10 protein-coding genes and 1 pseudogene are annotated in these 45,084 nt (G+C 73.1%); 4 read left to right on the top strand and 7 right to left on the bottom strand.

Features of this window, described 5'->3' with window-relative positions:
• Together ACZ43N_RS41540 and ACZ43N_RS41545 are read right to left on the bottom strand one after the other, a co-directional pair.
• Positions 1 to 5,345, bottom strand: a 5,345-nt coding sequence (locus ACZ43N_RS41540; protein WP_468104897.1) for a type I polyketide synthase, incomplete at its 3' end; no start/stop codon positions are given.
• A 73-nt stretch (positions 5,346 to 5,418) separates the two neighbouring features.
• The gene (locus tag ACZ43N_RS41545) at positions 5,419 to 17,292 is read right to left on the bottom strand and encodes an SDR family NAD(P)-dependent oxidoreductase (RefSeq protein ID WP_468104899.1); all 11,874 of its coding nucleotides are present in this window, start codon (positions 17,290 to 17,292) and stop codon (positions 5,419 to 5,421) included.
• 330 nt (positions 17,293 to 17,622) lie between these two features.
• On the opposite strand from ACZ43N_RS41545, the gene ACZ43N_RS41550 reads away from it, so the two are divergent.
• Both ACZ43N_RS41550 and ACZ43N_RS41555 read left to right on the top strand, forming a co-directional pair.
• Positions 17,623 to 18,831: a cytochrome P450 gene (locus tag ACZ43N_RS41550; RefSeq protein WP_468104901.1), complete on the top strand. Its 1,209-nt coding sequence runs from the start codon at positions 17,623 to 17,625 to the stop codon at positions 18,829 to 18,831.
• A 41-nt stretch (positions 18,832 to 18,872) separates the two neighbouring features.
• On the top strand, positions 18,873 to 20,087 hold the full coding sequence (locus ACZ43N_RS41555; protein WP_468104903.1) for a cytochrome P450: 1,215 nt from the start codon (positions 18,873 to 18,875) through the stop codon (positions 20,085 to 20,087).
• Positions 20,088 to 20,169: 82 nt separating this feature from the next.
• Here the strand turns inward: ACZ43N_RS41555 and ACZ43N_RS41560 are convergent, their stop codons facing one another.
• On the bottom strand, positions 20,170 to 21,804 hold the full coding sequence (locus ACZ43N_RS41560) for an ArnT family glycosyltransferase (RefSeq protein WP_468104905.1): 1,635 nt from the start codon (positions 21,802 to 21,804) through the stop codon (positions 20,170 to 20,172).
• 400 nt (positions 21,805 to 22,204) lie between these two features.
• Between ACZ43N_RS41560 and ACZ43N_RS41565 the strand changes: the two genes are divergently transcribed.
• Positions 22,205 to 23,122, top strand: coding sequence for an ABC transporter ATP-binding protein (locus ACZ43N_RS41565; protein WP_468104913.1), 918 nt, complete (start codon positions 22,205 to 22,207; stop codon positions 23,120 to 23,122).
• A complete protein-coding gene (locus ACZ43N_RS41570) occupies positions 23,119 to 24,303 on the top strand; it encodes an ABC transporter permease (RefSeq protein WP_468104906.1) in 1,185 nt (394 codons plus the stop codon). Before ACZ43N_RS41565 ends, ACZ43N_RS41570 begins: the two co-directional genes overlap by 4 nt.
• 474 nt (positions 24,304 to 24,777) lie before the next feature.
• On the opposite strand, the pseudogene ACZ43N_RS41575 reads toward ACZ43N_RS41570, so the two are convergent.
• The 4 genes and pseudogenes from ACZ43N_RS41575 to ACZ43N_RS41590 all read right to left on the bottom strand — a co-directional run.
• Positions 24,778 to 25,491 (bottom strand): annotated as a pseudogene (locus ACZ43N_RS41575) (nitroreductase family protein); the annotation flags it as partial.
• Between the two features lie 349 nt (positions 25,492 to 25,840).
• The gene (locus ACZ43N_RS41580) at positions 25,841 to 26,899 is read right to left on the bottom strand and encodes a beta-ketoacyl-ACP synthase III (protein ID WP_468104908.1); all 1,059 of its coding nucleotides are present in this window, start codon (positions 26,897 to 26,899) and stop codon (positions 25,841 to 25,843) included.
• Between the two features lie 273 nt (positions 26,900 to 27,172).
• A complete protein-coding gene (locus ACZ43N_RS41585) occupies positions 27,173 to 42,250 on the bottom strand; it encodes a type I polyketide synthase (RefSeq protein ID WP_468104909.1) in 15,078 nt (5,025 codons plus the stop codon).
• Between the two features lie 275 nt (positions 42,251 to 42,525).
• The coding region (locus ACZ43N_RS41590; protein ID WP_468104911.1) for an SDR family NAD(P)-dependent oxidoreductase at positions 42,526 to 45,084 on the bottom strand (2,559 nt) is incomplete at its 5' end.

A 45,084-nucleotide genomic window follows, 5' to 3' on the forward strand; every position in this document is an offset into this window, starting at 1 on the left:
CCCGGCGTCGACATCACCGTCACACCACCGGCCAACGCCAGATCACACTCACCCGACCGCAACGCCTGCACCGCCAGATGCAACGCCACCAGCGACGACGAACACGCCGTGTCGAGGGTGACGGCGGGCCCCTCCAGGCCGAGGGAGTACGAGACCCGGCCCGAGGCCAGGCTCGCCGCGCTGCCGGTGAGCAGATGGCCGCGTACGTCGTCAGGGACCTCACCGAGGGTCGCGCCGTAGCCCTGGTGGCCGCAGCCGACGAACAGGCCGGTGCGGCTGCCGCGCAGTGAGCGCGGGTCGAGGCCGGCCCGTTCGACGGTCTCCCAGGAGACCTCCAGAAGCAGTCGCTGCTGTGGGTCGATGGCGACGGCCTCGCGCGGCGAGATGCCGAAGAAGGCGGCGTCGAAGGCGTCGGCGCCGGACAGGAAGCCGCCTTCGTTGACGTAACTGGTGCCGGGGCGCAGCGAGTCGGGGTCGTACAGCGCGTCGAGGTCCCAGCCCCGGTCGGCCGGGAAGGAGCCGACGGCGTCACCACCGCGGGTCAGCAGTTCCCACAGGTCCTCCGGCGAGGTGATCCCGCCCGGCAGCCGGCAGGCCATCGCGACGATCGCGATCGGCTCGTCGTCGCGGCCACTGCCGCCCGCCGGGACCAGGTCCGCGCCGGATGCTCGGTGACCGGACGGCATGGTGCCGTCGTCGAGTTCGCGCGTCAGGTGATCGGCGAGGGCCAGGGGGGTCGGGTGGTCGAAGGCCAGGGTCGTGGGCAGAGTGAGCCCGGTGGCGGTGGCCAGCAGATTGCGCAGTTCGACGGCGGTCAGGGAGTCGAAGCCGCAGTCCTGGAAGGCACGGGCCGGCTGGATGCTCTCCGGCGTCGGATGACCGAGTGCGGCAGCCGCACTGCGGCGGACCAGCTTCAGCAGCAGCTGCCGACGCTCCACGGCGCCCAGCGGGGCGAGTTCGGCGCGCAGTCCGCCGCCGTTTCCGGCGGTGGCCTCGTGGGCCTCCGCCAGGCCGTGGACGGCCTCCGGGATACGGCTCAGCAGGGCGCCTCCCGGCAATCCCCGCCGCCCGGCGGCGATCCGGGCCCAGTCCACGTCGGAGACCAGCGCCCAGGTGTCGTCGTGGGCGAGGAGGCTGCCGAGGGCGGTGAGCGCCGGCTCGACCTCCATCGGGGTCAGGCCGCCGCGCCGCAGCCGGGCCAGTACCGCGGGGTCGTCGGCCATGCCGCCGCCGGCCCAGGGTCCCCAGGCGACGGAGGTGGCCGCGAGTCCGGCGGCGCGGCGGTGGTGGGCGAGGGCGTCGAGGTAGGCGTTGCCGGCCGCGTATCCGGCCTGTCCGGCCGATCCGAGCGCACCGGCGATCGAGGAGAAGAGCACGAAAGCGCTGAGGGGGGTGTCCAGGTGCCGGGTGGCCTCGTCCAGGTTGTCGGCCGCACGCAGCTTGGCGCGCAGGACGGTGGCGTAGCGCGCCGGGTCCATCGAGTGGAGCGGTGCGTCGTCGAGGACGCCCGCGATGTGCAGCACCGAGGTCAGCGGCCGGTCGGTCGGGACGGTGGCGAGCAGTGCCCGCAGCGCGGCCCGGTCGGCGGGGTCGCAGGCGGCGACGGTGACCCGCGTGCCCAGCTGCTCCAGTTCGCGGCGCAGTTCGTCGGCGCCGGTCGCCTCGGGGCCGCGACGGCTGACGAGCAGGAGATGCTCGGCGCCCTCCCGGGCCAGGTGGCGCGCCACCTGGGCACCTATGGTTCCGGTGCCACCGGTGATGAGGGTCGTTCCGGTGAACCGCGGTGCGGGACGCGTCTCGTCGGCGTCGCGGGTGACGCGGGTCAGCCTGCGGGCGAAGACCGCCGAGTCGCGTATCGCGAGTTCGTTCTCCTCCCCCGGCTCCGCGACGAGTGCGACCAGCCGGGCCAGCGCCCGCTGGTCCGGCCGCTGCGGCAGGTCGAGGAGACCGGCCCACAGATCGGGGTCCTCGACGGCAGTGGTTCGCCCAAGTCCCCACGTGGTGGCCTGCACGGGCCGGGTCAGCCGGTCGGCGGCGCCGACGGACACGGCCGACTGCGTGGCTGCCCATAGCCGTGCGGGGGTGCCGGTCTCGGCCAGGACCTGCACCAACAGCGTGTTGAGGTGCAGCCCCAGGGGCACGTCCGGGTGGGCCGCGTGGGGTGTCTCGGTGAGGGCGAGCAGTGACAGGATCTGGAGCGCGGCGCCGTGGTCGGCCGCGGCCCTGGTGAGCGCCTCCGTGATCTGGGCGCGGTCCGCTGCGGCGGGCACGGGGAAGGGACGCGCGTCCGCCCCGGCGGCGGTGAACGCCTCCGCCACGACCTCGGCCGTTGCCGTGGTGTCCGGGTCGTCGGCGCAGAAGGGCACCAGCCAGGCCCCGCTGGGCGAACCCTTGGGGGACGGCAGGGGTGTCCAGGTCTCCCGGTACTGCCAGGACTCGGCCGTGGCGCGCCGCATGCTGTCGTGGTGCCAGGACGTGAGGGCGGGGAGTACGGGTGCCAGGACCTCCGGGTCGAGCGCCAGCCGCTCCGCCAGGTCGCGGACGTCGCCCCTGCGGACGGCGGCCCAGAACGCGGAGTCGACGGCCTGTCCCTGGCCTTCCTGCGGGTCGGCGGCGGAGTCCACCGGCCAGTACCGGGCGCTCTGGAAGGCGTAGGTGGGCAGGTCGACGTGCCGGGCTCCGGGGTACAGGGCGGACCAGTCGGGGCTGTGCCCGTGCGCGTGCAGCGCGGCGACGGCGTGGAGAAGGGTCCCGGCTTCCGGTCCTTCCTTGCGCAGCGCGGGCACCACCACGTGCTGGGCCGGTGCTTCCGGGTGTTCCTCCGAGGGCAGCGCCGCCAGGGCGAGGGCGGAGAGGGTGCCGTCCGGTCCGAGCTCGAGACAGCGGGTGACGTTCTGCTCGACGAGGGCGCGGAGGGCGTCGGCGTAACGCACGCTCTGCCTGACATGGCGCACCCAGTAGTCCGGGGACATCAACTCCCCGGCACTCGCCGCCTCACCGGTCACCGTGGAGACCATGACCGTCCGCGGCTGCTCGTACGACAGGCCCTCCGCGACGGTCCGGAACTCCTCGAGCATCGGCTCCATCAGCGGCGAGTGGAAGGCATGACTCACCCGCAGCGCCGTGACCTTGCGGCCCTGGCCACGGAAGCGCTCCGCGATCTCCTCCACCGCCTGAGCCGCGCCCGAGACCACCACCGACCGGGGCCCGTTGACCGCCGCGATGCCCACCTCGTCACCGAGCAGAGGCAGCACCTCCTCCTCGGTGGCCTGCAGCGCGACCATCGCACCACCCGACGGCAGGGCCTGCATCAGCCGGCCACGCGCCACCACCAGACGACACGCGTCCGCCAGCGACCACACCCCCGCCACATGCGCGGCAGCGATCTCACCGATCGAATGCCCCGCCAGCACATCCGGGCGCACACCCCACGACTCCAGCAACCGGAACAACGCCACTTCCAGCGCGAACAACGCCGGCTGCGCGAACTCCGTCCGGTTCAGCAGCTCAACGTCCTCACCGAACACCACCTCCTGCAACGGACGCGGCAGTTCGGTGTCGAGATGGGCACAGGCCGCGTCGAAGGCGTCCGCGAACACCGGATACGTGTCGTACAGCTCCCGGCCCATACCCAGCCGCTGCGAGCCCTGACCCGCGAACAGGAACGCCGTGCGCCCACGCAGCGCACCGCCCCGCACCACCCGCGCGTCCGCCACACCCGCCGCCAACGCCGCCAGACCCGACCGCAGATCCTCAACCCCCGAACCCACGACCACCGCACGGTCCTCGAACACCGACCGCGTCACCGCCAACGACCACCCCACATCGACGGCAGAACCCTCCACCGCCTCCACCAGCCTCGCCGCCTGCGCCCGAAGAGCACCCTCCCCACGCCCCGACACCGGCCACAGCACAACCCCACCGGCCCCGGACCCGGCAACCCCGGCCCCCTCGACCGCCGCCCCCGACTCCTCACCCTCCTCCAGCACCACATGCGCATTCGTGCCGGAGATACCGAAGGACGACACACCTGCCCGGCGCGGGCGGTCCTCGGTACGGGGCCAGTCCTGCGGCTCGGTCAGGAGGCTCACCTCGCCCGCCGACCAGTCGACGTGGGTGGACGGCGCATCGACATGCAGGGTGCGGGGCAGTGTGCCGTGGCGCATTGCCAGCACCATCTTCATGACGCCGGCGACCCCGGCCGCGGCCTGTGTGTGGCCGATGTTCGACTTCACCGACCCCAGCCACAGCGGCCGTTGACGGTCACGTCCGTAGGTGGCGAGCAGGGCCTGCGCCTCGATCGGGTCGCCCAGCGTCGTGCCGGTGCCGTGCGCCTCCACCGCGTCCACATCCGCGGCCGACAGCCCCGCGCTCGCCAGCGCCGCCCGGATCACCCGCTGCTGCGACGGACCGTTGGGGGCCGTCAGACCGTTCGAGGCGCCGTCCTGGTTGACCGCGCTGCCCCGGATCACGGCCAGCACCCGGTGACCGTTGCGCCGCGCGTCCGACAGCCGCTCCAGCAGCAGCAGACCCGCGCCCTCACCCCACCCGGTGCCGTCCGCCGCGTCCGCGAAGGGCTTGCAGCGGCCGTCGGTGGCCATGCCGCCCTGGCGGCTGAACTCGACGAAGGCTCCGGGGGTGGCCATGACGGCGACCCCGCCCGCGAGCGCCAGTGAGCACTCGCCGGCGCGCAGGGCGTGTGCGGCCAGGTGCAGGGCGACCAGGGAGGAGGAGCAGGCCGTGTCCACGGTGATGGCGGGGCCCTCCAGACCGAGGGTGTAGGCGACCCGCCCGGAGACGACGCTGCCGGCGTTGCCGGTGAGGATGTGGCCCTCGGCGCCCTCCGGGACATCGCGAAGCACGGAGCCGTACTCCTGGTTGCTGCAGCCGACGAAGACGCCGGTGTCGCTGCCGCGCAGTGCGGCGGGGGCGATGCCCGCGCGTTCCACGGTCTCCCAGGCGACCTCCAGCAGCAGCCGCTGCTGCGGGTCCATGGCCAGGGCCTCGCGCGGTGAGACGCCGAAGAAGTCGGCGTCGAAGCGGTCGGCGCCGTGGACGAAGCCGCCCTGGGCTGCGGCGCTGCCGCCGCCGGTGCCCTCCTGTGCGAACAGTGTGTCGAGATCCCAGCCGCGGTCTGTGGGGAAGCCCGTCATGGCATCGGTGCCGTCGGCGAGGAGCCGCCAGAAGTCCTCGGGTGTGTCGGCGCCGCCCGGCCAGCGGCAGGCCATGGCGACGATGGCGACCGGCTCGGTCATCGTCTCCTGCAACCGCTGGTTGTGCTTGCGCAGCCGTTCGTTCTCCCGGAGCGAGGCACGGAGGGCTTCGACGACTTTTTCGGAGGACATGCTCAGCTCCACACTTCGCGCTTCGATGCAGACAGGGGTCCAGCCGGGCTGGATGGATCGGGGGGCGGGGCGCTCAGTCGTCAGCGCCCAGGGCCATCCGGACGAGGTCGTCGACGTCCATGCCGTCGACGTCCACGCCGGTGTCGTCGGCCGGAGCCGGCGGCTGCGGGCCGGTGCGGACGGCGGGGGCGGGGGCCGACGCGAGGTCCATCAGCGCGTCCAGCAGCCCGGAATCACGGAACCTGGTGATCGGGATGGACGTCAGCAGCCTGCGGATGGCCGCCTCGTCGGGTTCGCCCGGGCCGGCCGCGGCCGTGCCCGGCGCGACCGCGTCCTCGTCCGTTCCGCCCGCGAAGTGCTCGCGGCCCAGGTGGTCGGCGAGTGCGGCGGGGGTCGGGTAGTCGAAGACCAGGGTGGCGGGCAGCAGGACCCCGGTGGCGGCGTTCATCCGGTTGCGCAGTTCGACGGCGGTGAGCGAGTCGAACCCGAGTTCCTTGAAGGACTGGCCCGGGTCGATACGGGCCGCGGAGGCGTGCCCCAGGACGGCGGCGACCTGGCGGCAGACCTCCTCGGCCAGCCTGCGGTGCCGCTCGGCGGCGTCGAGCCGGCTCAGTTCGGCGGCGAGGTCCCCGCTGTCGCCCGCTCGGGCGGCGGGTGCGCGGTCCGTGACGGTGCGGCGGCTCCGGGCCAGGCCGGCCAGCAGCGGCGGTACGGGGCCTTCGGCCCCGAGCCGTGTCGTGTCCACCGCCATCGGTAGGCGTACGGCCCCGGGCTGGTCGAGGGCCTCGGTGAAGAGGGCCAGACCCTCCTTGGGGGCGAGCGGCGGCAGGCCGGCGCGTTCCATGCGGCGGAGGTCGGCGTCGCCGAGGCCGCTGGTCATGCCGGTGGTCTGGGACCAGGGTCCCCAGGACAGGGACAGTGCGGGCAGGCCGATGGCGCGCCGGTGCTCGGCGAGGGCGTCGAGGAAGGCGTTGGCCGCGGCGTAGTTGGCCTGGCCGGGCGCGCCCAGGGTGCCGGCGGCCGAGGAGAACAGGACGAAGGCGCTGAGGTCGAGTTGGCGGGTGAGGTCGTGGAGGTGGGCGGCGGCGTCGAGTTTGGGGCGCAGCACGGCGTCCAGCCGCTCGGGGGTGAGGTGGTCCACGACGGTGTCGTCGAGTACGCCGGCCGCGTGGACGACGGCTGTCAGCGGATGCCCCTCGGGTACGGCGGCGAGCAGTGCGGCGGCCTGGTCGCGGTCGGCGACGTCCGCGGACCGGACGTGTACCTCGGCGCCGAGCTCCTCCAGTTCCGTGACGAGTTGGGCGGCCTCGGGGGCGGCCGGTCCTCGGCGTGAGGCGAGCAGCAGGTGACGTACCCCGTGCTCGGTGACCAGGTGGCGGGCGATCAGCGCGCCGAGGCCGCTCGTGCCTCCGGTGACGAGGACCGTGCCGTCGGGGTCGAGCGGTGCCGGGACGGTGAGGACGACCTTGCCGATGTGGCGGGCCTGCGACATGTGGCGGAAGGCGTCCGGCGCGCTGCGCACGTCCCAGGGGGTGATTGGCAGCGGGGTCAGCACTCCGGTCTCGAACAGGTCGACGAGTTCGGTGAGCATCTCGCCGATGCGGTCGGGTCCGGCCTCGATGAGGTCGAACGCCCGGTAGTGGATGCCGCAATGGCGGGCGGCGACGTCTTCGGGGTCGCGGACGTCCGTCTTGCCCATCTCCAGGAAGCGTCCGCCGGGGGTGAGCAGCCGCAGGGAGGCGTCGACGAACTCGCCCGCGAGGGAGTCCAGGACGAGGTCGACACCGCGGTCGCCGGTGGCGGCGCGGAAGGCGGTCTCGAAGGCCAGGTCGCGGGAGGAGGCGATGTGTGTGTCGTCCAGTCCGGCGGCACGCAGGGCGCCCCACTTCGCTGGGCTCGCGGTGGCGTAGACCTCGGCGCCGAGGTGACGGGCGAGCTGGGTGGCGGCCATGCCGACGCCGCCGGCCGCCGCGTGGACGAGGACGGTTTGGCCCTCGGTCACGCCGCCGAGGTCGACGAGGGCGTAGTAGGCGGTGAGGAAGACGATCGGTACGGTCGCGGCCTGGGCGAACGTCCAGCCGTCCGGGACGCGGGCGACGGTGCGGGCGTCGGCGACCGCCACGGGTCCGTAGGCGGCGGGGAACATGCCCATGACGCGGTCTCCGACGGCGAGGGCGGTGACGCCGGGGCCGACCTCGGTGACCACTCCGGCTCCCTCCAGGCCGAAGTCGCGGGCCGGTCCGGGATACATGCCGAGGGCGTTGAGCACGTCACGGAAGTTGACTCCGGCGGCGCGGACCGCGATCCGTATCTCGCCGTCCGCGAGGGCGCGTTCGGCGTCCGGTGCGGCGACGAGTTCCAGGCCGTCGAGGGTGCCCTTGCGGACCATGTCCAGCCGCCAGGCCGTACCCGGGGTGGCGTGCGGGGGGCGCAGGGTGGCGGCCGGGTCGGTACGGGCGATGCGCGGGAGATGCACGGACCCTTCGCGCAGCGCCAGTTGGGCGTCGCTGCGGGTGAGTGCGGAGGGCAGCGCGGCGAGTGAGGAGGTGGCGGTGTCGGTGTCGACGAGGACGAACCGGCCGGGGTGCTCGGACTGCGCCGAGCGGACCAGGCCCCAGGCCGATGCCGCGGCCGGGTTGCGCACTCCGGGTCCGTCGGGTCCGTCGGGCATGAGCGCCTCACGGGTGAGCAGGACCAGCCGGGTCGCGCCCAGCCGGCGTTCGGCCTGCAGCTGCCGTACGAGATTGAGGGCGTGCTGTGCGGCGGCGTGGCCGGCCTGGTCGAGCGGGCCGTCGTCGTGGGGGACGACGGCCAGTACGGTGCGGGGCACGGGGTCGGCCCCGGCGGCCAGGGCGGCGAGGTCGGCGGCCCCGGTGACATCGGCGGCGACTCCGGCGGTGGCGAGCAGTGCGGCGAACTCGCGGCCGGCCGGGTCGCCGAGGACGGTGAGCCGCTCCGGGTGCGGCAGGTCACCGATGGCCGGCTGCGGCTGCCAGTCGAGCCGGAACATGTCGCCGGCGCCCCGGCTGGGCCGGACGCGCAGCCGCTCGGGGTCGATCGTGCGCAGGGTGAGGGAGCCGACGGAGGCGACGGGCCGCCCGGTGGTGTCGGCCACGTCGAGGGCGACGGTGTCCTCGCCGCGCAGGGCCAGCCGGACCCGTACGGCGGTGGCGCCGGTGGCGTGCAGGGTCACGTCCCGCCAGGAGAACGGCAGCCGGCCCGGCGCGGTGTCGTCCAGCGGCAGGAAGGCGGTGGCGTGCAGGGCGGCGTCGAGGAGCGCGGGGTGGAGACCGTAGTGGGGGGCGTCGGCGTGGGCCTCGTCGGGCAGCGCGATCTCGGCGTACACCTCGTCGTCGAGCCGCCAGGCGGCGCGCAGCCCCTGGAAGACGGGCCCGTAGCCGAACCCGGCCGCGGCGAGGCGGTGGTAGGTGTCGTCGACGCGCAGTTCCTCGGCTCCCGCGGGCGGCCAGGCGGCGAGCGGGGCGTCCTCGGGTTCGGGTCGGGCGCCGGGGGCGAGGGTGCCGTCGGCGTGCAGGGTCCAGGGCCGGTCGGCGGGGGCGTCTGTGTGCCGGGAGTGCACGCTGAGCGGGCGGTTGCCGTCCGGGCCGGGGGCGCCGACCCTCAGTTGCAGGGTGAGGGCCTGTCCGGCGGGCAGCAACAGGGGTTCCACGAGCGTCAGTTCGGTGACCTGATCGCAGCCCACGCGTTCCGCGGCGAGCAGCGCCAGGTCGAGGTGGGCGGTGCCGGGCAGGACGGCGGTGCCGCCGACGGCGTGGTCGGCGAGCCAGGGCTGGTCCGTCACGGAGAGCCTGCTGGTGAAGACGTGGCCGGCGGCGTCGGCGAGGTCGACACGGGCGCCGAGCAGCGGGTGCCCGGCGTCGGCGAGACCCGCGGCGGCCAGGTCTGCCGCGCCGCGGCCGCCGGTGGCGGGCCAGTAGCGCTCGCGCTGGAAGGCGTAGGTGGGCAGTTCGGCGATCTCGCCGGTGCTCGCGGTGGCGGCGTTCCAGTCGACGTCGACGCCGTGGGCGTGGGCGCGGGCGAGTCCGGCGAGCAGGCAGGTGGTCTCGTCCTGGCCGGGGCGCAGCAGGGCCACGGCGGCGGTGTCCGCGGGGTCGGTGACGGCGTCGGCGACCAGGGCGGTCAGTGTTCCGTCGGGGCCTATCTCGAGGTAGCGGCGGACGCCGGCCTCCTGGAGGGCGCGTACGCCGTCGTGGAAGCGGACTGCCTGGCGCACATGGCGGACCCAGTGGTCGGGCGAGGCGAGTTCCTCGTGGGTGGCGGGCCGGCCGGTGACGTCGGAGACCACGGGGATGAGGGGCTCGTGGTACTGCAGTGTGGCTGCCACCTCGCGGAAGTCCCGGAGCATGGGCTCCATCAGCGGCGAGTGGAAGGCGTGGCTGACGCGCAGCCGCTTGGTGCGCCGGCCCAGCTCCTCGATGCGGGCGGCGACCTCCCGTACGGCGTCCTCCTCGCCGGAGACCACCACGGAGCGGGGTCCGTTGACGGCGGCCAGGCCCACCTGGTGTTCCCGGCCGTCCAACAGTGGCAGCACCTCCTCCTCAGTGGCCTGGAGGGCGACCATGGCGCCGCCTGTGGGAAGGACGTCCATCAACCGGCCGCGGGCCGCCACCAGTGCGCAGGCGTCGGTGAGGGAGAGGACTCCGGCGGCGTGCACCGCGGCCAGGGAGCCGATGGAGTGGCCGAACAGGTGGTCGGGAGTCACGCCCAGGCTGCGGACGAGCCGGTAGAGGGCGGTTTCCAGCGCGAACAGGGCGGGCTGGGCGTACCCGGTGCGATCCAGCAGCGCTCCGGCGTCGCCGAGGACGGTCTCGCGCAGCGCGGTGCCGAGGACGTCGGCGCCGAAGTGGGCGCACACCTCGTCGAAGGCGTCGGCGAAGACGGGGAACGCGGCGTACAGGTCGCTTCCCATGCCGGGGCGTTGGGCGCCCTGGCCGGTGAAGAGGAACGCGGTCCGTCCGCCGCGCGCGGTGGTCCCGTCGGGCTGTGTCTCGCCCGCGGCGAGCCTGGCCAGTTCGGCGAGCAGCTCGTCGCGTACGGTGCCGAGGAGTACCGCGCGGTGTTCGAAGAGGGGGCGGGTGGTGGCGAGGGATCGTCCGATGTCGGCGGCGGACAGGTCGGGGTGCCGGGCGGCGTGGTCGAGCAGCTTTCCGGCCTGGGCGCGCAGCGCCTCGGGGGTACGGGCGGACAGCGGCCAGGCGGTCGTCCCGTGGTTGACCGGCCGCTCGGAAGCGGGCGGGATCTCGGCACCGGTGTGGGACGGGCCCCCTGCGGACGGGGCCTCTTCCAGGATGACGTGCGCGTTGGTGCCGCTGAAGCCGAAGGAGGAGACGCCCGCGCGTCGGCGGCGGCCCTCCTCGGGCTGCCACGGCGTGGCCTCGGTCAGCAGGCGTACGGCGCCCGAGGTCCAGTCGACCCGGCTGGAGGGCAGGTCGGCGTGCAGGGTGCGCGGCAGTTCGCCGTGGCGCAGCGCCAGCACCGTCTTGATGACGCCGGCGACACCGGCGGCGGCCTGGGTGTGGCCGATGTTGGACTTCACGGATCCGAGCCACAGGGGCCGTTCGCGGTCCTGGCCGTAGGTGGCCAGCAGTGCCTGTGCCTCGATGGGGTCGCCGAGGACGGTGCCGGTGCCGTGTCCCTCGACGGCGTCGACGTCGGCGGGGCTGAGTCCGGCGTCGGCCAGCGCGGCCCGGATCACACGTTCCTGCGAGGGGCCGTTGGGGGCGGTCAGCCCGTTGCTGGCGCCGTCGGAGTTGACGGCGCTGCCGCGCACGACGGCGAGGACCCGGTGGCCGTTGCGGTGGGCGTCGGACAGCCGCTCCACCAGCAGCATCCCGGCGCCCTCGCCCCAGCCCGTCCCGTCGGCGCCGTCGCCGTAGGCCTTGCAGCGTCCGTCCGGCGCGAGGCCACGCTGGCGGCTGAACTCCAGGAAGGCGGCCGGGGTCGACATCACGGTCACTCCGCCCGCGAGGGCCAGGTCGCACTCACCCGCGCGCAGTGCCCGTGCGGCCCAGTGCAGGGCGACCAGGGAGGAGGAGCAGGCGGTGTCGACGGTGACGGCGGGGCCCTCCAGACCGAGGGTGTAGGCGACCCGCCCGGAGACGACGCTGGCGGCGTTGCCGGTGCCGAGGTAGCCGTCCACGTCGTCCGCGGACGTCCGCAGCAGGGCCGTGTAGTCCTGTCCGTTGGTGCCGGCGAAGACGCCGGTGCGGGAGCCGCGCAAGGTCCGCGGGTCCACGCCGGCGCGCTCCACGGCCTCCCAGCACACCTCCAGGAGCAGCCGCTGCTGCGGGTCCATGGCCAGCGCCTCGCGCGGCGAGATGCCGAAGAAGGCGGGGTCGAACCGGTCGACGCCGTCCAGGAAGCCGCCGGTGCGGGTGTAGCTGGTGCCCTCGTGATCGGGATCCGGGTGGTAGAGCGACGTGAGGTCCCAGCCCCGGTCCTCGGGGAACGGGGTCAGGCCGTCGCCGCCGGAAGCCAGCAGATCCCACAGCCGGTCGGGCGTGTCGGCACCGCCCGGCAGCCGGCAGGCCATGCCGACGATGGCGATGGGTTCGTCCGTGCCGCCGTGCGCGCGCCGGGGCGCGGTGGTGGCCTGCCTGGCGGGCCCTTCACCGGCCGGCAGCGAGCGCAGCAGATGCTCGGCGAGCGCGGCCGGGGTGGGGTGGTCGAAGGCGACGCTGGGCGCGAGCCGCAGGCCGGTGCGGCGTTGCAGCGCGTTGCGCAGGTCGACGGCGGTCAGCGAATCGAAGCCGAGGTCGCGAAAGGCGCGTTCGGGATCGGCGGCGGGGGCGTCCGCTGAGTGGCCGAGAACGGTCGCGATCTCCGTCTGCAGGAGCCGGAGAACGGCTGCGGGCCGCTCGGACACCGGCAGCGCGGCGAGGGTACGGGCCAGTCGTCCGCCCTGCCCGGCGGACGGGGCGGTGCGTCGCGCGGAGGCGGCGGGGTCGCGCAGCAGGGCCGGGGTGGGAGTCGTGGCGGCTCGCGCGGCGGCCAGGTCCAGCCCGACCGGCAGGAGCACCGGTCGGTTCTGCGCCGACGCGAGGTCGAGCAGACGAAGGGCGTCGGCGGTGGGCAGCGGGGCGATTCCCGCGCGGGCCATCCGGGTGCGGTCGGCGTCGCCGAGCCCGGCGGTCATGCCGCTCTCCTCGGCCCACATGCCCCAGCCGAGGGCGAGCGCGGGCCGTCCCTGCGCCCGCAGTGTGGCGGCCAGTGCCTCCAGAAAGGTGTTGGCGGCGGCGTAGTTGCCCTGGCCGGGACCGCCGAAGGTGGCGGCGGCTGAGGAGAAGAGCACGAACGCCGTGAGGTCCATCTCCCGGGTCAGCCGTTCCAGATGGACGGCTGCGTCCGCCTTGGGGCGCAGCACGGCCGCGAGCCGGTCCGGGGTCAGGGTGGTGATCACCCCGTCGTCGATGACCCCGGCGGCGTGGAAGACTGCGCCGAGGGGGTGCTGCTGCGGTACGGCGTCCAGGAGTGCCGTCAGCGCGGCGGGGTCGGCGACATCGCATGCGGCGAGGGTCACCTCGGCACCGGCCTGGCCGAGAGCGGCGCGCAGTTCGGCGGCTCCGGGGGCCTCGGCGCCCCGGCGGCTCGCGAGCAGCAGGTGCCGGGCTCCGTGGACGGTGACCAGGTGACGGGCGACGGCGGCGGCGACGGTGCCGCCCGCTCCGGTGATCAGCACGGTCCGCTCGGGATCGAGGAGCGGCCTCGGGGAGCGATCCGGGTGGTGCCGGGTGAGGCGGGCGGCGTAGGCGCGGCCGTCCCGCACGGCGATCTCCGTCTCTCCGCTGGTCACCGCCTCGCAGACGGCGGCGAACAGCGTCTCCGGGTCGGTCTCGAGGTCGGTGTCCACCAGGAGGAAGGAGCCCGGGTTCTCCGACTGCGCCGAGCGCACCAGACCACGTGCGGCGGCCGCGGCGAGGTCGGCGACGGGCTCGCCGGGCCGGACCGCCACCGCGTTCCGGGTGAGCAGGACCAGCCGGGAGCCGGCCGTGCGCTCCTCCATCTGCCAGCTCTGCAGGAGTTCGAGGGCGGAGGCGGCCGACTCGTGCACGGCGGCGGGCAGTTCTGCCCCGCCGTCCTGCCAGGGGAGGAGGACCAGCTCCGGAGCGGCTGCGCCGGACTCGCCGAGGGCGGTGAAGAAGGCGTCCGGGTCCGCATGGTGGTCGGCGTCCGCCGGGGCCGGTCCGGCGCCCACGACGGCCACCGTCGGCCGGTGCGCGGGGGCGGCGGCCGGAGGCAGCGCGCTCCAGTCGACCACGAACAGGTCCCCACCGGCCGAGGAAGGTTCCCTCAGGGGCAGTTCGTCCACGGGAGCCAGCGAAACGGCGCCCATGGTGGCCACCGGGGTGCCGGCCTCGTCGGCGAGGTCCAGTCGCACTTCGCCGTCGGAATGGGACCGGACCCTGACTCGCAGCGACTCCGCGTTGGCCGCGTACAGGGTGCACTGTCGCCAGTCCACGGCGAATCCGCCGGGAAGGCCGAGCGCGGAGGCGGCGTGCAGGGCCGCTTCGAGCAGCGCCGGGTGCAGTGCGACCCGCAGGGCGTCCGAACGGAACTCCTCCGGTACGGCGATCTCGGCATACGCTTCGCCGCCGGCCAGCCACACCGAGGTGAGCCCGCGGAAGGCCGGGCCGTGGTCCAGTCCTCGGGCCCATGACGCCTCGTAGAGCTCCTCGATGTCGTCGGCGTCCAGGGCCTGGGCGTCCGGCGGCGGCCAGGCGCCGTCCAGTCCCGGCTGGGCGGGCTGGTGGGGAGCGGCCCCGGCCGGGGTCAGGGAACCGCGGGCGTTGCGGGTCCAGGGCCGCTCGGCCGCGCTCGGGTCGTCCTCCGTCCGGTCGGTGGTGACCGGGGCGGGCCGGGAGTGACAGGCGAACGCCCTGACGCCGTCCTCGTCCGGGCCGTCAAGGACGACCTGGATCTCGACGGGCCGGTGGCCGTCGAGAACGAGCGGCTGCTCCTGGACGAGTTCGACGACGTGGTGGCATCCGACGAGGCCGCCGAGGTGCAGGGCGAAGTCCAGGTAGGCGGCCGTGGGCAGCATGGTGCGGCCGGCAGCGGTGTGGTCGGCCAGCCAGGGGTGGGTGCGGGTGGAGAGCACGGTGGTGGACAGCACGGAGGAGGAGTCCGCCAGCGTCACCGCGGCACCGAGCAGCGGATGTCCGCCCGCGCGCCGCCCACCGCCGGGGACCGGGTCGAGCCAGAAGCGTCGCTGCTGGAAGGCGTAGGTGGGCAGGTCGACGTGCCGGGCTCCGGGGTACAGGGCGGACCAGTCGGGGCTGTGCCCGTGCGCGTGCAGCGCGGCGACGGCGTGGAGAAGGGTCCCGGCTTCCGGTCCTTCCTTGCGCAGCGTCGGCGCCAACATACACGGGTGGTCGTCGAGGAAGGTGCGGGCGAGCGCGGTGAGAGTGCCGTCCGGGCCGAGTTCGACGAAGCGCGTGGTCTTGTGCTCGACGAGGGCGCGGAGGGCGTCGGCGTAACGCACGCTCTGCCTGACATGGCGCACCCAGTAGTCCGGGGACATCAACTCCCCGGCACTCGCCGCCTCACCGGTCACCGTGGAGACCATGACCGTCCGCGGCTGCTCGTACGACAGGCCCTCCGCGACGGTCCGGAACTCCTCGAGCATCGGCTCCATCAGCGGCGAGTGGAACGCATGACTCACCCGCAGCGCCGTGACCTTGCGGCCCTGGCCACGGAAGCGCTCCGCGATCTCCTCCACCGCCTGAGCCGCGCCCGAGACCACCACCGACCGGGGCCCGTTGACCGCCGCGATGCCCACCTCGTCACCGAGCAGCGGCAGCACCTCCTCCTCGGTGGCCTGCAGCGCGACCATCGCACCACCCGACGGCAGGGCCTGCATCAGCCGGCCACGCGCCACCACCAGACGACACGCGTCCGCCAGCGACCACACCCCCGCCACATGCGCGGCAGCGATCTCACCGATCGAATGCCCCGCCAGCACATCCGGGCGCACACCCCACGACTCCAGCAACCGGAACAACGCCACTTCCAGCGCGAACAACGCCGGCTGCGCGAACTCCGTCCGGTTCAGCAGCTCAACGTCCTCACCGAACACCACCTCCCGCAACGGACGCGGCAGTTCGGTGTCGAGATGGGCACAGGCCGCGTCGAAGGCGTCCGCGAACACCGGATACGCGTCGTACAGCTCCCGGCCCATACCCAGCCGCTGCGAACCCTGACCCGCGAACAGGAACGCCGTGCGCCCACGCAGCGCACCGCCCCGCACCACCCGCGCGTCCGCCACACCCGCCGCCAACGCCGCCAGACCCGACCGCAGATCCTCAACCCCCGAACCCACGACCACCGCACGGTCCTCGAACACCGACCGCGTCACCGCCAACGACCACCCCACATCGACGGCAGAACCCTCCACCGCCTCCACCAGCCTCGCCGCCTGCGCCCGAAGAGCACCCTCCCCACGCCCCGACACCGGCCACAGCACAACCCCACCGGCCCCGGACCCGGCAACCCCGGCCCCCTCGACCGCCGCCCCCGACTCCTCACCCTCCTCCAGCACCACATGCGCATTCGTGCCGGAGACGCCGAACGCGGAGACGCCCGCGCGCCGCGGCTGACCGCCTTCCGTGCGCGGCCACTGCTTGGCCTCGGTCAGCAGGCGCACCTCGCCCGCCGACCAGTCGACGTGCCGGGACGGGGAGTCCACGTGGAGCGTGGGAGGGAGCGTTCCGTGCTGCATGGCCATGACCATCTTGATCACGCCGCCGACACCGGCGGCGGCCTGGGTGTGGCCGATGTTCGACTTCAACGAGCCCAGCCACAGCGGCCGTTGACGGGCACGTCCGTAGGTGGCGAGCAGGGCCTGCGCCTCGATCGGGTCGCCCAGCGTCGTGCCGGTGCCGTGCGCCTCCACCGCGTCCACATCCGCGGCCGACAGCCCCGCGCTCGCCAGCGCCGCCCGGATCACCCGCTGCTGCGACGGACCGTTGGGGGCCGTCAGACCACTGCTGGCGCCGTCCTGGTTGACCGCGCTGCCCCGGATCACGGCCAGCACCCGGTGACCGTTGCGCCGCGCGTCCGACAGCCGCTCCAACAGCAGCAGACCCGCGCCCTCACCCCACCCGGTACCGTCCGCCGCGTCCGCGAAGGACTTGCAGCGGCCATCGGCGGAGAGTCCGCGCTGACGGCTGAACTCGGTGAAGGTGACCGGCGTGGACATCACGGCCACACCGCCCGCCAGTGCCAGCGAGCACTCGCCCGCCCGCAGCGCCCGGCAAGCCATATGGACGGCGACCAGGGAGGAGGAGCAGGCCGTGTCCACGGTGACCGCGGGGCCCTCCAGGCCCAGGGTGTAGGCGACGCGGCCCGAGGCGATGCTGCCCGCGCTGCCGTTGCCGATGAAGCCCTCGAGGCCGGGCGGCGGTACGTCGAACCGGGAGCCGTAGTCGTTGTACATGACACCGACATACACACCGGTGTCGCTGCCGCGCAGGGTGCCGGGTTCGAGTCCGGCCCGTTCCAGGGCCTCCCAGGAGATCTGCAGCAGGAGCCGCTGCTGCGGGTCGGTACCGAGGGCCTCGCGCGGCGACATGCCGAAGAAGTCGGGGTCGAAGTCGGCGGCGTCATGGAGGAAGCCGCCCTCGCGGGTGTAGCAGGTGCCCGGGTGCTCGGGGTCGGGGTGGTACAGGGACGGGACGTCCCAGCCGCGGTCCTCCGGGAAGGGCGTGATGGCGTCGGTGCCGTCGGCGACCAGCCGCCACAGGTCCTCGGGCGAGCGCACGTCGCCCGGGTAGCGGCAGGCCATGGAGACGATGGCGATGGGCTCGCGGTCCTTGGTCTCCAACTCGCGCAGGCGGCTGGTCGTACGGTGCAGGTCGGCGGTGACCCGCTTCAGATAGTCCCGCAGGCGGTCTTCGCTCACAGCTCGGCCCCCAGACCCGGGTCGCACACCACGGCGGAGACCGGTGACAGGCCAGCTGCGCTCGGAACGGTAGACAACACCGGTATCTCCTCAGGCTCGGACACCCACGCGCTCGGCAGGGCTCCTCGAACACCTCGAACGCGGCCAAGTCTGGGGGCGTCCGGGCGGTCCACGGCCGATTGACCTCCGACACTGAAAAATCCCCTAGTTGCCCGCTGCACCCGTCCGGCACCCGCCGGCACCGGCAAATCCCTAGAGTTGCGCGGCTCCTGTGGCCTTCGTTTCGCCCGGCGTGCTGCGCTGAGGCGCTCCCGGGCCCGTCTCCAGTGCGGTCCGCCCTACGAGAGGGGTTCCCCTATGACAGCCGTGCCCGCTCCTGCCGGTCCGGAGGTGGCCGCGCCGCCCGAGGTCGGTCTCGACGGTGGTGCGACCTTGCTGGCCTGGCTGCGGCGGATGCGCGACGAGAAGCCGGTGTGGCGGGATCCGGCGGGCCGCTACCACGTGTTCCGCCACGAGGACGTCCAGCGGATCACCGCCGATCCGGGGGCCTTCTCCTCGGACACGGTGACCCGGCTGTCCGGCGGTGAGCGGCAACCGCCGGGCGGCACGCTGCTGTTGCTGGACCCGCCCCGTCACGGCAAGCTGCGGCGGCTGGTGAGCAAGGTCTTCACCGCGAAAATGATCAACGAGTTGGCTCCCCGCATCACCGAGGTGGCCACCGACCTGCTCGACGGCCTCGACGGCGGTGACCGCTTCGACCTGATCGAGGCGTTCGCGAACCCGCTGCCGGTGATCGTGATCTCCTCCATGCTCGGTGTGCCGCCGTCCGACCGCTCCCTGTTCCAGGGGTGGGCCGACAACTTGCTGACCGTGGACTGGGAGACGCCGGAGGGCGCCGAGGTCATGGGCACAACCGTGCGGGAGCTGGACGCCTATCTGCGCCGACACGTCGCCGAGCGGCGGGCCCGCGAGTACGACGACCTGATGAGCCTGCTGGTGCGGGCCGAGGTCGACGGGGAGAGCCTGAACGACGACGACGTGGTGAGCTTCGCCGCGCTCCTGCTGCTCGCCGGGCATGTCACCACGTCCGTGCTGCTGGGCAACATGCTGCTGACCCTGGACAGGGAAGAGGGCATGCTCGCCGACCTGCGTGCGGACCGCACGAGGATCACGCCGTTCACCGAAGAGGTGCTGCGCTGCCGGCCGCCGTTCCTGAAGATCGAGCGGGTGCCCACCGTCCCGGTGGAGATCGCCGGGGAGAAGGTGCCCGATAACGCGATGATGTACCTCTGGCTGCTGTCCGCCAACCGCGACGAGCGGGTCTTCCCCGAGCCGGACCGCTTCCTGCCGGGACGGTCCAACGCCAGGCAGCTGGCCTTCGGGCACGGCATCCACTACTGCCTGGGCGCGCCGCTGGCCCGCATGGAGGGGCAGATCGCGCTCAATCTGATGCTGGACCGCTACGCCGACATCCGGGTCGACCCTGACGCACCGCTGTCCTACTTCGACAACCGGGTCAACGTCTTCGGTCTTCGGCGGCTGCCTCTCATGGTCCGCCGGGCCTGAGCGGCACACCCAGCGGACGGAACCCACCAGACGGAGGACTCATGGCCTACGAGCCGAAACCACCTGTGATACCGACCGATCGCACCTGCCCCTTCGACCCCGATCCGGAGTACCGCCGACTGCGCGAGGAGGAGCCGATCAGCCCGGTCACCTTCGACATCGCGCCGGGCCGCGACGACGGCTGGCTGGTCACCCGGCACGACCATGTGCGGGCTATCATGACCGACCCGCGGTTCAGCCACCGCGCGGAGCTGCTGGCGCTGGTGGCGTCACCACCGTTCGAGGTGGAGAAGTACGACCCGCAGCCGTCGGGACCGGGGTCCTTCGTCCGGATGGACGCCCCGGACCACACGCGCTACCGGCGGCTGCTGACGGGCTTCTTCACGGTCCGCAAGATCCAGGAGTACGAGCCGACGCTGGCCGGGATCATCGACGACGTGCTCGAGGAGATGGCCGGTCTCGAACCGCCGGTGGACCTGCTGCCGGCGTTCGTGCAGAAGGTCGTGTACCGGTCGGTGCACTCGGTGATGGGTGTGCCGGAGGAGGACATCGCCGAGCTGGACCGGCACTTCTCGGCGATCATGCGGATCGACTACACGCTGGATGAGTTCATCGAGCACAACACGGCGCTGGACCAGACGCTGGCCCGGGTCGTCAAGGACCTGTTCGCCGAGCCGAACGACAAGCTGCTCGGCAAGCTGGTCAAGACGGGTGAGCTGACCGAGGAGGAGCTGGCGAACATCGCCTGGATCACCATCGGCGGCGCGCTGGACACCACACCGAACATGCTGGGGCTTGGCACCTTCGCGTTGCTGGAGCATCCGGAGCAGTTGCAGAAGGTCCGCGAGCAGCCGGAGTTGATGGAGCGGGCGGTCGAGGAGCTGCTGCGCTACCTGACGATCTCCCACATGGGCGCGAGCCGGGTGGCGCTGGAGGACGTGGAGGTCGGCGGAAGGACCATCGAGGCCGGTCAGACCGTGGTGCTGTCCCTGCCGGCCGCCAACCGGGATCCGGCGCAGTTCGAGAACCCGGAGGTCTTCGACGTCACCCGTCCTTCCCGCCGGCATCTGGCGTTCGGGTTCGGCATTCACCAGTGCCTGGGCCAGCACCTGGCCCGGGCGACCCTGCGCATCGGCTTCCAGAAGCTCTTCGACCGCTTCCCCGACCTCCGGCTGGCGGTCGATCCGCAGGAGGTACCACTGCGGGACAAGGCGATGCACTACGGCGTGTACGCGCTCCCCGTGACCTGGGGGTGATGCGCACACCTGTGCACCGGCCGCGGGCCGTCCCGGACAGGGCCGGCCCGCGGCCCTCGGTCGCGGCACGAGTCGCCGCGGGCTACGGCGTCGCCGCAAAGGCGCCTCGGGGGTGTTGTGAAAGGCCGGTGCGGGTGCTGTGCGGCACCTTCGCGGCATCCCCCAGGTGGGACATGCGTGGCCACGTCGTGCGCCAGGGCCGACGCAGGCCCTCGCAGACCCAGATGGGGGTGCCCCAGTTGAGATTGTGCACCTTGTGCGTGTTGGTGACCGTGCCGCGTCGGCGCACGCTGGTGAAGAACCGCAGCAGGTAGCGGCGGTCGGCGCCGACGAAGACGACGGTCGCGGTGTCGTCGGCCGGGCGGCGCAGGTACCAGTAGCCGCGGTGGCCGCTGTAGGGCCGTGGCAGGCCGAGCGCCGGGCCGAACCGGTCGAGGGCGCCCGCCTGGTCGTACCGGTCGGTGATCAGCAGGGCTCGCCGGCGCCGCTCGGCGGGCAGCCGGCGCTGGACGCGGGCCACCGATGCGGCCAGGTCGGGCCAGCCCACGCTCTCCATCGCCAGCCGGTCGGCGGAGGGCCGGGTGAGCCGCTGGACCGGGTAGACCGGAAGCACCTGCAGCGCCAGGCCCACGGACACGAGGTAGACCACGGCCGTCGACCACAGGCGCGGGCGGGTGGCGCCGAGTCGCTGCAGTGCCGTGGCGCCCGCCGCCCACAGGACGGCGAACAGCCCGGCGACGTAGTAGGGCCGTCCGTGGACGACGAGGTAGCAGGCGCACAGTCCGGCGAAGGTCAGCGCGAGGAACCGGTAGGGGCGTGCCGGGCGGGCGACCAGCAGCCGGCCCAGCCCGCAGACAAGGAGGACGGCGCCCACGAGTCCGGCGGCCGAGAGGACCGTGGGGAGGAACATGGCCCGGCCGCCCTCCTCGACGGCGACCTCCCGGGAGATGACTTTGGTCATGGCCAGTTGGGGCCACCCGGCGCGGGCCTGCCAGCACAGGCCGGGCACGGCGGTGAGCAGGGCTCCCGCCGCCGAGACCCACAGCAGCGGGCGGCGCAGCAGATCCCGGGGTCCCATGAGCAGCAGGGCCACCAGCAGCACGGCCCAGAATCCGACGCTGAGGAACTTGACCTGGAGGGAGACGGCGGCGTTCAGGCCGAGCAGGGGCAGCAGCCGGTCGCGCCTGGTGCGTACCCAGCGCACCAGCAGCCAGACGCTGACCGTCGTCAGGAAGATGTCCAGGGTGGCGGTGATGAGTAGATGGCCCATCTGCAGCATGACCGGCGAGACGGCGTACGCGCCGGCGGTGGCGAGCTGGGCGGCTGTTCTTCCGCCCAGCTCACGGGCGGTCAGGGCGGCGGTCAGCACCCCGAGTGCGGTGAGGGCCGCGGCCGGTGCGCGCAGTGCCACCAGCGAACCGGGGGACACGGTGTCGAGGGCGTGGGCCAACAGGGGCAGCAGCGGCGGCTGGTCGGCGTATCCCCAGGCGGGGGTACGGCCGGCCGCGAGGAAGTACAGCTCGTCGCTGAAGTAGCCGAAGCGCTTGGCGGTGAGCAGCAGCAGGGCCGCGGTGACGCAGGCGACGGCGCCCACCGGCAACAGTGCGAGGGGTGGGAGGGGCGTGGTCGGCGGTTCGGTCGGGGTGTGGGGGATGGTGCCGGGAGATCGGTGCCCGTCGGCGTGGTGGGTGGCGTCGGCGCGGGCGGTGGGGGGCATCGTCGCTTTCTCGATCCTGTCGGGTCCGCGGTGGAGGGGCACCGCGCGTCTTGGCGAGTCGAACCTACGGTCGGGGACCGACGCCGGAGCAATGTGTTCCCCTTTCCCGGCGCGGGAGTAGGGGCGATTCCCTAGTCTTCGGCTCCCGTGGTGGCCGAGACGGACGCGGCTGTGCTGCTGTGGAGACTCCGAACCGCCCAAGGGCCCGCGCGCTTTCGTCGTGGTTCGGCCCTGCCCGGCCGACCTGCGGCGGACGCGTGCGCAGCGCCCTGTCACACCCACGGCCCGGGCCCTCACGATCCCTCAACCGATCACGGAGAGACGACAGTCGAGTGATGGACCTTCAGTTCATGTGCGGCGGGGCCGGGTCCCGGCCCCGCACGGTCAGGGCGTGCGCGTCATGACGGCGGCGATCGTCGCGGACGGCGTCCGCAAGCGGTACGGGGACATCCAGGCCGTCGACGGTGTCTCGCTGAACATCGAGGCGGGCGAGTTCTACGGCATCCTGGGTCCCAACGGCGCGGGCAAGACGACCACTCTGGAGATTCTGGAGGGCGTCCGCGAGCCCGACGAGGGCCGGATCGAGCTGTTCGGGGAGAGCCCCTGGCCGCGCAATCCCCGGCTGCTGAAACGGATCGGCGTGCAGTTCCAGGCGTCGTCGTTCTTCGACAAGCTGACCACTCGGGAGACGATCTGCCTGTTCGCCTCCTTCTACCGGGTCGGTGTCCGGCAGGCCGACGCGATGCTGGAGCGGGTCGGCCTCACGGAGTTCGGTGACGTGCCGGCCGACAAACTCTCCGGGGGCCAGGCGCAGCGGCTGTCGATCGCCTGCGGTCTGGTGCACGACCCGGAGATCGTCTTTCTGGACGAGCCCACGGCCGGCCTTGACCCGCAGGCGCGCCGCAATCTCTGGGACCTGCTCCGGGACGTCAACGAGGAGGGCCGCACGCTGGTCCTCACCACGCACTACCTGGACGAGGCCGAGATGCTGTGCGACCGGGTGTCGGTGATGGAGAAGGGCAGGGTGCTGAAGACGGGTGCGCCTGCGGCACTGGTCCGTGAGCTCGACGACATGGTGCGGGTGAGCGTGGAGTCCGGGCTGGTCAAGGCGGACGCCCTGCGGGGGCAGCTGCTGTCGGCCGGCGTGGGGAACGCCGTGGTGGAGGACGACGGGATCACCCTGTCGATCGCCACCCACTCCCCCGGGCCGGTGCTGTCGGTCCTGGCCGACCACAGGGCGCTGCGCGGCCTGCAGGTACGCGGCGCCACCCTGGAGGACGTCTTCCTCCAGCTGACCGGACGGGAGTACCGCGCGTGAGCATCGACGAGACGTCCGCTCGCTCCACCGGGGCGGCCGGCAACGAGCCGGTGGAGCAGGAGAAGGGGGCGGGCCGGGCGGGGCCGGGAAGCAAAGGTCATGTCAAGGACCGCCGGCTGAACCCGGTGCGTGAACTGGCCCGCGCGATGATCCTCAGCGTGCTGCGGGACAAGGGCACGATCTTCTTCCTGATGATCTTCCCGATCCTGTTCCTGATGCTGTTCGGCTCGCTGTTCAAGAGCGACGGGACCTCGCACATCAAGGTGGCCCAGGTCAGGGAGGTGCAGGTGCTCGACTCGCTCTCCGACGCGCAGCGGGAACAGCTGTCCAAGGCCGCCACGGTCACCAAGGTGGAGAGCGAGTCGGCCGCACTGGAGAAGGTACGCAAGGGCGACTACGACGCGATGGTCGAGCAGGACGGTGACACCGTCGTGCTGCGCTACAGCCTCTCCGACTCGGTCAAGGGCGCTTCGGCCCGCGCGACGCTGAACGCGGTGCTGGAGCAGGCGAACCTGGCCGCGACCGGCATGCCCGCCAGGTACACCCTGAAGGCGAGTCAGGTCGAGGACGAGTCGGTCAAGCCCATCCAGTACCTGACGCCGGGTCTGCTGGGCTTCGCCATCGCCACCAGTTCGGTGTTCAGCACCGCTCTGACGCTGGTGACCCTGCGCCGCAAGAAGATCCTCCAGCGGATGCAGTTGTCCCCCATCCGCCCCTGGGAGGTGGTGGCCGCCCGTATCTCCATGACCATGCTCATGGCGCTCACGCAGACGGCGTTGTTCCTGGTGGTGGCGACCCTGCCGTACTTCGGTCTCCAGCTCACCGGGAACTGGTGGCTCGTGGTGCCGTTGGTGGTGTGCGGGACGCTGGCCCTGATGTCGCTGGGACTGCTCATCGGCTCGGTCACCAAGACCGAGGAGTCGGCCGGTGGTCTCGCCCAGCTGCTGGTGCTGCCGATGTCCCTCCTGTCGGGGTCGTTCTTCTCTCTCGACAGCGCCCCCGAGTGGGTCAGGGCGGTCTCGTACGTGATGCCGCTGCGCTACCTCGTGGAGGGCGGCGAGTCGGTGCTCAGCCGGGGCGGCGGTCTGCTGGACGTCCTGCCCACGATGGGCGGCATGCTGGCCTTCGCCGCCGTGGTGACCGGGCTGACACTGCGCCTCTTCAAGTGGAACGAAGGGTGAGGCGGCGCTGACGGCAGACGTCCGGGCCCTCTGCCGTGTCGATACGGCGGAGGGCCCCGGTCGTTTCCCGTGGACGTTTCCTGCTCCGGCGTTCCGCGCGCCTGTACGGGCGTCAGGCCCGGCCGGCGCCCTGCCAGCGATCGTGGTGCAGGACCTCCTCGAGCGGCCGCCGCGGCCCCGGCCGGAAGATGGTGCGCAACGGATACGCGGTCGGCAGCAGCGCGCCCTGGCGGACGGTGGGCGGCAGGCCCAGCAGGTCGGCGACCTCCCGCTCGCGGTCCAGATGGACGACCGTCCAGGCGGTGACCAGGCCCCGGCTGCGGGCGGCCAGCGCGTAGCTCCAGGCGGCGGGCAGCAGCGATCCCCAGACACCGGCCTGGTTGCCCTCGGGCAGGCCGTCGGGGAGTTCGAGGCAGGGATGACCAGGACGGGCACCCGGTGCAGCCGCTCGGCGAGCAGCCGGGCGCCGGTGAGCACGGAGCGGGTCCCCTCGGGCTGCTCGTCCAGCCGTTCGAGGGCGGCGCCGTTGCGGTCGTGGAACGCGGCCCGGTAGACCTCGGCGACGCCGGCGCGGAGCCGCTGGTCGGTGAGCAGCAGCCAGTGCCATCTCTGGCGGTTGTTGCCGTTGGGGGCCTGCAGGGCGATCCGCAGGCAGTCCTTGACCAGCTCCGGGTCCACCGGCCGCTCCAGGTCCAGGCCGCGTCGTACGGACCGCGTGGTGGTCAGGAGTTCCTCGCCCGACGGGGCGGGCAGCGTGGTCATGGCAGCAGCACTGCCCGGACGACCAGGGCGAAGTACGTCGTCACGACGAAACCCATCGCTGTGAGCAGGGGCCAGCCGCCGCGGCGCGCGCCGAGGAACCGCCGGGCGCCGAGAGCCGGCAGGACCGCCGTCAGGCAGGGCAGCAGCCCGGGCGCGCCGTCCGGTGCGAACAGGACGATTTGGCAGACGACCGCCCCGGCCGCCAGTGCGACAGTGACGGCGGCGCTGCCCCGGGGGCCGAGGTCGGCCGAGTACAGGCGTGCGCCGGGACCGGCCTCCCAGGCGGTCTTGCGGGCGAACTCGAAGTGCAGGAAGACGCAGGCGCACAGGCCGAGCAGCAGCGCGCCGCGCCAGTCGGCGGTGACGGTGCCGGCGGCGGCCAGTGATCCGCTTCCATGGCCGCCACCCGCCGGGCGGTGAACACATGCGACATCGGCGAACGCATCCGCCCGTGCAGGGGTGGGCTGGCGACGAAGAGGGACCGGCCGAGCATGGCCAGAGAGGGGTGTTCGGCGAGGTCGGCGCCCCAGGTCACCAGATTGACGTCGGCTCCCAGGCCGGGGCTGCGCAGCGCCTGGCGGCAGGCGTCGTAGCCGCTGACCAGCAGCAGGCCGTCACCGGCCGGTACGGCGGGCCCCAGTTCGAGGGCACGCTCGTACAGCGGGTAGGGGTCGGCTCGTCCCTCCGTCGTCAGCAACTGGCCGACGATCGATTCCGCGTCCAACGTACCTCCGGACGACGGGGGTTACAGGTCCTCGGGACGTCGGCGTGGTGGTCACGCCGCACCGGCGTCCGTCCCCGCGAAGGCGGCCGCGGGCTCCGGTGACACCGTGCGGTGCGGTGTGAGGTCGGGCCAGACCAGAGCCATCGAGCCCCAGGTGAGGCCGCCGCCGAAGCCGGCCAGCACCACCTTGTGCCCGGGGTGCAGTTCACCGGAGACGACCCCGTCGACCAGGGCCAGGGGAATCGAGGCGGCCACCGTGTTGCCCCGGACCTCGATGTTGGAGAGGAAACGCTCCGGCGGCAGTCCCAGCCGTCGGGCGACCGCGGCCAGGATCCGGGCGTTGGCCTGGTGCAGCACGAAGGAGTCGATCTCCGCCAGGTTCCATCCGGTGCGCTCGGCGGTCTCCCGCACGGACTCCGCCATGCGCTGCACCGCCTGGGCGTACACCACCTGCCCCTGCATCGAGAAGTAGGTGTCCTCGGTCTTGGCGGGCGTCCCCGTGGACCGCTGCCGTGACCCGCCGGCCGGTACTTCGATGAGATCGCTGAGGCTGCCGTCGCTGCCCAGGTTCAGCCCGGTGAGGGCGCCGGGCTCGGTCGGTGACCCGGCGCGCAGCACGACCGCGCCGCCGCCGTCGCCGAAGATGACCCGGGTCGAGCGGTCGTCCGGGGCGAGGAGCGTGGAGAACGCGTCCGCACCTACGACCAGCACGCTCTCGGCTGCCCCGAGCGCGACCATCCCGGCACCGGTGGCGAGGGCGTACACGAATCCCGTGCACACCGCCGCCACGTCGAACGCCGGGACCGGTCCGAGTCCCAGCCGGGTGGCCACCTCGGGCGCGGTCGCGGGGCAGTGCCGGTCCGGGGAGCTGGTGGCGAGGACCACCGCGTCCACGCCGTCCAGCCCGGCGGACGTCAGCGCCCGCCGGCCGGCCTCCACGGCCAGGTCGCCGGTGCACTGCCCCGGGGAGACCCAGCGCCGCTCCCGGATGCCGGTACGGCGGCGGATCCACTCGTCGCTGGTGTCGAGGACCTCCGCCAGCTGGTCGTTGGTGACGACGGTGGGGGGTACCCAACCCCCCAGTCCGGCGACGACTGCCGCTTGCTCCATGGCTTCCAGTTCCTTCCACACCCCGACGGCCCCACAGGGGCCACAGCGCGGCCCCTGCTCCACGATCCATCGAGCACCACCTCATAAGCGCGGATCTCGTCACCTATTAGGTGAAGCCCTACATCTCGGGCCCAGCGGGGTTCGGGTCACCGCGTGCCGAGCCCTGCGTCGGTACCCGCCCGCGGGGCCCGGCCTTCACCCACCGCGCCGGTGCCGACGGCGCGCGTGCCGCCGGCACCGTTCGAGCACGGCCGGGTCCCGTCGGGAGCCGGTTCAGGCGGACCCGAACTGCTTGTCGATGAAGTCGAAGAGGTCGTCGTCGCTCGCCGCGTCGATGTGCTCCTCGACCGCGACCGCCGGGCCTCCGTCGTGGTCGCCGTGGCCGCCCGAGGCCGATGTCACCGCGGTACCGACGGGTGTGGCCGAGTCGAGCGAGGACAGCAGTCCCCGCAGCCGGTCGGCCAGCGCGGAACGCACCCTCTCGTCTCCGGCGATCTCCTCCAGGGCGCCCTCCAGCCGGTCGAGTTCGGCCAGCATCGGCTGTACGGCCGCCACGGCGCCCGGCGCGGTCTCGGCCCGCAGATGACGGGCCAGCCCGAGAGGCGTCGGGTAGTCGAACAGCAGGGTGGCCGGCAGCCTGAGCCCGGTGGCGGTGCTGAGCCGGTTGCGCAGTTCGACGGCGGTCAGCGAGTCGAAACCCATCTCCAGGAAGCCGCGTTCGGGGTCGACCGCTTCGGAGTCGGCGTAACCGAGAACGGCTGCCGCGTGGTCGCGGACGAGGTCCGCCAGCAGCGCGAGGCGTGCCTCGGCGTCCAGTTCCGCGAGCCTGCGGCGCAGCCGTTCGGCGGGCGCTGCGCCGTCGGTCGAGCCGGCGGCCGTGCGACGTCCGGGGGCCGGCTTGACGAGGGACCGCAGCAGGGCCGGAACCTCCCCGTCCGGCGTCCGCAGCCCGGCCGTGTCGAAGCGGGCCGGAACCAGTACCGCCCGGTCGGCGGCCACGGCGGCGTCGAACAGATCAAGTGCCTGCTCGGACGGCATCGGGACGACTCCGCCGCGCGCCATCCGCACCAGGTCGGCCTGGTCCAGCTTGCCCGTCATGGCCGACCGCTCCTCCCACAGGCCCCACGCCAGTGACTGGGCGGGCAGGCCGTGGGCGCGCCGCTGCAGGGCGAATGCGTCGAGGAAGGCGTTGGCCGCGGCGTAGTTGCCCTGCCCCGACCCGCCGAGCACACCGGCCAGCGAGGAGTAGAGCACGAAGGCGCGCAGTCCGCTGTCACGGGTCAGTTCGTGCAGATGCAGCGCGGTGTCGACCTTGGCAGCGAGGACCGTGTCGAGCCGTTCCTGGGTGAGGGAGCCGATGACGCCGTCGTCGAGGACGCCCGCGGTGTGCACCACCGCGGTCAGCGGGTGTTCCGCGGGGACCGTGGCGAGCAGCGCGGCCAGCGCCTCCCGGTGAGAGGTGTCGCAGGCAACGAGTTCGGCCCGGGCACCGAGTGCGGTCAGGTCGTCGAGGAGTTCGCGGGCGCCGGGCGCGTCGGGGCCACGGCGGCCGACGAGCAGCAGGTGCCGGGCTCCGTGCCGGCCGGCCAGGTGCCGGGCGACGAGCCCGCCGAGCGCACCGGTGGCCCCGGTGACCAGGACGGTGCCCTCCGGGTCGAGCGGCGTACGGACGCCGTCTTCCGCGGTGTGTGCCACCCGGGCACGGACCAGTCTCGGCACCCGCGTCTCTCCCTTGCGCAGGGCGACCTGCGGTTCGTCGTGGCGGGCCGCGGAGGGCAGCGCGCGGTACGACTCCAGGGCGCCGTCCCAGTCGAGGAGCGCGAACCGGTCCGGGTTCTCGGTCTGCGCGGTGCGCACCAGACCCCATGCGGCCGCGGCCACCGGGTCCGGCGCGCGGTCACCGTCATACAGGCTGACGGCGTGCCGAGTGACGAGCACCAGGCGCGTGGCGTTGAAGGTGTCGTCGGCGAGCCATCCCTTCAGCAGCCGCAGCACGCTGCCGGTCACCCGGCGCACCGCCGCGGCCGGGTCGGTTCCGGCCGGGAGCCCCGCCTCCTCGTCACCGAGGCCGGGCACGGCGACCAGAACCGTACCGGGTACCGGATGGTCGCCGGCGGCGACCGCGCGGGCGAGGCCGTCCAGGCCGGGGTGGGATGCGGCGTCGAGCCCGGCGGCCGTCAGCGCCTCGCCGAGGGCGGGGTCACCCTCGCCGTCCAGGACGGCGAAGCCCGTGGAGACGGGCCGGGCGGGGGCGGCCGCCGGGGTCACCCACTCCAGTTCGTACAGATGACGGGCGGCGGCGCGTGCGTCCCCGAGCTGCCCGGCGGGCAGGGGGCGCAGGGTCAGCCCGGTCACCGTGGCGACGGGGCCGCCCGCGGGATCAGCGATGGTCAGCGTGACCGTGTCGGGGCCGGCCGGGGCGAGACGCACCCGCAGCGCGCCGGCTCCCGGTGTGTGCAGGCGTACGCCGGTCCAGCTGAACGGCATGACGGCGGGGCCGGACGCCGCGCTCGTGGTCAGTCCGACGGTCTGCAGGGCGGCGTCCATGAGGGCCGGGTGCAGCCAGTAACCGGCGGCGTCGGCGGCGACCTCGGCGGACGGTTCGACCTCGGCGTACGCCTCCTCGCCGAGTCTCCAGGCGGCGGCAAGCCCCTGGAACGCGGGTCCGTAGTGGAAACCGCCCGCGGCGAAGCGGTCGTACAGCCCGTCCACCGCGATCTCCTCGGCGCCCCGCGGCGGCCACTCCCCGAGCGGGGCGTGGTCGCCGGGGTCCGCCGTGGTGCTGAGCCGTCCGAGCGCGTGGCGCGTCCAGGGCTCGTCGTCCGCCGCGTCGTCCGGGCGGGAGTGGACGGTCACGCCGCGCGCTCCCTGCTCGCCGGGCTCGCCGACGGTGACCTGGAGATGGACGGCACCCTCTTCGGGCAGCACGAGGGGCGCCTCCAGGGTGAGTTCGTCGACGACGGTGCAGCCGACCCGGTCGGCGGCCAGCAGGGCGAGTTCCAGGAAGGCGGTGCCGGGCAGGATCGCGGTGCCGGACACGGCGTGGTCTGCGAGCCAGGGGTGGCTGCTGAGCGACAGCCGTCCGGTGAGCAGGTAGCCGTCGCCGCCCGCGAGTGCCGTGCCGACGGCGAGCAGCGGGTGCTCCCCGGCGGCGAGCCCGGCCGCGGCGAGGTCGGGAACCCCGGGGTCGGCGTCGAGCCAGTAGCGGGCGTGCTGGAAGGCGTACGTCGGCAGTTCGGCCCGGCGCACCGGTCGGCCCGCGAAGTACCCGGCCCAGTCGGGGCCTGCGCCGTGCACGTGGAGCGTGGCGAGGGCGGTCGTGACCGCCGTCTCCTCGGGCCGGTCGCGGCGCAGCAGCGGGGTGACGACGGCGGCCTGCGGGTCGGTGAGGCAGTCGCGGGTCATGGCGGTGAGCACCGCGTCGGGGCCCAGTTCAAGGTATGCGGTCACCCCCTGCCGTTCCAGGGTGGCGACCGAGTCCGCCCAGCGGACCGTGCCGCGCACATGGCGGACCCAGTAGTCGAGGCTCTCCAGCTGTCCGGAGTCGGCGAGTTCGCCCGTGAGGTCGCAGACCACGGGCACGGCCGGGGAGGCGTACGTCGTCTCGCGGGCGACGGCCGCGAAGCCGGCCTGCATCGGTTCCATCCGGGGCGAGTGGAAGGCGTGCGACACCGTCAGCCGCTTGGTGCGCAGCCCCGCCTCGCGCCAGGCCTCGGCCAGTTCCTCCACGGCGTCCTCGTCACCGGAGACGACCACGGACGCCGGGCCGTTGACAGCGGCGAGGGACACCCGGTCCTCGTAGGTGCGCAGGGCTTCCGCGATCTCCGCCTCCCCCGCCTGCACGGCCAGCATGGCACCGCCGTCCGGCAGCCGCTGCATCAGCCGGCCGCGTGCGGCCACCAGACGGCAGGCGTCGGCGAGGTCGAAAACCCCGGCGACGTGGGCGGCGGCCAGCTCGCCGATGGAGTGGCCGACCACGATGTCCGGTCGCAGCCCCCAGTGTTCCAGCAGCCGGAACTGGGCCACTTCCAGGGCGAACAGCCCCGCCTGCGTGTAGGCGGTGCGGTCCAGCAGCTCGGCGTCGGCCGTACCGGCCGGGGCGAACATCACTTCCTTGAGGGGCCGTTCGAGTTCGCGGTCCAGTTCGGCGCAGACGGCGTCGAGGGCGTCGGCGAACACCGGGTGGGCGGCGTACAGGTCGCGTCCCATGCCCGGTCGCTGGCTGCCCTGGCCGCTGAAGAGGAACGCGGTGCGTCCGCCGCGGCGGCGCACGCCGCGCACCAGCCCGGGAGCCTCCCGGTCCTCGGCCAAGGCCCGTACGGCGGCGATGAGTTCGTCCTGGTCACGACCGACGGCGGCCGCGCGGTGGTCGAACGCGGCCCGTCCGAGCGCGAGCGTGTGGGCGATGTCGACGGGCGAGGCGTCGTCCTGCCGCTCGGGGTCCTCCAGCCGGGCGAGCAGACGGACCGCCTGGGCACGCAGGGCGTCGGCGCCACGGGCGGAGAGCACCCAGGGGACCACGCCGCCGGGGGCGGCGGCGTCGGGCGCGCCGTCGGCTGCCGACGTGAGCGCCGGGGCGGTCACAGACGCCTCGGAGGGCTCGACGGGTGACGCGGCGGACTCGGCGGACTCGGCGGGCGGTTGCTCAAGGATCACATGGGCGTTGGTGCCGCTGATACCGAACGCCGACACGCCCGCCCGGCGCGGACGCCCCTCGGCCTCCGGCCAGTCGACAGCCTCCGTCAGCAGGGACACCGCCCCCTCGGTCCAGTCGATCCGAGTGGACGGGCGGTCGATGTGCAGGGTCCGCGGCAGCACACCGTGCTTCATTGCCAGCACCATCTTGATCACACCGCCGACTCCGGCGGCGGCCTGGGTGTGCCCGATGTTGGACTTCAGCGCGCCGAGCAGCAACGGCCGGTCCTGAGGCCGGTCCTGGCCGTACGTCGCCATCAGTGCCTGTGCCTCGATGGGGTCCCCGAGCAGGGTGCCGGTGCCGTGCGACTCGACGGCGTCCACATCGGCCGGGGAGAGCCCGGCGGCGGCCAGCGCCTGCCGGATCACACGCTGCTGCGCGGGACCGCTCGGCGCGGTGAGGCCGTTGCTGGCACCGTCCTGGTTGACCGCCGAGCCGGCCAGCACCGCGAGAACGGGGTGCCCGTTGCGCCGGGCGTCGGAGAGCCGCTCCAGCAGCACCACACCGACGCCCTCGGCCCAGCCCGCGCCGTCGGCCTCGTCGGAGAACGCCTTGCAGCGGCCGTCCGCGGACAGTGCCCGCTGCCGGCTGAACTCGATGAAGGTGTCGAGCGAGGAGATCACTGTGACGCCGCCGGCCAGCGCCATGGTGCACTCACCGGCGCGCAGTGCCTGGGCGGCCATGTGCAGGGCCACCAGGGACGAGGAGCAGGCGGTGTCGACGGTGACGGCCGGGCCCTCCAGCCCGAAGGTGTACGAGATCCGTCCCGAGGCCACGCTGCCGGCGCTTCCGGTGGCCAGGTAGCCCTCGAAGTCCTTCGGGGCGTGCTGCAGCCGGGAGCCGTAGTCGTGGTAGTTGGAGCCGACGAACACCCCGGTGCTGCTGCCGCGCATGGTCCTGGGGTCGATACCGGCCCGCTCGAACGCCTCCCACGACGTCTCGAGCAGCAGCCGCTGTTGCGGGTCCACGGCGAGCGCCTCACGCGGGCTCATGCCGAAGAACTCCGGGTCGAAGTGGTGTGCGTCGTAGAGGAATCCGCCGCCACGGGCGTAGAAGGTGCCCGGCCGCTCCGGGTCGGGGTCGTAGGCACGCTTGAGGTCCCAGCCGCGGTCCTCCGGGAAGGCGGACACGGCGTCGCCGCCGCGCGCGAGCAGCCGCCACAGCTCCTCCGGGCCGTCCACCCCTCCGGGGTAGCGGCAGCCCATCGAGACGATCACCACGGGGTCGTCGTCCGTGGCGACCGGCGGGAGCAGCGTGGCCGGTGCCGGGTCGGCGGACGTGCCGGCCGTGCCGAAGAGGTCCTCGTGCAGCTTGGCCGCGAGGGCGACGGCGGTCGGATGGTCGAAGACCAGGGTGACCGGCAGCCGCAGCCCGGTGGTCTCGGCGATGGTGTTGCGCAGGGCCACCGCGGTGAGCGAGTCGAAGCCGAGGTCGCGGAACGCCCGCTCCTCGTCGACCTGGTCGGCGCCGGAGTACCCGAGCGCCGCGGCGGCCAGGGACCGTACCAGACCGAGGAGTTCACGCCGCTGCTCGTCGTACCCAAGGCCGGCGAGACGCTTCGTGAGCGCGTTGCCGTCGCCGCCGTCCGCCGCGGGCGCGGTGCGCGCCGCCAGGGCCTCCCGCACCTCGGGCAGGTCGGCAAGCACCCGCGGGGCACGGTCGGTGTGGGCGAACGCGTACCGCTCCCACCGTACGTCGGCCAGGGCCAGCACGGGTTCCCCGGCGCCCACGGCCTGCTGAAGCCCCGTCAGCGCCGACTCCGGGTCCATGGCGGGCATACCGGAGCGGGCCAGCCGCTCACCGGTCTCGCCCGAGGCCAGACCGCCGCCGCCCCAGGCGCCCCAGGCCACCGACGTGGCGGGCAGCCCGTCGGCGTGCCGTTGCCGGGCGAGCGCGTCGAGGAAGGCGTTGGCTGCGGCGTAACTGCCCTGGCCGGGGCCGCCGAGGGTGCCCGCGAGCGAGGAGAACAGCACGAACGCGTCCAGTTCCAGGTCCCGGGTCAGCTCGTGCAGGTGCAGCGCGGCCGCCACCTTGGGCCGCAGCACCGTCTCGGCGCGCTCGGGGGTGAGGCCGTCCAGTACTCCGTCGTCGAGCACGCCGGCCGCGTGCACCACGGCGGTGAGCGGCTCGTCCTCGGGTACGGCGGCCAGCAACGCGGACAGCTGGTCACGGTCGGCGGCATCGCAGGCGGCGAGCGTGACGCGAGCGCCGAGGCCGGTCAGCTCGGCCGCCAGTTCTTCCGCGCCGGGGGCGTCCGGGCCCCGGCGTCCGGCCAGCAGCAGGTGGTCGGCGCCGTTACGGGCCAACCAGCGGGCCACGTGCGCACCGACGCCCCCGGTTCCGCCGGTCACCAGCACGGTGCCGGTCGGCTTCCAGCCGGTGGGCGCGGGGTCGGGCAGCACGGCCCGCACCAGCCGCCGCGTGAACAGCCCGGAGCCCCGTACGGCCACCTGGTCCTCCTCGGCGGCTCCGGACAGGGCGGTCACCAGCCGGGCAAGGGTACGGTCGTCCAGCTGCGGCGGCAGGTCCACCAGCCCGCCGAAGCGGTGCGGGTATTCCAGGGCAGCGATCCGGCCGAGCCCCCACGCCTGTGCCTGGACGGGTGCGGCCGGCCGGTCGGCACGCCCCGTGGAGACCGCGCCCCGGGTGGCGATCCACAGCGGCGCGGCGACTGCCACGTCCCCGAGCGCCTGCACCAGGGCGGTGTTGAGCGCGAGCCCGTTGTCGAGAGCGCTGCCAGGAGCGTACGGCGACTCGTCCAGCGCCAGCAGGGACAGCACGCCCGCCGGTTGCCGGGCACCGTCATCCTCGCTCACGACGGAACGGAGCAGCGCGGTGAGCCGCTCCCGGTCGACGCCGGCGGCCACCTCCAGGGTGCTCACCTCGGCGCCGTGGGCCGTCAGGCCGCTGTCGAGGGAGGTGATGAGTTCGGTGTCGGGGTGTGCCTGCGGGACGACGAGCAGCCAGGCACCGGTCAGGGCCGCGGCCCGGGTGTCCCGGGCGACCGGCTGCCACACCACCTTGTACCGCCAGCCGTCCACCACCGACCGCGCCGCCTGCTCGCGACGCCACCCCGACAACACGGGCAGCACCCCGGCCAGCGCCTCACTGTCCGACACCCGCAACGTCTCGGCCAGCGCCTCCAGATCCTCGCGCTCGACCGCCTCCCAGAAACGAGCGTCCACCGCCCCCTGCCCCGAAACCACAGTCCCCGCGGGAGCCGTCTTCTCCAGCCAGTACCGCCGGCGCTGGAAGGCGTAGGTCGGCAGCGGAATGGTGCGGGCGTCCTGGCCGGCCAGGACCGCGGTCCAGTCGACCGGAACACCCCGCACCCACGCCTCCGCCAGGGAAGTCAGGAAACGGGTGGCACCGCCGTCGTCACGGCGCAGAGTGCCTGTCACGACCGCGTCCGGGGCGGCTTCCTGGATTGCCATCCCCAGCACCGGATGGGAGCTGACCTCGACGAAAGCCCCATAGCCCTGCTCGGTCAGACCTGCAACAGCATCGGCGAAACGCACCCGCTGCCGCAGATTCCGATACCAGTACCCCCCATCCAACCGCACCGTGTCCACGAACCCGGCCTCGGTCGTCGAGAAGAACGGCACCTCACCCGACCGCGGCTGCACCGGCGCAAGCACCCGCGCCAACTCGTCCTCGATCGCCTCCACATGCCAGGTGTGGGAGGCGTAGTCCACCGGGACACGACGCGCCCGGATACCGCTGTCCTCGCAGTGCGCCACCAGCTCATCCAGCGCGTCCGCGTCCCCGGCCACCACCACCGAACCCGGACCATTCACCGCAGCAACATCAACCCGCCCCGCCCACGCCGATAGGAGCTCCTCAACCTCGGCGAGCGCCAGCGGCACCGAGACCATGCCGCCGCGTCCGGCGATCGCCCTGATCGCCCGCGAACGCAACGCCACCACCCGCGCCCCGTCCTCCAACGACAGACCACCCGCCACCACCGCCGCAGCGATCTCCCCCTGCGAATGACCCACCACCACCGACGGCACCACACCACACGCACGCCACACCGCCGCCAACGACACCATCACCGCCCACGACACCGGCTGCACCACATCCACCTCAGCCAGCTCCGAGCCACCCCGCACGACATCGCTCAACGACCACCCCACAAACGGAGCGAGCGCCGCCTCACACGCCTCCATCGACGCCGCGAACACCGGCGAGGCATCCCACAACTCACGCCCCATACCAACCCACTGCGCACCCTGACCCGGGAACACGAACACCACCCGGTCAGCCCCGGCCGCCACCGAACCGCGCACCACACCGGAGCCGGCCACCTCACCAGCGGCCACCACACCCAGCCCGGCAACAAGCTCGCCCGACTCACCACCCAGGACCACGGCCCGGTTCTCGAACGCCGTACGCGTCGCCGCCAACGACCACGCCACATCCACCGGCCGGACATCCCCACCGACCGCGGTCAGACGACCGGCCTGACCCGCAAGCGCGTCCCCACCACGACCCGAGACCACCCACGGCACCACACCGCCCGCCACGAACACCGGCGCCACATCCTCATGCCCGGACTCAGCCCCCGGCACCACCGCCGGAGCCTCCTCCAACAGCACATGCGCGTTCGTGCCGCTCACGCCGAAGGACGACACACCGGCCCGGCGCGGACGCCCCTCGGTCTGCGGCCACTCCACCGCCTCCGTCAGCAACGACACCGCCCCCGCCGACCAGTCGACATGCGGAGTCGGCTCGTCGACATGCAGCGTCTGCGGAAGGACCCCGTGCTGCATGGCCAGCACCATCTTCATCACACCGCCGATACCGGAGGCGGCCTGTGCGTGTCCGATGTTGGACTTCAACGAGCCCAGCCACAGGGGCCGTTCCGGGTCCCTCCCCTGCCCGTAGGTCGCGAGCAGGGCCTGCGCCTCGATCGGGTCGCCCAGCGTCGTTCCCGTGCCGTGCGCCTCCACCGCGTCCACGTCCGTGGCGGACAGCCCGGCCTTGGCGAGGGCCGCCCGGATCACCTGCTGCTGGGCCGGGCCACTGGGGGCGCTCAGGCCGTTGCTCGCGCCGTCCTGGTTGAGGGCTGAGGAGCGGATGACCGCAAGCACCGGATGACCGTTGCGCCGCGCGTCCGACAACCGCTCAAGGAGCACCATGCCCGCGCCCTCGGCCAGGCCCATGCCGTCGGCGGCCTTGGCGAACGCCTTCGACCGGCCGTCCTTGGCGACGCCGCGGGTGCGGGCGAAGCCGATGAATCCGATGGGTTCCACCATCACGGCGACACCGCCCGCGAGGGCCATCGAGCACTCGCCGGAGCGCAGCGCCTGGACCGCCATGTGCAGGGCCACCAACGACGAGGAGCATGCCGTGTCAATGGTCACCGCGCTGCCCTCGAGGCCGAGGGTGTAGGCGACACGTCCGGACAGCACGCTGGTGGCGCTGCCGGTGACGATGTGCCCCTCGACGCCCTCGGGCAGGTTGTCCAGGCCGCCGAAGCCCTGGTTGGCGGCGCCCACGAATACGCCGACGGGGGTGCCGCGCAGTTCCTCGGGGACGAGCCCGGCCCGTTCCAGTACCTCCCAGGAGGTTTCCAGCAGCAGCCGCTGCTGCGGGTCCATGGCGACGGCCTCACGCGGCGAGATGCCGAAGAAGCCGGGGTCGAAGTCGGCGGCATCGTGGACGAAGCCGCCCTCGCGTGCGTAGCAGGTGCCCTCGCGGTCCGGGTCAGGGTCGTAGAGGGCCTCCAGGTCCCAGGCGCGGTCGTCGGGGAAGGCGTCGATGACGTCGCGTCCCTCGGCGAGGATCCGCCACAGCTCTTCGGGGCTGTCGGCGCCGCCGGGGTAGCGGCAGCCCATCGAGACGATCACGATCGGGTCGTCGTCCTCGGCGGTCGCACTGGCCGGGGCCGCTGCGGCGACGGGCAGGGGAAGGGCCGGGGTGTCTCCGAGGAGTTCCTCACGGACGTGCCGGGCCAGGGCGGTGACCGTGGGCCGGTCGAAGATCACGGTGACCGGCAGGCGCAGGCCGGTGGCGGCGTTCAGCCGGTTGCGCAGCTCGACCGAGGTCAGCGAGTCGAAGCCCAACTCCCTGAAGGCCCGGCCCACTTCGATGCTGTTCGGGCTGCTGTGCCCGAGCACTCCGGCGACCTGGGCGCGCACCAGATCCAGTACGGCCTGCTGCTGCTCGTCGGCGCCCATGCCGCGCAGCCGGTCGACGAGACCGGAGTCGACCGTGCCCGACGTGCCCTGGCGGTGGCGGTCCTCCTCGGCCCGCAACAGCTCGGCGACCTCCGGCACCTCGGTGAGCAGGGGGCGGGGGCGGGCCGCGGTGAAGACGGGGACGAAGCGCTCCCAGTCGATGTCGGCGACCGAAACGAAGCACTCGTCGCGGTCCAGCACCTGCTGCATGCCCATGACCGCGAGGGCCGGGTCCATGAAGGGGATCCCTCGCCAGCGCAGTTGCTCCTGGACGATGTCGAGGGCCATGCCTCCGCCCTCGTCGCTCCAGATGCCCCAGGCGATCGAGGTACCGGCCAGACCGCGGGCCCGCCGGTGCTCGGCGACCGCGTCGGCGTAGGCGTTGGCCGCCGCGTACGCACCGTGGTCACCGCTGCCCCAGACGCCGGCGACGGACGAGAAGACGATGAAGGCATCGAGCCGGTCGTCGGAGAAGAGCGCGTCGAGATGCGCGACACCCGAGAGCTTGGCCTCGGCGCCGTCGGCGAATTCCTGAAGCGTGGTGGTGGCCAGCGGGATGAGGATGCCGACGCCTGCGGTGTGCACGACCGTGCGGATGGGCGGCCCGTCGGCCTCGACCCGCTCGACGAGCTGGGCCAGGGCGTTCCGGTCGGCGATGTCGCATGAGGCGATGGTGACGCGGGCGCCCAGCTCGCGCAGCTCCGCCTCCAACTCGGCGGCACCCGGGGCGTCCGCGCCGCGACGGCTGACCAGGACCAGGTGCTCGGTTCCGTTGCGGGCGAGCCAGCGGGCCGTGTGGCCTCCGAGGCCACCGGTGCCGCCGGTGATCAGCGCGGTACCGCGCGAGGTCCAGGTGCGGTGACCGTCGCCGGTGGTGCCCGCGGGGACCCGGGCCAGTCGGCGGATCAGGATGCCTGTCCGGCGGATGGCCACCTGGTCCTCGGCGCCGGAGTCGGCGAGGATTCCGCACAGCCGGGCGGCGGTCCGCTCGTCGGGTATCTCCGGGAGGTCCACGAGGCCGCCCCAGAACTCGGGGTGTTCGAGGGCGGCGACCCGGCCCATGCCCCACGTGCCGTTCTGTACGGGGTTACGCATCGGGTCACTGTCGCCCGTGGTGACGGCCCCGCTGGTGGCCAGCCACAGCGGCGCGCGTACGCCGGTGTCGCCGCACGCCTGGATCAGCGCCAGCCCGGCCACCAGGCCGGCCGCGAGTCCCGGCTGCTCGAGGTGCGGGTGTTCATCGAGCCCGAGGAAGGAGAGCACACCACTGAACTGGCCGTCGTGGACTCCGCTGTGCTGGGCCGTCTCGGTCAGCAGGGTGGCCAGCCGCTCGCGGTCGATGTCGCAGGAGTCCACGAACAGGGGTACGGTCTGCGCCCCGTGTGTGGCGAGTCCGTCCAGGCAGACCCGCACGAGGTCGGTGCCGGCGTGGCTCGCGGGGATGACGACCAGCCAGGGGCCGTCGAGTGTCAGGGTGGCGGGATCGGCGGTCGGCCGCCAGGCGACTCGGTAGCGCCAGGAATCGATGGTGGATGCGGCACGTCGGTCCCGTCGCCAGGCCGACAGCACGGGCAGCGCCCGGGCCAGCGCCTCCTGCCCGGTGTCCTCGGCGACATCGAGAACTCCGGTCAGCGCTTCGACGTCCTGTTCCTCGACGGCCGCCCAGAACGCGGCGTCCGCCGGGTCCTGAGCACCACCTCCCGCGGCGTCAAGCTGCGGCGTCTCGGGCTCGAACCAGAAGGCGCGGTGCTGGAAGGCGTAGGTCGGCAGCGGGACGGTGCGGGCGTCCTGACCGGCCAGGACCGCCGTCCAGTCCACCGGAACACCCCGCACCCACGCCTCCGCCAGCGAGGTCAGGAACCGGTGAGCACCGCCGTCGTCACGGCGCAGAGTGCCTGTCACGACCGCGTCCGGGGCAGCTTCCTGGATTGCCATCCCCAGCACCGGATGGGAGCTGACCTCGACGAAAGCCCCATAGCCCTGCTCGGTCAGACCTGCAACAGCATCGGCGAAACGCACCCGCTGCCGCAGATTCCGATACCAGTACCCCCCATCCAACCGCACCGTATCGACGAACCCGGCCTCGGTCGTCGAGAAGAACGGCACCTCACCCGACCGTGGAACCACCGGCCCCAGAACCCGGGCGAGTTCGTCCTCGATCGCCTCCACATGCCAGGTGTGCGAGGCGTAGTCCACCGGGACACGACGCGCCCGGATACCGCTGTCCTCGCAGTGCGCCACCAGCTCATCCAGCGCATCCGCGTCCCCGGCCACCACCACCGAACCCGGACCATTCACCGCAGCAACATCAACCCGACCCGCCCACGCCGATAGGAGCTCCTCAACCTCGGCGAGCGCAAGCGGCACCGAGACCATGCCGCCGCGTCCGGCGATCGCCCTGATCGCCCGCGAACGCAACGCCACCACCCGCGCCCCGTCCTCCAACGACAGACCACCCGCCACCACCGCCGCAGCGATCTCCCCCTGCGAATGACCCACCACCACCGACGGCACCACACCACACGCACGCCACACCGCCGCCAACGACACCATCACCGCCCACGACACCGGCTGCACCACATCCACCTCAGCCAGCTCCGAGCCACCCCGCACGACATCGCTCAACGACCACCCCACAAACGGAGCGAGCGCCGCCTCACACGCCTCCATCGACGCCGCGAACACCGGCGAGACATCCCACAACTCACGCCCCATACCGACCCACTGCGCACCCTGACCCGGGAACACGAACACCGTGCCGTCGGGCACCACGTCGAAGCTTCCGGTCACCGCTGTGGGAACCGAACCGTGGGACGCCAAGTCCTGCAAATCGGCGACGAGTTCGCCGCGCTCAGCGCCGATCACGACGGCCCGGTTCTCGAAGGCGGCTCGCGTGGCGGCGAGCGACCACGCCACATCCACCGGCCGGACATCCTCACCGGCCGACTCCACATGCGACGCCAGGCGCCCCGCCTGCCCGAGGAGCCCCTCTCCACCACGGCCCGACACCGTCCACGGAACAGCGCCGCCGACCGCGAACACCGGTGCGCCGGTCTCGTCGACGGGGTCCGGTTGCCCTGTCTCCGGGTCCGGCTCGGGTGCCTGCTCGAGGATCACATGGGCGTTGGTACCGCTGCCGCCGAAGGAGGACACGCCCACGCGGCGGGGGCGTCCGGTCTCGGGCCATTCCTGGTTCTCGGCGAGGAGTTCGACCGAGCCGGACGACCAGTCGACGTGGGGTGTCGGCTCGTCCAGGTGCAACAGCCGTGGCAGGACGCCGCGATGCATGGCGAGCACCATCTTGATGACGCCCGCCACTCCCGAACTCGCCTGCAGGTGACCGATGTTGGCCTTCAGCGATCCGATCCGCAGCGGTTCTTCGCGATCCTGTCCGTAGGTGGCGAGGAGCGCCTGCGCCTCGATCGGGTCGCCCAGCGTCGTCCCCGTTCCGTGCGCCTCCACCGCGTCCACGAGATCAGCGCTCAGCCGGGCGTTGGCCAACGCCGCACGGATCACCCGCTCCTGCGAAGGACCGTTGGGCGCGGTCAGACCATTGCTCGCACCGTCCTGGTTGATCGCCGACCCACGCACCACCGCCAACACCGGATGGCCATTGCGCCGCGCGTCCGACAGCCGCTCCAGCAACAGCACACCCACACCCTCGCCCCAGCCGGTGCCGTCCGCACCCGCCGCGAACGGCTTGCAACGACCGTCCGGCGCAAGACCCCGCTGCCTGCTGAACTCCACGAAGTTGCGGGGGCCGGCCATGACGGTGGCGCCGGCGGCGAGGGCGAGGCGGCACTCGTCCTGGCGCAGGGCCTGCACGGCGAGGTGCAGCGCGACCAGTGACGAGGAGCACATGGTGTCGACGGTGACGGCGGGGCCCTCGAAGCCGAGGGTGTAGGCGATGCGTCCGGACAGCACGGCACCGGATCCGCCCGTCAGCATGTGTCCTTCGACGCGGTCGCGGGCCCGGGCGGCCGCGGCCCCGTACCCCTGGTCGCTGCTGCCGACGAAGACACCCGCCTTCTCGCCGCGCAGGGTGCCGGGGTCGATTCCGGCCCGTTCCAGTACCTCCCAGGAGGTCTCCAACAGCAGGCGCTGCTGCGGGTCCATCATGGTGGCCTCGCGCGGCGAGATGCCGAAGAAGCCGGGGTCGAAGTCGACTGCGTCGTACAGGAAGGAGCCGGAGCGGGTGTAGCTCGTGCCCTGGTGCTCAGGGTCGGGGTGGTACAGGTTCTCCAGGTCCCACCCGCGGTTCGCGGGGAGCTCCGAGACGGTGTCGGCGCCCGCCACCAGCATGTCCCAGAAGTCCTCGGGAGTGTGCGCGTTTCCGGGGAAGCGGCAGCTCATCGAGACGATGGCGATGGGCTCCTGCTGGCGGGCCTCGACCTCCTGGAGGCGTCGGCGGGTCTGCCGAAGGTCGGTAGTGACCAGCTTGAGGTAGTCGCGGAGCTTGTCCTCGTTAGCCATGAACGTCATCAGTCCCTAGAGCAGGCCCGAAGGCTTGAAGTCACCCATGCAGCGTTGGCAACCGGGCGGTCGGACAGGGGATTCGGTGGAGTGGTGCGCTGAAGTGGATCGGTGCGGTCGTGCGGTGCTGGCAGTGCCGTGTTGGTGGTGCGGTGCCGGCAGTGCCGTGCGGGCGGTGCGACGGAGAACGGAGAAGGGAGAAGGGAGAAGGGAGAAGGGAGAAGGGATGGAGTCAGACGGGGCGGCCAGAGCGATGCACGCCGAGGCGCCGGCGTCTAGTTGAGGCCGAGTTCCTTGTCGATCAGGTCGAACATCTCGTCGTCGGAGACGGCGTCGAGCAGTTCGTCCGCCGGGTCGTCATCGGACGGGTTGTCCGCCGGACCGTCCGACAAGCGCCACAGCAGCGCTTGCAGCCGGGTGGTGATTCTGGTGCGGGCGATGTCGTCGGAGGGCGCGAGCGCGGCGACGGCCGCCTCCAGCGCGTCGAGTGCCATGAGATCCCCGCTGTCCGCTCCCGCCGTTCGCGGGGCCAGTTCCGAGAGCAGCCGTTCGCCGAGCGCGGCCGGGGTGGGATGGTCGAAGACCAGTGTGGCGGGCAGGCCGAGACCGGTGGACTCCTTCAGCCGGTTGCGCAGCTCCACCGCGGTCAGCGAGTCGAAGCCGAGATCGCGGAAGGCGTGACCGGGGCCGATCGCACCGGTCCCCTCATGGCCGAGGACCGCAGCGACCTGCGTACGCACGAGCTGGAGCACGGTCCGTTCCTGCTCGGCCCGGCTCATGCCGGCCAGCCGGTCGGCGAACGACCGTGTCGGACCGGGCGCCGACCCGGCATCGGCGTCGACCGCGACGGCGCGGACCTGCGCGGCGTGGAGGAGCCGTACCTCGGGGATCTCGTCGAAGAGGCGACGGCGACGGGCAGCCGAGTAGGTCGCCGTGAACCGTTCCCAGATCACGTCGGCGACGACCAGGACCGTCTCGTCGTGCGCGAGGGCCTGCTGTACGGCTCCCACGGCGATCTCGGGATCCATCGTGGGTACGCCGTAGCGGCGCAGCCGGTCGCCCTCGGCCTCGTGGACCATGCCGCCGCCGGCCCAGGCGCCCCACGCGATGGAGGTGGCCGGTCGGCCCCGGCTGCGGCGCCACTCGGCGAACGCGTCGAGGTAGGCGTTGGCCGCCGCGTAACCGGAGTGGCCGCCGTCGCCCCATACACCCGCGCCCGACGAGAACAGGACGAAGGCGTCCAGCGGGCGGTCGCCGAGAAGCTCGTCGAGGTGAAGGGCACCTGCGATCTTGGCGCGCATCACATCGTGCAGGGCATCGAGGTCCGCGTCCCCGATCGCGACGGCCGGCGGTTCGGTGCCCGCCGCGTGCACCACGGCGTTGACCGGTGCGTCGTCGGGCACGTCCGAGAGCAGCGCGGCCAGGGCGTCCCGGTCGGTGATGTCACAGGCGGCGACGGTGACGCGGGCGCCGAGCGCGGTGAGTTCCCGCTCCAGTTCTTCCGCGCCGGGAGCGTCCGGGCCCCGGCGGCTGACGAGCAGCAGATGCTCGGCACCGGTGGCGGCAAGCCGACGGGCCAGGTGGGCGCCGAGGGCTCCGGTGCCGCCGGTGACGAGCGTCGTACCCGTGAGGCCGACCGTGTGCCGCTCGCCCGCCTCGGTGTCGGCCGGCTTGCGGACCATACGGCGTACGTACAGTCCGTCCTCGCGCACGGCGAACTGGTCCTCGTCCTCGTCACCCGCCAGAGCGGTGAAGAACCGGCCCCAGGTGGGCGGATCGAGTTCGGCGACGGAATCACCTGGCGCGAGTTCGTCGGCAGGGGGCGGCGAGAGGTCGATGAGTCCGCCCCAACGCTGCGGATGTTCCAGCCCGTAGACCCGGCCGAGTCCCCAGACGGCCGCCTGCTCGGGCAGCGGGCTCGCAGCGGGCGTCCCGGCGGGGGCGGGCACGCCGACCGCTCCCCGGGTGACCGTCCACAGGGGTGCCTCCGGCTCGGTTTCCATGAGCGCCTGCATGAGCAGGAAGGTCTCCGTGACGGCCCCGGGCACGGCGGAGGACCGCGGACCGGTCGTGGAACGGTCGTTGCGGGTGGCGAGCGGGAGCAGATTGAGTACGCCGCCGATGAGCGGGCTCTGTTCGAAGATCTCGCGGAGACGGTCCACCACGGCGGCCCGCTCCTCCCGGGTCACGTCGAGCCCGACCGTGACGACGTGCTCGACCTCCTTGTGGCCGCGCAGCCGCTCGACCAGCTCGCGGATCGTGCCCTCGGCGGCGACGTCGGCACGGGGCACCACCACCAGCCAGTGAGACGCCAATGCGCTCGCGCCGGTCGTCGACGCGCCGCTCGGTTGCCACGTGACCGCGTACCGCCAGGAGTCCAGCACGGCGCTCTCCCGCTTACGCCGACGCCACTCGGCCAGGACGGGCAGGACCGGTTCCACCGTGCCGAGCGCCTCGCGCCGCTCCGGCGCCAGGTCGAGAGTCCGGGCGAGGGCTTCCAGGTCCTCGCGCTCGACCGCCTCCCAGAACCGGGCGTCCACATCGTCGGCCGGGGGACTTCCGGCCTCGCTCAGGGGGCTGGGTTCGGGCAGGTCAAGCCAGTAGCGCCGGCGCTGGAAGGCGTAGGTCGGCAGCGGGATGGTGCGGGCGTCCTGGCCGGCCAGGACCGCGGTCCAGTCGACCGGAACACCCCGCACCCACGCCTCCGCCAGCGAGGTCAGGAAACGGTGAGCGTCACCTTTGTCACGGCGCAGAGTGCCCGTCACGACCGCGTCCGGGGCGGCCTCCTGGACCGCCATCCCCAGCACCGGATGCGAACTGACCTCGACGAACGC

This window comes from Streptomyces sp. NPDC030814, assembly GCF_055572155.1.

What these genes read in the sequence shown, in the direction of transcription:
- ACZ43N_RS41565 (WP_468104913.1), top strand. Translation starts at nt 22,205, where the DNA reads ATGACGGCGGCGATCGTCGCGGACGGCGTCCGCAAGCGGTACGGGGAC.
- ACZ43N_RS41585 (WP_468104909.1), bottom strand. Translation starts at nt 42,250, where the DNA reads ATGGCTAACGAGGACAAGCTCCGCGACTACCTCAAGCTGGTCACTACC.
- ACZ43N_RS41560 (WP_468104905.1), bottom strand. Translation starts at nt 21,804, where the DNA reads ATGCCCCCCACCGCCCGCGCCGACGCCACCCACCACGCCGACGGGCAC.
- ACZ43N_RS41550 (WP_468104901.1), top strand. Translation starts at nt 17,623, where the DNA reads ATGACAGCCGTGCCCGCTCCTGCCGGTCCGGAGGTGGCCGCGCCGCCC.
- ACZ43N_RS41580 (WP_468104908.1), bottom strand. Translation starts at nt 26,899, where the DNA reads ATGGAGCAAGCGGCAGTCGTCGCCGGACTGGGGGGTTGGGTACCCCCC.
- ACZ43N_RS41555 (WP_468104903.1), top strand. Translation starts at nt 18,873, where the DNA reads ATGGCCTACGAGCCGAAACCACCTGTGATACCGACCGATCGCACCTGC.